At 53.3% G+C, this 57,671-nt stretch carries 50 protein-coding genes, 1 tRNA gene and 1 riboswitch (1 of these 52 only partly in view); of the genes, 38 read left to right on the forward strand and 13 right to left on the reverse strand.

All coding sequences use genetic code 11. The features are described 5' to 3' along the window. Positions 1 to 417, reverse strand: the 5' end (the start) of a protein-coding gene (gene ilvI, locus RTN40_RS11940) for an acetolactate synthase 3 large subunit (protein ID WP_312228650.1). 1,308 nt of this gene lie to the left of the window's left edge; the window shows 417 of its 1,725 coding nt (coding positions 1-417); the start codon lies at positions 415 to 417; the stop codon falls past the left edge of the window. A gap of 311 nt (positions 418 to 728) precedes the next feature. Next, complete coding sequence (gene leuO, locus RTN40_RS11945) at positions 729 to 1,694, reverse strand: transcriptional regulator LeuO (RefSeq protein ID WP_409418527.1); 966 nt, start codon at positions 1,692 to 1,694, stop codon at positions 729 to 731. Positions 1,695 to 2,298: 604 nt separating this feature from the next. On the opposite strand from leuO, the gene leuL reads away from it, so the two are divergent. The 6 genes from leuL to RTN40_RS11970 all read left to right on the forward strand — a co-directional run bounded on the left by leuL (position 2,299) and on the right by RTN40_RS11970 (position 7,577). Then, the gene (leuL, locus tag RTN40_RS21005; protein WP_103820724.1) at positions 2,299 to 2,385 is read left to right on the forward strand and encodes a leu operon leader peptide; all 87 of its coding nucleotides are present in this window, start codon (positions 2,299 to 2,301) and stop codon (positions 2,383 to 2,385) included. Positions 2,386 to 2,480: 95 nt separating this feature from the next. Continuing rightward, positions 2,481 to 4,052, forward strand: coding sequence for a 2-isopropylmalate synthase (gene leuA / locus RTN40_RS11950; RefSeq protein ID WP_312228652.1), 1,572 nt, complete (start codon positions 2,481 to 2,483; stop codon positions 4,050 to 4,052). After that, positions 4,052 to 5,143, forward strand: a complete 1,092-nt coding sequence (gene leuB / locus RTN40_RS11955) for a 3-isopropylmalate dehydrogenase (RefSeq protein WP_312228653.1) — start codon at positions 4,052 to 4,054, stop codon at positions 5,141 to 5,143. Before leuA ends, leuB begins: the two co-directional genes overlap by 1 nt. Before the next feature lie 2 nt (positions 5,144 to 5,145). Next, positions 5,146 to 6,546: a 3-isopropylmalate dehydratase large subunit gene (gene leuC, locus RTN40_RS11960; protein WP_312228654.1), complete on the forward strand. Its 1,401-nt coding sequence runs from the start codon at positions 5,146 to 5,148 to the stop codon at positions 6,544 to 6,546. A 10-nt stretch (positions 6,547 to 6,556) separates the two neighbouring features. Beyond that, positions 6,557 to 7,162: a 3-isopropylmalate dehydratase small subunit gene (gene leuD, locus RTN40_RS11965; protein ID WP_312228655.1), complete on the forward strand. Its 606-nt coding sequence runs from the start codon at positions 6,557 to 6,559 to the stop codon at positions 7,160 to 7,162. Between the two features lie 202 nt (positions 7,163 to 7,364). Beyond that, complete coding sequence (locus RTN40_RS11970; RefSeq protein WP_312212140.1) at positions 7,365 to 7,577, forward strand: YdgH/BhsA/McbA-like domain containing protein; 213 nt, start codon at positions 7,365 to 7,367, stop codon at positions 7,575 to 7,577. Between the two features lie 38 nt (positions 7,578 to 7,615). Here the strand turns inward: RTN40_RS11970 and RTN40_RS11975 are convergent, their stop codons facing one another. After that, complete coding sequence (locus RTN40_RS11975; RefSeq protein ID WP_312228656.1) at positions 7,616 to 8,794, reverse strand: sugar efflux transporter; 1,179 nt, start codon at positions 8,792 to 8,794, stop codon at positions 7,616 to 7,618. A 184-nt stretch (positions 8,795 to 8,978) separates the two neighbouring features. Between RTN40_RS11975 and sgrR the strand changes: the two genes are divergently transcribed. The 4 genes from sgrR to thiQ all read left to right on the forward strand — a co-directional run bounded on the left by sgrR (position 8,979) and on the right by thiQ (position 14,074). Beyond that, positions 8,979 to 10,634 (forward strand): HTH-type transcriptional regulator SgrR, encoded by a 1,656-nt coding sequence (gene sgrR, locus RTN40_RS11980; RefSeq protein ID WP_312228657.1) that lies wholly within the window; start codon positions 8,979 to 8,981, stop codon positions 10,632 to 10,634. Between the two features lie 36 nt (positions 10,635 to 10,670). Beyond that, positions 10,671 to 10,769, forward strand: a riboswitch (TPP riboswitch). 35 nt (positions 10,770 to 10,804) lie between these two features. Next, positions 10,805 to 11,803, forward strand: a complete 999-nt coding sequence (thiB, locus tag RTN40_RS11985) for a thiamine ABC transporter substrate binding subunit (protein ID WP_312228658.1) — start codon at positions 10,805 to 10,807, stop codon at positions 11,801 to 11,803. Next, positions 11,779 to 13,389, forward strand: a complete 1,611-nt coding sequence (gene thiP, locus RTN40_RS11990; RefSeq protein ID WP_312228659.1) for a thiamine/thiamine pyrophosphate ABC transporter permease ThiP — start codon at positions 11,779 to 11,781, stop codon at positions 13,387 to 13,389. The genes thiB and thiP overlap by 25 nt, the downstream gene beginning before the upstream one ends. Continuing rightward, positions 13,373 to 14,074 (forward strand): thiamine ABC transporter ATP-binding protein ThiQ, encoded by a 702-nt coding sequence (gene thiQ, locus RTN40_RS11995; RefSeq protein ID WP_312228660.1) that lies wholly within the window; start codon positions 13,373 to 13,375, stop codon positions 14,072 to 14,074. The genes thiP and thiQ overlap by 17 nt, the downstream gene beginning before the upstream one ends. On the opposite strand, the gene RTN40_RS12000 is transcribed toward thiQ, so the two are convergent. Beyond that, positions 14,068 to 14,838: a DedA family protein gene (locus RTN40_RS12000; protein ID WP_312228661.1), complete on the reverse strand. Its 771-nt coding sequence runs from the start codon at positions 14,836 to 14,838 to the stop codon at positions 14,068 to 14,070. The genes thiQ and RTN40_RS12000 overlap by 7 nt on opposite strands. 125 nt (positions 14,839 to 14,963) lie before the next feature. Further along, positions 14,964 to 15,809, reverse strand: a complete 846-nt coding sequence (gene araC / locus RTN40_RS12005) for an arabinose operon transcriptional regulator AraC (protein ID WP_312228662.1) — start codon at positions 15,807 to 15,809, stop codon at positions 14,964 to 14,966. A 337-nt stretch (positions 15,810 to 16,146) separates the two neighbouring features. On the opposite strand from araC, the gene araB reads away from it, so the two are divergent. From araB to rluA, 6 genes are all read left to right on the forward strand, one after another. Then, positions 16,147 to 17,841: a ribulokinase gene (araB, locus tag RTN40_RS12010; RefSeq protein ID WP_312228663.1), complete on the forward strand. Its 1,695-nt coding sequence runs from the start codon at positions 16,147 to 16,149 to the stop codon at positions 17,839 to 17,841. Positions 17,842 to 17,851: 10 nt separating this feature from the next. Further along, entirely contained in the window at positions 17,852 to 19,354 is a 1,503-nt protein-coding gene (gene araA, locus RTN40_RS12015; RefSeq protein ID WP_312228664.1) for an L-arabinose isomerase, read from the forward strand. Positions 19,355 to 19,402: 48 nt separating this feature from the next. Continuing rightward, the gene (gene araD, locus RTN40_RS12020) at positions 19,403 to 20,098 is read left to right on the forward strand and encodes an L-ribulose-5-phosphate 4-epimerase (protein ID WP_312228665.1); all 696 of its coding nucleotides are present in this window, start codon (positions 19,403 to 19,405) and stop codon (positions 20,096 to 20,098) included. Positions 20,099 to 20,173: 75 nt separating this feature from the next. Continuing rightward, positions 20,174 to 22,531 (forward strand): DNA polymerase II, encoded by a 2,358-nt coding sequence (polB, locus tag RTN40_RS12025; RefSeq protein WP_312228666.1) that lies wholly within the window; start codon positions 20,174 to 20,176, stop codon positions 22,529 to 22,531. 152 nt (positions 22,532 to 22,683) lie between these two features. Continuing rightward, entirely contained in the window at positions 22,684 to 25,590 is a 2,907-nt protein-coding gene (gene rapA / locus RTN40_RS12030) for an RNA polymerase-associated protein RapA (protein ID WP_312228667.1), read from the forward strand. Positions 25,591 to 25,602: 12 nt separating this feature from the next. Next, positions 25,603 to 26,262, forward strand: a complete 660-nt coding sequence (gene rluA / locus RTN40_RS12035) for a bifunctional tRNA pseudouridine(32) synthase/23S rRNA pseudouridine(746) synthase RluA (protein WP_312228668.1) — start codon at positions 25,603 to 25,605, stop codon at positions 26,260 to 26,262. A 24-nt stretch (positions 26,263 to 26,286) separates the two neighbouring features. Here rluA and RTN40_RS12040 read toward each other — a convergent pair whose 3' ends face one another. The 3 genes from RTN40_RS12040 to trmB are packed head-to-tail and all read right to left on the reverse strand — an operon-like array spanning position 26,287 to position 28,110. After that, positions 26,287 to 27,006, reverse strand: a complete 720-nt coding sequence (locus RTN40_RS12040) for a DUF2884 domain-containing protein (RefSeq protein ID WP_312228669.1) — start codon at positions 27,004 to 27,006, stop codon at positions 26,287 to 26,289. A 58-nt stretch (positions 27,007 to 27,064) separates the two neighbouring features. Beyond that, positions 27,065 to 27,391, reverse strand: coding sequence for a YggL family protein (locus RTN40_RS12045; RefSeq protein ID WP_312212125.1), 327 nt, complete (start codon positions 27,389 to 27,391; stop codon positions 27,065 to 27,067). After that, a complete protein-coding gene (trmB, locus tag RTN40_RS12050; protein ID WP_312228670.1) occupies positions 27,391 to 28,110 on the reverse strand; it encodes a tRNA (guanosine(46)-N7)-methyltransferase TrmB in 720 nt (239 codons plus the stop codon). The genes RTN40_RS12045 and trmB overlap by 1 nt, the downstream gene beginning before the upstream one ends. 155 nt (positions 28,111 to 28,265) lie before the next feature. On the opposite strand from trmB, the gene mutY reads away from it, so the two are divergent. The 3 genes from mutY to mltC are packed head-to-tail and all read left to right on the forward strand — an operon-like array spanning position 28,266 to position 30,761. Further along, complete coding sequence (gene mutY / locus RTN40_RS12055) at positions 28,266 to 29,318, forward strand: A/G-specific adenine glycosylase (protein WP_312228884.1); 1,053 nt, start codon at positions 28,266 to 28,268, stop codon at positions 29,316 to 29,318. A 25-nt stretch (positions 29,319 to 29,343) separates the two neighbouring features. Next, positions 29,344 to 29,613, forward strand: a complete 270-nt coding sequence (locus RTN40_RS12060) for an oxidative damage protection protein (RefSeq protein WP_042390388.1) — start codon at positions 29,344 to 29,346, stop codon at positions 29,611 to 29,613. Positions 29,614 to 29,672: 59 nt separating this feature from the next. Continuing rightward, positions 29,673 to 30,761 carry a membrane-bound lytic murein transglycosylase MltC gene (gene mltC / locus RTN40_RS12065; protein WP_312228671.1) on the forward strand — a complete coding sequence of 363 codons (1,089 nt, stop codon included), beginning with the start codon at positions 29,673 to 29,675 and terminating at the stop codon, positions 30,759 to 30,761. 21 nt (positions 30,762 to 30,782) lie between these two features. On the opposite strand, the gene RTN40_RS12070 is transcribed toward mltC, so the two are convergent. Next, entirely contained in the window at positions 30,783 to 32,921 is a 2,139-nt protein-coding gene (locus RTN40_RS12070) for an ornithine decarboxylase (RefSeq protein ID WP_312228672.1), read from the reverse strand. Between the two features lie 285 nt (positions 32,922 to 33,206). Between RTN40_RS12070 and RTN40_RS12075 the strand changes: the two genes are divergently transcribed. Then, the gene (locus RTN40_RS12075) at positions 33,207 to 33,923 is read left to right on the forward strand and encodes a DUF554 domain-containing protein (RefSeq protein ID WP_312228673.1); all 717 of its coding nucleotides are present in this window, start codon (positions 33,207 to 33,209) and stop codon (positions 33,921 to 33,923) included. A 105-nt stretch (positions 33,924 to 34,028) separates the two neighbouring features. Further along, positions 34,029 to 34,104: transfer RNA gene (locus RTN40_RS12080), tRNA-Phe, on the forward strand. Positions 34,105 to 34,695: 591 nt separating this feature from the next. Here RTN40_RS12080 and RTN40_RS12085 read toward each other — a convergent pair. Continuing rightward, positions 34,696 to 35,574: a restriction endonuclease gene (locus RTN40_RS12085; RefSeq protein ID WP_063848607.1), complete on the reverse strand. Its 879-nt coding sequence runs from the start codon at positions 35,572 to 35,574 to the stop codon at positions 34,696 to 34,698. 341 nt (positions 35,575 to 35,915) lie between these two features. Between RTN40_RS12085 and RTN40_RS12090 the strand changes: the two genes are divergently transcribed. From RTN40_RS12090 to RTN40_RS12100, 3 genes are all read left to right on the forward strand, one after another. Beyond that, complete coding sequence (locus RTN40_RS12090) at positions 35,916 to 37,472, forward strand: AAA family ATPase (protein ID WP_312228674.1); 1,557 nt, start codon at positions 35,916 to 35,918, stop codon at positions 37,470 to 37,472. Beyond that, positions 37,465 to 38,322 carry a hypothetical protein gene (locus tag RTN40_RS12095; protein ID WP_312228675.1) on the forward strand — a complete coding sequence of 286 codons (858 nt, stop codon included), beginning with the start codon at positions 37,465 to 37,467 and terminating at the stop codon, positions 38,320 to 38,322. The genes RTN40_RS12090 and RTN40_RS12095 overlap by 8 nt, the downstream gene beginning before the upstream one ends. 565 nt (positions 38,323 to 38,887) lie before the next feature. After that, positions 38,888 to 40,075: a tyrosine-type recombinase/integrase gene (locus RTN40_RS12100; protein ID WP_312228676.1), complete on the forward strand. Its 1,188-nt coding sequence runs from the start codon at positions 38,888 to 38,890 to the stop codon at positions 40,073 to 40,075. Positions 40,076 to 40,125: 50 nt separating this feature from the next. Here RTN40_RS12100 and RTN40_RS12105 read toward each other — a convergent pair whose 3' ends face one another. From RTN40_RS12105 to RTN40_RS12115, 3 genes are all read right to left on the reverse strand, one after another. Then, positions 40,126 to 40,563, reverse strand: a complete 438-nt coding sequence (locus RTN40_RS12105) for an Arm DNA-binding domain-containing protein (protein WP_312228677.1) — start codon at positions 40,561 to 40,563, stop codon at positions 40,126 to 40,128. 47 nt (positions 40,564 to 40,610) lie between these two features. Beyond that, positions 40,611 to 42,524 carry a DUF927 domain-containing protein gene (locus RTN40_RS12110; RefSeq protein ID WP_312228678.1) on the reverse strand — a complete coding sequence of 638 codons (1,914 nt, stop codon included), beginning with the start codon at positions 42,522 to 42,524 and terminating at the stop codon, positions 40,611 to 40,613. Between the two features lie 87 nt (positions 42,525 to 42,611). Then, complete coding sequence (locus RTN40_RS12115) at positions 42,612 to 43,787, reverse strand: tyrosine-type recombinase/integrase (protein WP_312228679.1); 1,176 nt, start codon at positions 43,785 to 43,787, stop codon at positions 42,612 to 42,614. Positions 43,788 to 44,235: 448 nt separating this feature from the next. On the opposite strand from RTN40_RS12115, the gene RTN40_RS12120 reads away from it, so the two are divergent. From RTN40_RS12120 to RTN40_RS12180, 14 genes are all read left to right on the forward strand, one after another. Then, on the forward strand, positions 44,236 to 44,589 hold the full coding sequence (locus tag RTN40_RS12120) for a hypothetical protein (protein WP_312228680.1): 354 nt from the start codon (positions 44,236 to 44,238) through the stop codon (positions 44,587 to 44,589). Next, a complete protein-coding gene (locus RTN40_RS12125; RefSeq protein ID WP_312228681.1) occupies positions 44,582 to 45,013 on the forward strand; it encodes a hypothetical protein in 432 nt (143 codons plus the stop codon). The genes RTN40_RS12120 and RTN40_RS12125 overlap by 8 nt, the downstream gene beginning before the upstream one ends. A gap of 47 nt (positions 45,014 to 45,060) precedes the next feature. Continuing rightward, positions 45,061 to 45,489, forward strand: a complete 429-nt coding sequence (locus tag RTN40_RS12130; RefSeq protein ID WP_312228682.1) for a DUF2787 family protein — start codon at positions 45,061 to 45,063, stop codon at positions 45,487 to 45,489. Positions 45,490 to 45,547: 58 nt separating this feature from the next. Further along, entirely contained in the window at positions 45,548 to 46,012 is a 465-nt protein-coding gene (locus RTN40_RS12135) for a lecithin retinol acyltransferase family protein (RefSeq protein WP_312228683.1), read from the forward strand. Between the two features lie 59 nt (positions 46,013 to 46,071). Further along, a complete protein-coding gene (locus RTN40_RS21010; protein ID WP_409418529.1) occupies positions 46,072 to 46,230 on the forward strand; it encodes a DeoR family transcriptional regulator in 159 nt (52 codons plus the stop codon). 74 nt (positions 46,231 to 46,304) lie between these two features. Beyond that, complete coding sequence (locus tag RTN40_RS12140) at positions 46,305 to 46,691, forward strand: hypothetical protein (protein ID WP_312228684.1); 387 nt, start codon at positions 46,305 to 46,307, stop codon at positions 46,689 to 46,691. A 140-nt stretch (positions 46,692 to 46,831) separates the two neighbouring features. Beyond that, a complete protein-coding gene (locus RTN40_RS12145; RefSeq protein ID WP_312228685.1) occupies positions 46,832 to 47,581 on the forward strand; it encodes a DUF3944 domain-containing protein in 750 nt (249 codons plus the stop codon). 102 nt (positions 47,582 to 47,683) lie between these two features. Beyond that, a complete protein-coding gene (locus tag RTN40_RS12150) occupies positions 47,684 to 48,397 on the forward strand; it encodes a DeoR family transcriptional regulator (protein WP_312228686.1) in 714 nt (237 codons plus the stop codon). Positions 48,398 to 48,455: 58 nt separating this feature from the next. Then, positions 48,456 to 48,767 (forward strand): hypothetical protein, encoded by a 312-nt coding sequence (locus tag RTN40_RS12155; protein WP_312228687.1) that lies wholly within the window; start codon positions 48,456 to 48,458, stop codon positions 48,765 to 48,767. A gap of 69 nt (positions 48,768 to 48,836) precedes the next feature. Continuing rightward, positions 48,837 to 50,705 (forward strand): DUF262 domain-containing protein, encoded by a 1,869-nt coding sequence (locus RTN40_RS12160; RefSeq protein WP_312228688.1) that lies wholly within the window; start codon positions 48,837 to 48,839, stop codon positions 50,703 to 50,705. 203 nt (positions 50,706 to 50,908) lie between these two features. Then, positions 50,909 to 52,465 carry a type I restriction-modification system subunit M gene (locus RTN40_RS12165; protein WP_312228689.1) on the forward strand — a complete coding sequence of 519 codons (1,557 nt, stop codon included), beginning with the start codon at positions 50,909 to 50,911 and terminating at the stop codon, positions 52,463 to 52,465. Next, positions 52,462 to 53,724, forward strand: a complete 1,263-nt coding sequence (locus RTN40_RS12170; RefSeq protein WP_312228690.1) for a restriction endonuclease subunit S — start codon at positions 52,462 to 52,464, stop codon at positions 53,722 to 53,724. The genes RTN40_RS12165 and RTN40_RS12170 overlap by 4 nt, the downstream gene beginning before the upstream one ends. A 116-nt stretch (positions 53,725 to 53,840) precedes the next feature. Further along, a complete protein-coding gene (locus RTN40_RS12175) occupies positions 53,841 to 56,957 on the forward strand; it encodes an HsdR family type I site-specific deoxyribonuclease (protein ID WP_312228691.1) in 3,117 nt (1,038 codons plus the stop codon). 215 nt (positions 56,958 to 57,172) lie between these two features. Then, positions 57,173 to 57,511: a 5-fold beta-flower protein gene (locus RTN40_RS12180; protein WP_312228692.1), complete on the forward strand. Its 339-nt coding sequence runs from the start codon at positions 57,173 to 57,175 to the stop codon at positions 57,509 to 57,511. The last annotated feature ends 160 nt before the right edge of the window (positions 57,512 to 57,671 follow it).

The raw sequence follows: 57,671 nt of genomic DNA on the forward strand, positions 1-57,671 counted from the left end.
AGGAATATCTTCCGCCTGTTTGACCAGGAAGCTATGTTTCACCACCGGGCGGGAGATCCCTACCATGTCGCACTCCTGAAAGGCGTCGTAGCCGATCAGCGAGGTGGCAACCTGCCCGGAGAGCACCACCAGCGGAATAGAGTCCATATAGGCGGTGGCAATACCGGTAATGGCATTGGTTGCGCCAGGCCCGGAGGTGACCAGCACCACGCCCACTTCGCCAGTGGCGCGCGCCAGACCGTCCGCCATATGCACCGCCGCCTGCTCGTGCCGCACCAGCACATGCTCAATGCCGCCCACCGTATGCAGGGCGTCGTAGATATCAAGGACGGCCCCTCCAGGGTAACCAAAGACCTGCTTTACCCCCTGATCGATGAGCGATCGGACGACCATTTCGGCTCCAGACAACATCTCCATGACTTGCCTCCAGGCTTTTATATATTGTCAGCTACCTTAACTGCTGATTACGGGGCAGGCAATTAGCAAACGATTAGCGTTGCAGCGGGTAAAAAGAGGAAGCGGGAGGTGAATAAAAGGTTAGTAGTAGATTCAACTGCGATAAGGAAAGCTAATGATGCTTCATCATTTGAAACGGGCCACGTACAGCAATTCATCCATTTTTCACCTGTCGGCAAAGCTTAGATAAAAATCACATTAGTTTAAAATCTGGCAAATAAACCCTTTTGCAGCATAAACCGGATAGTGGCTATCCGGTTTTACCCCATAGCTTATACGCGGCGGCAAACGTCGATTAAAAGCTCTTCCATCCACTGATGGCCTTTATCGCGACCGGCTGCTTCGTGCCATGATAAAAAGCAGGTGCGGCTATTACGCTTTAACGGCAGCGGCATAATTTGCAGCCCCAGGCTGTCGGCAAATTTTTCGCTTAGCCAACGCGGGGCAATACAGACCAGCTGGGTTTGCGAGACGACGTTCAGCACGCTGACCAACGCCATTCCCTGGTAAGCAATTCGACTCTGTTTGTCTGGCGTGTCATACCACGGCTGGCTAAAAGAGGCGTAGCGCTCAAGAGAAACTACCGCATGCTCTTCATTATAGATATCGGCTTCGGTTAACGGATTATAGATACGCGGATGCTGTTTACTGGCCACCAGCACCATTTCATCGTTAAAAAGCGGCAGGCAGGAGAACTCCGGGCGCTTAAACTCTTCATAGCCAATAACAAACCCAGTTTCCTGATAGCGCAGCTGGTGCTCAATATTTTTATCCAGCGCCGAGCTAAAGACCAAATGAATATTGGGTGCGTCCTTTTCAATACGGTTATAGATAGTTGACGTCAGGTAGGTATCCAGTGGACTGCAGATACAAATATGGAAAATACGCTCGCTTTTAAGCGGGTCAAAACCAGAGCCAGGAAGTTCGTTCTGAATAAGCTGCAGCGCCTGATGAACCGACCCAAATAGCTGATAGGCACGGGCCGTAGGCTTGATGCCACGACCATAGCGGGAGAAGAGATCGTCGTTAAATAGCACCTTCAGACGGGCTACCGCGTTGCTGACCGCCGGCTGCGACATACCGAGATTGCGCGCTGCCCGGGTGATATTCTGCTCCTGCATGACCGCATCGAAAACGGTCAATAAATTAAGATCGACCTGGCGGAGCTTCGACTTCATATCATAAGGCAGCGAAAGATATTCATTTTTGACTTCTGACATTTTTGACTCCACTGTCATACTAAACTCCTTTTGCTGGCAAGCGTAAAACACCTTGAAAAATATGAGTTACCGAGCATATAAATAAGCAAAAGCAGTATCGTATAATTTTAGAAAAAATACAGAGTAATTTTGGATAATATTACGCGAAAAGCGTAATTGACATCGCGTTTCTTTATTGTCCAATGCATACCCTGAACGCTATGGGCGCCATAAAAACATAGACATCATGAATAATCAAAGCGATATATACTTAAAACCAGATTCAGATTTTCTAAAGTCATCTAATTAATTATTGGTAAAATGAATAGGGATTGTACCAGGATTGTAAAAAAACATATAAAAAATATATTATAAAGATATTAAATCCAGCCAAATCAAGCAAATGAACCGCGATATCAACCTGTGACAATATATATGCATTTGTAAATAGAATATGTCTGCCAGAAACCAGTCGAGACAGGCGCCCTCGCAGGAGTGAAAATGTTTCGCCCATTCTGTCCTAAATAGCACAATAATCTACCCCTCCGCTTCCGCTTCCGTCGGTTTTTCTTTCTCCGCTGTTGACATCATCTGCCATATCCAGTACCACTAAAAGCATATCGATTTCATCTGGAGCTGACGCATGATTCGCAACGTTCGTATCGCCGGTCTACTACTACTAAACGCATCCTCTTTGCGCGGTGGACTGGTGGGCGACAAACAGAGTTAAGTCAGCTTCCGGTTAAAACAAAGAACCCGCGCCAATGCGCGGGTTTTTTTATGCTCGTAGCACAAGGCGACTCCCGACAGACAAGGACCTAAACCATGAGCCAGCAGCACGTTACCATTTTCGATACCACCTTACGCGACGGTGAGCAGGCGTTACAGGCAAGCCTGAGTGTAAAAGAGAAACTGCAGATTGCACTGGCGCTTGAGCGTATGGGCGTAGACGTAATGGAGGTAGGCTTCCCGGTCTCTTCCCCGGGCGATTTTGAGTCCGTACAGACCATTGCCCGTCAGGTGAAAAATAGCCGCGTCTGCGCCCTGGCGCGCTGCGTTGAGAAAGATATCGACGTGGCAGCAGAGTCACTGAAGGTCGCTGAGGCTTTCCGTATCCATACCTTTATTGCTACCTCTCCGATGCACATCGCCACCAAGCTGCGCAGCACCCTGGACGAGGTGATCGAGCGCGCGGTTTATATGGTCAAACGTGCGCGTAACTATACTGACGACGTTGAGTTCTCCTGTGAAGATGCAGGCCGTACCCCGATTGCCGATCTGGCCCGAGTGGTAGAGGCAGCGATTAACGCCGGGGCGAAGACCATCAATATTCCTGATACCGTTGGCTACACCATGCCTTTCGAGTTCGCCAATATCATTACCGGCCTGTATGAGCATGTGCCTAACATCGATAAAGCCATCATCTCCGTCCACACCCATGACGATTTAGGCCTCGCCGTCGGCAACGCCATCGCGGCGGTCCATGCCGGGGCGCGCCAGGTTGAGGGTGCGATGAACGGTATTGGCGAGCGCGCCGGTAACTGCTCGCTGGAAGAGGTGATCATGGCGATTAAGGTGCGTAAGGACATCATGAACGTGCAGACCCGCATCAATCACCAGGAGATCTGGCGTACCAGCCAGATGGTCAGCCAGATCTGCAACATGCCGGTGCCCGCGAACAAGGCGATCGTCGGCACCGGCGCGTTTGCCCACTCCTCCGGTATCCATCAGGATGGCGTGCTGAAAAATCGTGAAAACTACGAAATCATGACCCCGGAGTCCATCGGCCTGAACCAGGTACAGCTGAACCTGACCTCCCGCTCCGGTCGTGCAGCCGTGAAGCACCGTATGGATGAGATGGGTTATAAAGAGAGCGACTATAACCTGGATAACCTGTACGACGCCTTCCTGAAGCTGGCGGATAAGAAGGGCCAGGTATTTGATTACGATCTGGAAGCGCTGGCCTTCATCAACAAGCAGCAGGAGGAGCCAGAGCACTTCCGCCTGGACTACTTCAGCGTGCAGTCCGGCTCCAATGCGATGGCCACCGCCTCGGTGAAGCTGGTCTGCGGCGATGAAGTGAAAGCCGAAGCCGCCAACGGCAACGGTCCGGTGGATGCCGTCTATCAGGCGATCAACCGCATCACCGACTACGATATCGAGCTGGTGAAGTACCAGCTGAGTGCGAAGGGCCACGGCAAAGATGCCCTGGGCCAGGTGGATATCGTGGCGAACTATAACGGCCGTCGTTTCCACGGTGTGGGTCTGGCGACCGACATCGTTGAGTCCTCCGCCAAAGCGATGGTGCACGTACTGAACAACATCTGGCGCGCCAATGAAGTCGAAAAAGAGCTGCAGCGTAAAGCAATAAAAGAAAACAACCAGGAAACCGTGTGATGTCTAAAAATTATCATATTGCAGTTTTGCCGGGCGACGGTATTGGCCCGGAAGTGATGGCGCAAGCCCTGAAAGTACTGGAAGCAATTCGTCAGCGTTTCTCCCTGCGCATTTCCACCAGCCACTACGACGTAGGCGGAATTGCCATTGACCGCCACGGCAACCCGCTGCCGCAGGCCACCGTTGCCGGCTGCGAGCAGGCCGATGCGATTCTCTTCGGCTCGGTCGGCGGCCCGAAGTGGGAACATCTGCCCCCGGCGCAGCAGCCGGAGCGCGGCGCGCTGCTGCCGCTGCGTAAGCACTTTAAGCTGTTCAGCAACCTGCGTCCGGCGAAGCTGTATCAGGGGCTGGAAGCCTTCTGCCCGCTGCGGGCGGATATCGCCGCCAACGGTTTTGATATTCTCTGCGTCCGCGAGCTGACCGGTGGGATCTATTTCGGCCAGCCGAAGGGCCGGGAAGGCAGCGGTCAGCATGAAAAAGCGTTTGATACCGAGGTCTATCATCGCTTCGAGATCGAGCGCATCGCCCGCATCGCCTTTGAGTCCGCGCGCAAGCGCCGGAATAAAGTGACCTCTATCGATAAGGCCAACGTGCTGCAAACCTCGCTGCTGTGGCGCGAGATCGTTAACGAGATCGCCAAAGAGTACCCGGACGTTGAGCTGGCGCATATGTACATCGACAACGCCACCATGCAGCTGATTAAGGATCCGTCCCAGTTTGACGTCCTGCTCTGCTCCAACCTGTTTGGCGACATCCTCTCCGACGAATGCGCGATGATCACCGGCTCGATGGGCATGTTGCCCTCCGCCAGCCTTAACGAGCAGGGCTTTGGCCTGTATGAGCCAGCAGGCGGCTCCGCTCCGGACATCGCCGGGAAAAACATTGCTAACCCGATTGCCCAGATCCTCTCCCTGGCGCTGCTGCTGCGCTACAGCCTGAACGCCAACGATGCGGCGGATGCGATTGAAGCCGCGATTAACCGCGCGCTGGAAGAGGGTGTGCGCACCGGTGACCTGGCCCGCGGCGGCGCGGCGGTCAGTACTGATGAGATGGGCGACATTATTGCCCGCTACGTAGCGGAAGGGGTGTAATCATGGCCAAGAGTTTGTATGAGAAGTTGTTTGACGCCCACGTGGTCTATGAAGCGCCGAACGAGACCCCACTGCTCTATATCGATCGTCACCTGGTGCATGAGGTGACCTCTCCGCAGGCGTTTGACGGCCTGCGGGCGCACCATCGCCCGGTGCGCCAGCCGGGTAAGACCTTCGCCACCATGGATCACAACGTCTCGACCCAGACGAAAGATATCAACGCCTCGGGTGAGATGGCACGTATTCAGATGCAGGAGCTGATCAAGAACTGCAACGAGTTTGGCGTGGAGCTGTACGATCTGAACCACCCTTACCAGGGCATCGTCCACGTGATGGGACCGGAGCAAGGCATCACCCTGCCGGGGATGACCATCGTCTGCGGCGACTCCCACACGGCCACCCACGGCGCATTCGGCGCGCTGGCGTTCGGGATTGGTACCTCCGAAGTTGAGCACGTGCTGGCAACCCAGACCCTGAAGCAGGGCCGCGCCAAGACCATGAAAATTGAGGTGCAGGGCCACGCCGCAGCGGGCATCACCGCAAAAGATATCGTACTGGCGATCATCGGCAAGACCGGCAGCGCGGGCGGTACCGGCCACGTCGTCGAGTTCTGCGGCGAAGCCATTCAGGCGTTGAGCATGGAGGGTCGGATGACCCTGTGCAATATGGCCATCGAGATGGGCGCTAAGGCGGGCATCGTCGCCCCTGACGAGACCACTTTTAACTACGTCAAAGGCCGCCTGCACGCGCCGAAAGGCAAAGATTTCGATGACGCAGTGGCCTACTGGAAGACGCTGAAGTCTGACGAGGGCGCGACCTTTGATACCGTCGTCACATTGCAGGCGGCAGAGATCGCCCCGCAGATCACCTGGGGAACTAACCCAGGCCAGGTGATCGCCGTGGGCGAGAACATTCCCGATCCGGCCTCGTTTGCCGATCCGGTTGAGCGCGCCAGCGCGGAGAAGGCGCTGGCCTATATGGGCCTGAAGCCGGGCATCCCGCTGACCGACGTGAGCATCGACAAGGTATTTATCGGCTCCTGCACCAACTCGCGCATTGAAGACCTGCGCGCGGCGGCAGAGATTGCCAAAGGACGTAAGGTTGCACCGGGCGTTCAGGCGCTGGTGGTTCCTGGCTCTGGCCCGGTGAAAGCCCAGGCGGAAGCGGAAGGTCTGGATAAAATCTTTATCGAGGCGGGCTTTGAGTGGCGTCTGCCGGGCTGCTCCATGTGCCTGGCGATGAACAACGATCGCCTGAATCCAGGCGAGCGCTGCGCCTCTACCAGTAACCGTAACTTTGAAGGCCGCCAGGGGCGCGGGGGACGTACCCACCTGGTCAGCCCGGCCATGGCCGCCGCCGCCGCCGTTACCGGCCACTTCGCTGACATTCGCAGCATCAAATAAGGAGACCATCATGGCAGAGAAATTTACCCAGCATACCGGCCTGGTGGTCCCTCTGGATGCCGCTAACGTCGATACCGATGCGATCATTCCCAAGCAGTTTTTACAGAAGGTCACGCGTACCGGCTTCGGCGCGCATCTGTTCAACGACTGGCGTTTCCTCGACGACAAAGGCGAGCAGCCGAACCCGGAGTTCGTGCTGAATTTTCCGCAGTATAAAGGCGCCTCTATCCTGCTGGCGCGGGAAAACTTTGGCTGCGGCTCCTCACGTGAGCACGCGCCGTGGGCGCTGACCGACTACGGCTTTAAGGTGGTGATCGCCCCAAGCTTTGCCGATATCTTCTACGGCAACAGCTTTAACAATCAGCTGCTGCCGGTCACGCTGAGCGATAGCGAGGTGGATGAGCTGTTTAACCTGGTGCAGAGCCATCCGGGCATCACTTTCGTGGTAGACCTGGAGGCACAGAAGGTGATCGCCGGGGAGAAATCCTACAGCTTCAATATCGACGCGTTCCGCCGCCACTGCATGTTAAACGGTCTGGACAGCATCGGCCTGACGTTGCAGCACGAAGAGGCTATCTCCGCCTATGAACAGCGGCAGCCCGCCTTTATGAGCTAACTGATACCGGTTTTAAACACCATTAACGGCGAGGAGCGATCCTCGCCGTTTTTTTATGCGTTGAATTTGTTAGCGTTATTAAATTAGTTAATGGTCATTATAAAATAGTGTTGACGCGCATAGCCAATCGCGCCTATCATTTATCTATCGATCGTTAACTAATTAACGACCCCAGACAAAATCAAGCTTAAGGATTACCATCATGAAATCGATTAAAACTCTTGTTGCTGCCGTTGCTCTCTCCACCCTCTCATTTGGTGCGTTTGCCCAGAGCGTAACCGCCAGCGGTACCACCATTGACGATGCTGAAGCGAAAATTGCCGCTCAGGCCCAGCAGGCCGGTGCCTCTTCCTATAAAATCACCGAAGCCAACGTCAATAACAACGTGCATATGACGGCTGAGCTGTATAAATAATAGTGCTGTATTGCCCGGCGGCGCACTGCTTGCCGGGCCTAAACATCCCTCACCCGCATTGTCAGCCCCAGCGTCAGCAGTGAAATCCCCGCAATAACCCAGTAGACCGCCCCGTGGCCATAGCTTTGCGCCAGCGCCCCCTGAATCACCCCCGCCAGAATCACCCCTGTAGAGATACTGTTGGTAAACAGCGTGGTGGCCGAACCCGCCCGCCCAGGCATCAGATCCTGAAACCAGAGCATGCCGATCCCGGCAACTATCCCGATAAACACCGCGTTGAAGAGCTGAAGCAGCAGCAGCGCATGTTCGCTATGGAAGAAGAGCAGGCCAATGTAGAACAGCACCCCCGCCGCGACCGCCAGGGACATCATCCGCCGTTTACCAAAGCGTTTAACGTAGTAACCAGCAAGGATCATCGCCGGGATCTCCAGCCCGGCGGCGGTACCCATCAGGATCCCTGCCAGCCGGTCGGGCAGGCCGAGATCCCCGCTGATCCACAGCGGCATATCGATGATGTACATGGTGTTGCAGGTCCACATCAGCGTGGAGGCGATAAACAGCTTGCGCACGTTACCATCGCGCCAGCCGCTGACCTGCGTTACCGCCACGTCCGCAGGCTGCTCCACCCGCGCCACCGACGGCAAAATCAGCGCAATCAGCGCGAAGCTGATGATAAAGATCCCGGCGGCGATGGAGAACATGGCGGTAAAACCGTAGTTTAGCGCCAGCATAAAGGCCAGCGGCGGGCCGATGACCCACGCCAGCGAGAGCTGGGCGCGCATCACCGAGCTGAACATCACCACCTCGCGGGCCGAGCTGTCGGCATACTCCCGGGCGAGGGCAAAGAGCTGCGGCATAGCGGTGTTGGCCAGCGAAGCCAGCAGCACGCCGCAGGTGATCAAGGTCAGGTAGTGACGGTTAAAGGCGAACAGCAGCGCATTGCCCACCGCCATCACACAGCAAAACATGATCAGCTTGCGGCGATCGCCCTGGCTGTCGGATCGTTTCGCCAGCCACAGGCTGACAAGGATCCCGGCGATGGCGTTGACAGTGTAGAACAGCCCCACCCAGAACGGCTCGGCTCCCACCTCGCGGCTGAGAAAGAGGCTGAGCGTCGGCGCCTGCAGCGCCCCGGCAATCCCCATCATAAACGCGACGATCATAAACGCGGCGTAGACCCCGTTCAGCCGCCTCCCCATTGTCATCAGCCAGAGCATAGGCATCCTTTTAGCGTGTGAGAAAAGAAAAAAGCCAGCAGAATCATAGCTGCTGGCGTGGCGATAAGCACCAATACTCAGTCACACAGATGAAAGCAGTTGGGCACCGCTTTCATCTGCAAGGATTATTGGCTTAATATAGGGAAAAATAAATTGCTGAGTTTTCGCCGGGAGTTCCCCTTTTATGTCCTCTGGTCGTCTGCAACAACAGTTTATCCGCCTGTGGCAGTGCTGTAGCGGCGCATCCCGGGAGACAACGCTTAGCGAGCTGGCGGAGCAGCTAAGCTGTTCCCGCCGCCATATGCGGACCCTGCTCAACGCCATGCAGCAGCGTGGCTGGCTGACGTGGGAAGCGGAAGCTGGTCGCGGTAAACGCTCGCGCCTCACCTTTCTCTATACCGGCCTGGCGCTCCAGCAGCAGCGAGCAGAGGATCTGCTGGATCAGGATCGCATCGATCAGCTGGTGCAGCTGGTAGGCGATAAAAGCGCCGTCCGGCAGATGCTGGTTTCACACCTTGGCAGAAGCTTTCGTCAGGGTCGGCATATTCTGCGCGTGCTCTACTATCGGCCGCTGCGTAACCTGCTGCCCGGCACGGCGCTGCGCCGTTCGGAAACCCACATTGCCCGCCAGATCTTTAGCGCACTGACGCGAATAAATGAGGAAAATGGGGAACTGGAGCCGGATATCGCCCATCACTGGAAGTGTCTCTCTCCCCTGCACTGGCGTTTTTATCTGCGTCCCGGCATTCATTTTCACCACGGTCGCGAGCTGGAGATGAGCGACGTCATCACTTCCCTGCAGCGGGTTAACGCCCTGCCGCTCTACTCGCATATCACAGAGATCGTCTCCCCTACCCCCTGGACACTGGATATTCACCTCTCCCAGCCCGACAGCTGGCTGCCGTGGCTGCTGGGTCACGTGCAGTCGATGATCCTGCCTCGGGAGTGGCCGACCATGGAGAACTTTGCCAGCCTGCCGGTGGGCACCGGCCCATACGCGGTAACGCTCAATAACAGCAACCAGCTGAAGATCCACGCCTTTGATGACTACTTTGGCTTCCGGGCGCTGATCGATGAGGTGAACGTCTGGGTGCTGCCCGACGTTAATGACGATCTGAGCGCGGGCCTGACGCTGGAGGGACCCGGTGGGGAGGAGAAAGCAGTTGAGAGCCGCCTCGAGGAGGGGTGCTACTACCTGCTGTTTGACGCCCGCACTCGTCGCGGCGCCAGCCAGCAGGTGCGGGAGTGGGTGAGCCAGATCCTCTCCCCGGCGAGCCTGCTTTTTCACGCCGAGGAGCACCACCAGCGCTACTGGTTTCCGGCCTACGGCCTGCTGCCGCGCTGGCATCATACCCGGCCGGGTGGCAGCGAAAAGCCAGCCGGGCTGGAGTCGCTGACCCTGACTTACTACCGGGAACACATTGAACATCGGGTGCTGGCCCAGACCATGAGCGCCCTGCTGGCGGCGCATCAGGTGACGCTGCATATTCAGGAGGTGGACTACGAGGAGTGGCACAGCGGCGATGCGGTGAGCGATATCTGGCTCAACAGCGCTAACTTTACCCTGCCGCTGGATTTCTCCCTCTTTACCCACCTCTATGAGGTGCCGCTGTTGCAGAAGTGTATTCCCCGTGACTGGCAGGCGGATGCCACCCAGTGGCGAGCGGGTGAGATGAACCTGGCCGCCTGGTGTCAGCAGCTGCTGGCGGGCAAGGCGATTGTGCCGCTGATCCACCACTGGCTGATGATCCAGGGACAGCGCAGCATGCGCGGCCTGCGGATGAACACCCTGGGCTGGTTTGATTTTAAATCGGCGTGGTTTGCCCCGCCGGACCCATAAGGCTTTCGGATTTCTTACATAATCATTACAATAAGGCCGTGCTCAACGGGGTGCTGCGCGATGCGTGTGCTGAGAAAATACCCGTCGAACCTGATCCGGATAACGCCGGCGAAGGGATTTGAGGCTACCGCTCAAAATCCTTTGCCACTCTCTTTCTATTGAGGTGCAAAGTGTTAAAAAAATGTCTGCCGCTGCTGCTGCTTGTGGCCGCCCCCGTTTTTGCCGCCCCGGCTGCTAATAAACCCGTTCTCACCGTCTACACCTACGACTCCTTCGCCGCCGACTGGGGGCCAGGTCCTGCGGTGAAAAAAGCCTTTGAGGCCGACTGCAACTGCGAGCTGAAGATGGTGGCGCTGGAGGATGGCGTCTCGCTGCTCAACCGTCTGCGCATGGAAGGCAAAAACAGCAAGGCCGACGTGGTACTGGGTCTCGACAATAACCTGCTGGAGGCGGCCAGCCAGACCAAACTGTTTGCAAAAAGCGGCGTGGCAGCCGATGCCGTTAACGTCCCCGGCGGCTGGAAAAACGATACATTTGTCCCCTTCGACTACGGCTACTTTGCCTTTGTCTATGACAAGAACAAGCTAAAAAACCCGCCGAAGAGCCTGAAGGAGCTGGTGGAGAGCGACCAGAAGTGGCGAGTGATCTATCAGGATCCGCGCACCAGCACCCCAGGGCTGGGCCTGCTGCTGTGGATGCAAAAAGTCTACGGAGATAAAACGCCTGAAGCGTGGCAGAAGCTGGCGGCGAAAACCGTCACCGTCACCAAAGGCTGGAGCGAAGCCTACGGCCTGTTCCTGAAGGGCGAGAGCGATCTGGTCCTGAGCTATACCACCTCCCCGGCCTATCACCTGATCGAAGAGAAAAAGGATAACTACGCGGCGGCGGACTTCAGCGAAGGCCACTATCTACAGGTAGAGGTCGCCGCCCGCACCGCAGCCAGCAAACAGCCTGAGCTGGCGGAGAAGTTCCTCCAGTTTATGGTCAGCCCGGCGTTCCAGAACGCCATCCCGACCGGCAACTGGATGTACCCGGTGAGCAACGTAACGCTGCCCGCTGGCTTTGACCAGCTGACGAAGCCGAAAACCACCCTGGAGTTTACCCCGCAGCAGGTCTTCTCCCAACGCGCTGAGTGGATTAATACGTGGCTTCGCGCGACCAGCCGCTAGTTCCCGGCTGGCTGCTGCCCGGCGCGACCGCTGCCACCCTGCTGGTGGCGGTGGCGCTGGCGGCGTTTGTTGCCCTCTGGCTCAACGCGCCGACCACCGACGTCTCGGCGCTGTGGCACGATAGCTACCTGCGTCACGTCATTGCTTTCTCTTTTATACAGGCATTTCTCTCTGCTCTGCTCTCGGTGGTGCCTGCCATCTTTCTGGCCCGCGCCCTCTATCGCCGTCGCTTTCCCGGACGGCTGATGCTGCTCCGCCTCTGCGCCATGACCCTGATCCTACCGGTGCTGGTGGCGGTTTTTGGCATCCTGACCGTCTACGGGCGTCAGGGCTGGCTGGCGTCGCTGTGTGATGCCCTCGGCCTGCCGTGGCTCTTCTCACCCTACGGGCTGAGCGGCATCCTGCTGGCGCACATCTTTTTTAACCTGCCGATGGCGACCCGCCTGCTGCTCCAGGCCCTGGAGCAGATCCCCGGCGAGCAGCGCCAGCTCGCCGCCCAGCTGGGAATGCGCGGTTTTGCCTTCTTCCGCTTTGTAGAGTGGCCGTGGCTGCGGCGGCAGATCCCACCGGTGGCGGCGCTGATCTTTATGCTCTGCTTCGCCAGCTTCGCCACTGTCCTGTCGCTGGGCGGCGGTCCCAAAGCTACCACTATCGAGCTGGCGATCTATCAGGCCCTGAGCTTCGACTACGATCCTGGCCGCGCCGCGCTGCTGGGGCTATTACAGATGATCTGCTGCCTGGGGCTGGTGCTGCTTAGCCAGCGCCTGAGCAAGGCCATTCCGGTGGGTAGCAATCAGATCCAGGGCTGGCGCGATCCCGAAGACAGCTGGCGCGCCCGGCTGGGCGACGGCCTGCTGATCGGCCTGGCGCTGCTGCTGCTGCTCCCGCCTCTGCTGGCGGTGATCGTCGAGGGCGTTAACCGTAACCTGCCTGCGGTGCTGGCCCAGCCGGTGCTGTGGCAGGCGGTGTGGACCTCCCTGCGCATTGCCGTGCTGGCCGGGCTGCTCTGCGTGATCCTGACCATGATGCTGCTCTGGAGCAGCCGCGAGCTGCGGGCGCGCGGACAGCCGCGCCGGGGTCAGGCGCTGGAACTCAGTGGGATGCTGATCCTCGCCATGCCCGGCATCGTGCTGGCAACCGGCTTCTTTCTGCTGCTCAACAACTCTGTCGGCCTGCCCACCTCGGCGGATGGGATAGTGATCTTTACCAATGCCCTGATGGCCATTCCCTATGCCCAGAAGGTGCTCGATAACCCGATGCGGGACATCACCGCCCGCTACAGCCTGCTGTGCGAGTCGTTGGGCATGCGCGGCTTTTCACGCCTGCGGGTGGTGGAGCTGCGCGCGCTGCGGCGACCGCTGGCCCAGGCGCTGGCCTTCGCCTGCGTGCTCTCAATCGGCGACTTCGGGGTAGTGGCGCTGTTTGGTAACGAAGAGTTCCGTACGCTGCCCTTCTATCTCTATCAGCAGATTGGCTCCTACCGCAGCCAGGACGGCGCGGTGACGGCGCTGATCCTGCTGGCGCTCTGTTTTGTTCTCTTTACCGTTATTGAAAAACTTCCGGGCCGCCATGCTAAAACTCACTGATGTCACCTGGCTCTACCAGCATCTGCCGATGCGCTTTACTCTCGCCGTCGAGGCGGGCGAACAGATTGCCGTGCTGGGACCCAGCGGCGCGGGGAAGAGCACCCTGCTCAACCTAATCGCCGGTTTTATCCAGCCGGTGAGCGGCACGATCGTGATTGGCGAGCGGGAGCATACCGCTACGCCGCCGTCGCGCCGTCCGGTATCAATGCTGTTTCAGGAGAATAACCTCTTTACCCACCTGACGGTGCGGCAGAACATCGGCCTCGGCCTGCATCCCGGCCTGAAGCTCAATGCTGAACAGCAGCAGAAGCTGGAGGAGATTGCCGCCCAGATGGGGCTGGAAACGCTGCTCGACAGGCTGCCGGACCAGCTCTCCGGTGGGCAGCGGCAGCGGGTGGCGCTGGCGCGCTGTCTGGTGCGGGAGCAGCCCATCCTGCTGCTGGACGAGCCGTTTTCGGCGCTCGATCCGGCCCTGCGTCAGGAGATGCTGGCCCTGGTGCAGAGCGTTTGCCAGCGGCAAAACATCACTCTGCTGATGGTCTCCCACAGCATTGAGGATGCCGCGCGCATCGCCAGCCGGGCGCTGGTGGTGGCCGAGGGGCGCATCGCGTGGGACGGCGCAACCGCCGATCTGGTCAGCGGTCGCGCCCCGGTTTCTACACTGCTGGGAATTGAACCTCAGTGACCGCTGATGACCTTACCGAGGATCGTTAAATAGGTAGGCATCAGCGGATGACGGGCCACTGCCACGCAGGCAACTACCGCCACGCCGAGCAGCAGCGGAGCAACCCACAGCAGCCGTCCGCGCGGCAGGTATTTTGTCAGCCGATCGCTGCCGGACTTGCCGCTGCGCCACAGTCGCCAGCAGAGCCACACCGCTATCCAGAGCAGCAGCGCTGCACCCAGCAGAAGCCACTTAAACGCCCCGCTCTGCTCATCGGCAGGAATATCAATCGCCGCCCCGGCGAGAATGCCCGGTAGAAAGTAGAACGGCGGCCAGAGCAGGCAGCCAATAATGTTGGGCAGGATAAATTTGCTGACGGGAAGATCGAGCATTCCGGCAACCATTGGCACCAGCGGGCGGGTTGGCCCAACAAAGCGGCCGACCAGGATAGTAAACATGCTGTGCTGGTGCAGAGCATGCTCGGTTTTATCCAGCAGCGCCTTGTTCTTTTTCATAAATGACCAGCGGTGCAGCGGCTTCTTAAAGCGCCAGCCGAGCCAGAAGGAGATCCAGTCCCCCAGCAGGCAGCCGACAATCCCCGCCAGCCATGCATACCAGAAGTTCACCTCGCCGCTGCCGATCAGCGCGCCCAGTCCGGCCATCATCACCGTACCCGGCAGGATCAGGCCCACCAGCGCTAGAGACTCCAGAAAAGCAACCAGCGCAATAGCGATAAGCGTGTAGGTAGCTGATTGGGTAATAAAATGTTCCAGAAATGCCTGCATACGCTGTCCGTTTTAGTGACGAAGCAGGGATTCTCCTGAGCCGGTAGCGCCTCGTCAAGCCTGCAATTGTCCGATTAGTTTACTGTCTGTATCAGACCTCGGCGGCGGCATTTCGTTTCTTTACGTTATTCACACCCGGCGCGGAACTCGCTCGGGCTGGCTCCGGTACATTTTTTGAACACCCGGGAGAAGTAGAGCTGATCCTCAAAGCCGACGTTGCGCCCGACGCTGGCGATGGGCATCCGCGTGGTGCTGAGCAGCAGCTTGGCCTGGCTGATGCGCTGATCCTCCCGCCAGCTGAGCACGCTGACCCCCAGCTGCTGGCGGAAAAGGTGCGACAGCCGCGACGGCGACAGGCAGACGTGCTGCGCCACACCGGCAATATCGAAGTGGTTATCCGCCAGGTGATCGCTGATGTATTGGCAGGCGTCGCGCACCCGGTTATCCAGCGGCGGATGCAGTGATTCGTTGATGGCATCCATCCGTCGCAGCAGCACCTGCTCCAGCAGGTTGATCGCCAGCAGCTCGCTGTAGCGACCGCCGCGCTGTCCTGCGCTAATGATCTGGGCAAACAGCTCGCTAAAGCTGGACTGATGGACATCGTCAGGGCGGAAATAGCCGGTCTGACCAAAAAGGGTCGGCCAGGTTAGCCACTCATGCCAGTAGGCACGCGGGCGGAAGTAGACCCACTGGTGATACCACTCCCGCGCCTCCGGATGGCGGCCATAGTGGTGAACCTCACCGGGCGGGAAAAGCAGGATATCACCGGGGCGGCAGACAAACTGCCGACCGTTGTTATTGACCACCCCCTCGCCGCGTACCGTCAGGTTAAGGATATAGCCCTTCATTCCCAGCGGGCGATCGATAAAAAAGTCGAGGTAGCCGTCGGCCTCAATGGGCGTCAGTCCGGCGACCAGGTGGGCATTAAACGAGTAGCCCGGCAGCAGAGGATCGTTTTGCAATTCAGCCATAAACAGCGCGCTCCAGGTGGTGGTCAAGGAAACCATTTGTCCATATTGGGTTTTATTTCATCACTCTGCTGCTCTACTCAATCCGCGATAAAAACCGCAGCGTGACAACCCCGCCAGATAAAAGCACTTTCCCCGTTTTGTCTAATCTACACCGATAAAAAGGGGTAACAAAAGTGTCTATAAACCCGGCAGAAATGTCCACATTGAATATTTGCAGTGAGTCACACTTTCCGCTGGAACAGCATTTTTATCCATAAGATTAGCGGATCCTGCCTGACGCTTTTTAGCCCCTGTCTCTAATGTTTCTCCATACGGTTATTTTGGATGGAGTAAGACGATGGCAATTGCAATTGGCCTCGATTTTGGCAGCGATTCGGTACGTGCCCTGGCAGTAGACTGCGAGCACGGCACAGAGATCGCCGCCAGCGTGGAGTGGTATCCCCGTTGGCAGGAGGGGCGTTATTGCGACGCTCCGCGCAACCAGTTTCGCCATCACCCCCGCGACTATATCGAGTCGATGGAGGCGGCAATCAAAAGCGTGCTGGCCCAGCTAAGCCCTGACCAGCGCGAACAGGTGAGCGGCATCGGCGTGGATAGCACCGGCTCGACGCCAGCCCCCATTGATGCCGAAGGGCGCGTGCTGGCGCTGCGCCCGGAGTTTGCCGACAACCCCAACGCCATGTTCGTGCTCTGGAAAGATCACACGGCGGTAGAGGAAGCCGAGGCCATCACCCGCCTCTGCCACCAGCCGGGCAAAACCGACTACTCACGCTATATCGGCGGGATCTACTCCAGCGAGTGGTTCTGGGCCAAGATCCTGCACGTTACCCGCCAGGATGCTGCCGTCGCTCAGGCTGCCACCTCGTGGATTGAGCTGTGCGACTGGGTTCCTGCCCTGCTCTCCAACACCGTCCGCCCACAGGATATTCGTCGTGGGCGTTGCAGCGCCGGACACAAATCCCTCTGGCACGAAAGCTGGGGCGGCCTGCCACCAGCCAGCTTCTTTGACGAGCTGGATCCCATCATCAATCGGCATCTGGCCTGGCCGATGTTTACCGAGACGTATACCGCCGATCTGCCGGTGGGCAATTTAAGTCCAGAGTGGGCGCAGCGTCTGGGCCTGTCGGAAAACGTGGTGATTGCCGGGGGCGCATTCGACTGCCATATGGGCGCAGTGGGCGCAGGGGCGCAGCCGAACACGCTGGTGAAGGTGATCGGCACCTCAACCTGCGACATTCTGATTGCCGATAAGCCCAGCGTCGGCGAGCGTGCGGTGAAAGGCATCTGCGGCCAGGTTGACGGCAGCGTGGTTCCGGACTTTATCGGCCTTGAGGCCGGGCAGTCGGCCTTCGGCGATATCTACGCCTGGTTTGGCCGCATCCTCGGCTGGCCGCTTGAGCAGCTTGCCCTCCAGCATCCGGAGCTGAAAACCCAGATTCAGGCGAGCCAGAAGCAGCTGCTGCCCGCCCTGACCCAGGCCTGGGCGGATAATCCTTCTCTTGATCACCTCCCGGTGATCCTTGACTGGTTCAACGGTCGCCGCACCCCCAACGCTAACCAGCGTCTGAAAGGGGTGATTACCGACCTCAACCTTGCCACCGACGCGCCGCTGCTATTTGGCGGGCTGATTGCTGCCACCGCCTTCGGCGCACGCGCCATCATGGAGTGCTTTACCGACCAGGGGATCGCGGTCAACAACGTGATGGCCCTCGGCGGTATCGCCCGTAAAAATCGGGTGATCATGCAGGCCTGCTGCGATGTGCTCAACCGTCCGCTGCAGATTGTTGCCTCCGATCAGTGCTGCGCCCTGGGTGCGGCGATCTTCGCCGCCATCGCCGCAGGGGATCATCCGGATATCCCGACCGCCCAGCGCCACATGGCCAGCGCCGTCGAAAACACGCTCCAGCCTGCTCCCGCTCAGGCGCAACGCTTTGAACAGCTCTATCGCCGCTACCAGCACTGGGCGGCCAGCGCCGAACAACACTATCTCCCTTCAGCCGCGCCAGCGTCGCAGGCCGCTCTGACCCATTAAGGACACGATAATGACTATTTTTGATAACTACGAAGTATGGTTTGTGATTGGCAGCCAGCATCTCTATGGCCCGGAAACCCTGCGCCAGGTCACGCAGCACGCTGAGCAGGTGGTCAACGCCCTGAACGGCGAAGCTAAACTGCCCTGCAAGCTGGTACTGAAGCCGCTCGGCACCTCCCCGGATGAGATCACCGCTATCTGCCGCGACGCCAACTACGACGACAGGTGTGCGGGCCTGGTGGTGTGGCTGCACACCTTCTCCCCGGCCAAAATGTGGATCAACGGCCTGACCATCCTCAACAAACCGCTGTTGCAGTTCCATACCCAGTTCAACGCTTCCCTGCCGTGGGACAGCATCGACATGGACTTTATGAACCTGAACCAGACCGCGCACGGCGGCCGCGAGTTCGGCTTTATCGGCGCGCGGATGCGCCAGCAGCACAGCGTGGTGACCGGCCACTGGCAGGATCAAAAGGCCCAGCAGCGTATCGGGGCGTGGATGCGCCACGCGGTCTCGAAACAGGATACCCGCCATCTGAAAGTGTGCCGCTTCGGCGACAACATGCGTGAAGTCGCAGTAACCGACGGCGATAAAGTGGCAGCGCAGATCAAGTTCGGCTTCTCGGTCAACACTTGGGCGGTGGGCGATCTGGTGCAGGTGGTTAACGACATCAGCGAAGGCGACGTCAGCGCGCTGGTGGACGAGTATGAGAGCAGCTACCGCCTGACCGCTGCCGCGCAGGTTAACGGTGACAAACGCCAGAACGTGATTGACGCGGCGCGCATTGAGCTGGGGATGAAACGCTTCCTCGAGCAGGGTGGATTCCACGCCTTCACCACCACCTTTGAAGATCTGCACGGCCTGAAACAGCTCCCGGGCCTCGCCGTGCAGCGCCTGATGCAGCAGGGCTACGGCTTTGCGGGCGAAGGCGACTGGAAAACCGCCGCCCTGCTTCGCATCATGAAGGTGATGGCAACCGGTCTGCAGGGCGGCACCTCCTTTATGGAGGACTACACCTACCACTTTGAGGACGGTAACGATCTGGTGCTCGGCTCCCATATGCTGGAAGTGTGTCCGACCATCGCCCTGGATGAAAAACCGATCCTCGACGTGCAGTACCTCGGCATCGGCGGCAAAGCCGATCCGGCCCGCCTGATCTTCTCTACCAAAACCGGCCCGGCGATCAACGCCAGCCTGATCGATCTTGGGGATCGTTTCCGCCTGCTGGTGAACTGCGTGGATTCCGTCGAGACTCCGCACCAGCTGCCGAAGCTGCCGGTGGCTAACGCCCTGTGGAAAGCCCAGCCGGATCTGGCCACCGCCTCCGAGGCGTGGATCGTTGCCGGGGGCGCGCACCACACCGTCTTCAGCCACGCGCTGGATCTCAGCGATATGCGCCAGTTCGCCGAGCTGCACGACATCGAGCTGGCGGTGATCGATAACGACACCCGTCTGCCGGCATTCAAAGATGCGCTGCGCTGGAACGAAGTCTATTACGGCTCTAAACGTTAAGTCCGTAACGCCCGGCAGAGTGCCTGCCGGGCCTACGTGGAGATAGCTATGCTTGAAGATCTCAAACGCCAGGTGCTGGAAGCCAACCTGGCCCTGCCGAAACATAATCTTGTCACCCTCACCTGGGGCAACGTCAGCGCCGTCGATCGCGAGCGCGGTGTGTTCGTCATTAAGCCCTCTGGCGTCGACTACAGCGTCATGACGGCAGAGGATATGGTGGTGGTGAGCATTGAAACCGGCGAGGTGGTTGAGGGCACGAAAAAACCCTCCTCCGACACCCCGACCCATCGCCTGCTCTACCAGGCTTTCCCCACCATCGGCGGCATTGTGCATACCCACTCGCGCCACGCTACCATCTGGGCGCAGGCGGGACAGTCTATTCCGGCTACCGGTACTACCCATGCCGACTACTTCTACGGCCCTATCCCCTGCACCCGCAAAATGACCGATGCCGAAATTAACGGCGAGTATGAGTGGGAGACCGGTGAGGTGATCGTCGAAACCTTTAAAAATCAAGGCATCGACGCTGCTCAGATGCCCGGCGTGCTGGTGCACTCCCACGGTCCCTTTGCCTGGGGTAAAAATGCTGAAGACGCGGTGCATAACGCCATCGTGCTGGAGGAGGTCGCCTACATGGGCATCTTCTGCCGCCAGCTCACCCCGGATCTGCCCGCGATGCAGCAGACGCTGCTGGATAAACACTACCTGCGCAAGCACGGGGCGAAGGCCTATTACGGCCAGTAAGACTGTATAAAAACCCAGCTAAAACAGTGAAACCAGGCTATAATAACGCCTGGTTTTATTTTATGAGAAGACGGCGTGGCGCAGGCGCAAGAAGGCTTTTTACTGACCCGGCACTGGCGGGATACCCCTCAGGGCACCGAGATCGAATTCTGGCTGGCAACCGACAGCGGCCCGCTGCGCGTGGTGCTACCCGTGCAGGAGTCGGTAGCGTTTATCCCCTCGGTGCAGGTACCCCTGGCGCAGCGCATCCTGGCGGGCGAAAGCCACTACCGCCTGACGCCGCTGGAGCTAAAAGATTTCAGCCGCCAGCCGGTGCACGGTCTCTACTGCCGTGCCCATCGTCAGCTGATGCGCTATGAGAAGCTGCTCCGAGAGGGCGGCGTAACCCTTTACGAAGCGGACGTCCGCCCGCCGGAGCGTTTTCTGATGGAGCGCTTCATCACCGCCCCGGTGTGGGTCAGCGGTGAATCACGCGACGGCGCGCTGGTGAATGCCCGCCTGAAGCCCAGCCCGCACTACCGCCCGCCGCTGAAGTGGGTCTCGCTGGATATCGAAACCACCCGCCACGGCGAGCTGTACTGCATCGGCCTCGAGGGGTGCGGCCAGCGCACGGTCTATATGCTCGGTCCGGAAAACGGCGACGCCTCGGGTCTTGATTTCCATCTGGAGTACGTTGCCAGCCGTCGGCAGCTGCTGGAGAAACTCAACGCCTGGTTTGCCGCCCACGATCCGGACGTGCTGATCGGCTGGAACGTGGTGCAGTTCGATCTCCGCGTGTTACAGAAGCATGCCGAGCGCTACGGTATTCCGCTGCGGCTGGGGCGCGGTAACAGCGAGCTTGAGTGGCGCGAGCACGGCTTCAAGAACGGTGTCTTCTTTGCTCAGATGGCGGGTCGGCTGATTATTGACGGCATTGATGCCCTGAAGTCCGCCTTCTGGAACTTCCAGTCATTCTCTCTCGAAGCGGTAGCCCGGGAGCTGCTCGGGGAAGGCAAGTCGATCGATAACCCGTGGGACCGAATGGACGAGATCGAGCGGCGCTTTAACGAAGATAAACCCGCCCTCGCCACCTACAACCTGAAAGACTGCGAGCTGGTGACGCGCATCTTCCATAAGACGGCGATCATGCCTTTCCTGCTTGAGCGCGCCTCGGTCAACGGTCTGCCTGCCGATCGCCACGGCGGGTCGGTGGCTGCCTTCAGCCATCTCTATTTTCCGCGCATGCACCGCGCGGGCTACGTGGCCCCCAATCTCGGCGACGTGCCGCCGCAGGCCAGCCCCGGCGGCTACGTGATGGACTCCACCCCCGGCCTGTATGATTCGGTGCTGGTGCTGGACTATAAGAGCCTCTACCCGTCGATCATCCGCACCTTTCTGATCGATCCGGTGGGGCTGATTGAGGGCATGGCGCAGCCGGACGAAGCCCACAGCAGCGAAGGTTTTCTGGGCGCGTGGTTCTCCCGCGAGAAGCACTGCCTGCCGGAGATCGTCGGCCAGATCTGGCACGGCCGCGACGAGGCCAAACGCCAGGGCAACAAGCCGCTCTCCCAGGCACTGAAGATCATCATGAACGCCTTTTACGGCGTGCTGGGCACCAGCGCCTGCCGCTTCTTCGATCCCCGGCTGGCGTCGTCGATCACCATGCGTGGGCATGAGATCATGCGTCAGACCAAAACGCTAATTGAGTCTCAGGGCTACGAGGTGATCTACGGTGACACGGACTCCACCTTCGTCTGGCTGAAGCACGCCCATAGCGAAGAGGAGGCCGCGCGCATCGGCCAGGCGCTGGTGGAGCTGGTCAACGACTGGTGGCGGGATCATCTCGCCAGCAAAGGCTTAACCAGCGCCCTGGAGCTGGAGTTTGAAACGCACTTCTGCCGTTTTCTGATGCCGACCATTCGCGGAGCGGATACCGGCAGCAAGAAGCGCTACGCCGGACTAATTCAGGAGGGCGACAGCCAGCGTATGGTCTTCAAAGGGCTGGAGACGGTGCGCACCGACTGGACGCCGCTGGCGCAGACGTTCCAGCAGGCGCTCTACCTGCGCATTTTCCGCCGCGAGCCGTATCAGGACTACATCCGCGAAACCATTGCCCAGCTGATGGCGGGCGAGCTGGATAGCCAGCTGGTCTATCGCAAGCGCCTGCGTCGCCCCCTGGCGGAGTACCAGCGCAACGTGCCGCCGCACGTGCGGGCGGCGAGGCTGGCGGATGAGCAGAACCAGAAGCGCGGCCGGGCATTGCAGTACCAGAAGCGCGGCACCATCAAGTACGTCTGGACCACCCACGGCCCCGAGCCGGTGGACTACCAGCAGTCGCCGCTGGACTACGATCACTACCTGACTCGCCAGCTACAGCCGGTGGCGGAGGGCATCCTGCCGTTTATGGGCGATGACTTTGCTACACTGGTCACGGGGCAGATGGGACTCTTTTAGCGCGGTTTGAATGATGACGAAGACGTGACGAACGCGTTGCCATCCAGTACCATAGCGCCCTTTCCAATCCTGGCCCCAATTTTTGACGCGCTGTCACTCCATGACGGTGGTCTAACTATTGCCTGCAATTTGAGATATAGAGCCGAATAACTATGCCTTTTACACTTGGTCAACGCTGGATCAGCGATACAGAAAGCGAACTCGGACTGGGAACCGTTGTGGCGATGGATGCGCGTACCGTTACGCTGCTCTTCTCCTCAACCGGAGAGAACCGTCTTTACTCCCGCAGTGATTCCCCCGTTACCCGCGTAATGTTTAATCCAGGCGATACGGTGACCAGCCACGAAGGCTGGCAGCTCACCATTGATGACGTAAAAGAGCAAAACGGTCTGCTGACCTATACCGGCACGCGTCTGGATACCGGCGAAACCGACGTGGCGCTGCGTGAAGTGCTGCTCGATAGCAAGCTGGTGTTCAGCAAGCCGCAGGACCGCCTGTTCGCCGGGCAGATCGACCGCATGGATCGCTTCTCCCTGCGCTACCGCGCGCGTAAATACCAGAGCGAGCAGTACCGGATGCCGTGGAGCGGCCTGCGCGGCCAGCGCACCAGCCTGATCCCGCATCAGCTGCACATTGCCCATGACGTGGGCCGTCGCCACGCGCCACGCGTGCTGCTGGCGGATGAGGTTGGCTTAGGTAAAACCATCGAAGCGGGGATGATCCTGCACCAGCAGCTGCTGGCCGGCGCGGCAGAGCGCGTGCTGATCGTGGTGCCGGAAACGCTGCAACACCAGTGGCTGGTGGAGATGCTGCGCCGCTTCAACCTGCGCTTCGCGCTGTTTGACGATGAGCGCTACGCGGAAGCCCAGCACGAGGCTGATAACCCATTTGAGACCGAACAGCTGGTGATCTGCTCCCTGGACTTCGTGCGCCGCAGCAAGCAGCGCCTGGAGCACCTGTGCGACGCCGAGTGGGATATGCTGGTGGTCGATGAAGCGCACCACCTGGTGTGGAGCGAAGAGGCACCGAGCCGCGAATATCTGGCGATTGAACAGCTGGCCGAGCGCGTGCCGGGCGTGCTGCTGCTGACCGCTACGCCGGAGCAGCTGGGTCTGGAGAGCCACTTCGCCCGTCTGCGCCTGCTGGATCCGAACCGTTTTCATGATTTCGAGCAGTTTGTTGAAGAGCAGCAGAACTACCGTCCGGTGGCCGATGCCGTTGCCATGCTGCTGGCGGGCAAGCATCTGAGCGACAGCGAGCTGAACACCCTGAGCGAGCTGATTGGCGAGCAGGATATTGAACCGCTGCTGCAAACCGCTAACAGCGATCGCGACGGCGCAGAGGCGGCGCGCCAGGAGCTGGTCTCTATGTTGATGGATCGCCACGGCACCAGCCGCGTCCTGTTCCGTAACACCCGTAACGGCGTGAAGGGCTTCCCGAAACGCGAGCTGCACACCATCAAGCTGCCGCTGCCGACCCAGTACCAGACCGCTATCAAGGTCTCCGGCATCATGGGCGCACGTAAAAGCGCAGAAGAGCGCGCTCGCGATATGCTCTACCCGGAACAGATCTACCAGGAGTTCGAGGGCGACACCGGCACCTGGTGGAACTTCGACCCGCGCGTGGAGTGGCTGATGGGCTACCTGACCAGCCACCGCTCGCAGAAGGTATTGGTGATCTGCGCTAAGGCCACCACCGCGCTCCAGCTGGAGCAGGTGCTGCGCGAGCGCGAAGGCATCCGTGCTGCCGTGTTCCACGAAGGCATGTCCATTGTTGAACGCGACCGTGCCGCCGCCTGGTTTGGCGAAGAGGACAGCGGTGCGCAGGTGCTGCTCTGCTCAGAGATTGGCTCCGAAGGGCGTAACTTCCAGTTCGCCAGCAACCTGGTGATGTTCGATCTGCCGTTTAACCCGGATCTACTGGAGCAGCGTATTGGCCGTCTGGATCGTATCGGCCAGGCGCATGACATCCAGATCCACGTCCCCTATCTGGAAAAAACCGCCCAGTCGGTGCTGGTGCGCTGGTTCCACGAAGGCCTCGACGCCTTTGAGCACACCTGCCCTACCGGCCGCACTATCTACGACCAGGTGCACAGCGATCTGATTGGCTACCTCGCCGCGCCGGAAGAGACCGAAGGCTTCGATGAGCTGATCAAAACCTGCCGCGAGCAACACGAGGCGCTGAAAGCCCAGCTGGAGCAGGGCCGCGATCGCCTGCTGGAGATCCACTCCAACGGCGGTGAAAAAGCCCAGGCGCTGGCAGAGAGCATCGAAGAGCAGGATGACGATACCGGACTGATCGCCTTTGCCATGAACCTGTTTGATATCGTGGGCGTTAACCAGGACGATCGCGGTGAGAACATGATTGTGCTGACCCCATCCGATCATATGCTGGTCCCCGACTTCCCAGGCCTGCCGGAAGATGGTTGCACCATCACCTTTGAGCGCGATCTGGCCCTGTCGCGGGAAGATGCCCAGTTCGTCACCTGGGAGCACCCGCTGATCCGCAACGGTCTGGATCTGATCCTCTCCGGCGATACCGGCAGCAGCACCATCTCCCTGCTGAAAAACAAGGCGCTGCCGGTGGGCACCCTGCTCCTTGAGCTGATCTACGTCGTCGAGGCGCAGGCACCGAAGCAGCTTCAGCTCAACCGCTTCCTGCCTGCCACGCCGGTGCGTATGCTGCTGGATAAAAACGGCAACAACCTTGCCGCCCAGGTGGAGTTTGAGACCTTCAACCGCCAGCTGAGCGCGGTTAACCGCCATACCGGAAGCAAGCTGGTGAACGCGGTGCAGCAGGACGTGCATGCGATCCTGCAGCTGGGTGAAGCACAGATCGAGAGCGCGGCGAAAGCGCTGATCGAGGCCGCGCGTCAGGAGGCAGACGAACGCCTCTCTGCGGAGCTGTCGCGTCTTGAAGCGCTGAAGGCGGTGAACCCTAACATCCGTGATGATGAGCTGGCCGCCATTGAGAGCAACCGTCAGCAGGTGCTCGATAGCCTCGCTCAGGCGGGCTGGCGTCTCGATGCTCTGCGTCTTATTGTGGTCACGCACCAGTAACAGGAACCCGTTATGTTGATGGAGCCATACAATCCGCCGCAGTCGCCCTGGCTGGTCATTCTGTACCAGGACGAGCATATTATGGTGGTTAACAAGCCGAGCGGCCTGCTCTCCGTGCCGGGACGGCTGGATGAGCATAAAGACAGCGTGATGACGCGCATCCAGCGCGACTATCCGCTGGCGGAGTCGGTGCATCGTCTGGATATGGCCACCAGCGGCGTGATTGTAGTGGCCCTGACTAAAGCCGCGGAGCGGGAGCTAAAGCGCCAGTTCCGCGAGCGCGAGCCGAAGAAGCAGTACGTGGCCCGCGTGTGGGGACATCCTGAGAAGGCGGAGGGGCTGATCGATCTGCCGCTGATCTGCGACTGGCCTAACCGCCCGAAGCAGATGGTGTGCCATGAGACCGGTAAGGCGGCGCAGACCGAGTATACGGTACTGGAGTACGCGGCGGATAACACCGCCCGCGTGCAGCTGAAGCCGATTACCGGGCGCTCGCACCAGCTACGCGTGCATATGCTGGCGTTAGGCCACCCGATCCTCGGCGACCGCTTCTATGCCACGCCCGAGGCGCTGGCCATGGCGTCACGGCTGCAACTGCACGCCGAAATGTTAACCATTACCCACCCAGAGTATGGCACCAGCATGACCTTTAAAGCGCCCGCTGATTTCTAGCAGGCGCGAGCCGGAAGGCGGGCGTTACTTCAGCCCGCTCACCAGCGTCTTACGGCTCTCTTCCAGGGAGACAACGCGGCTGCATACCGCCTTGCCGAACTGCTCGAAGTCCGCTTCCTGATTTTTCCACTCGCTCTGAATCGCGGTTTGCAGGCCACCAAGGCTGCCCATCACGCTCTGTAACGGATTACCACCGCCCTTCAGCACCGCCTGAGCACCCATCTCGTTGATGCTGTCCTGCAGGATGCCGCCCATCGCCTGGTTCACCAGCTGCTGACCATTGGCGCGGACCTCATCAATCGCCTTATAGTGAAAAGCGAGGCCGTCGCTGCGATGCTCCAGAATGCGGTTCATCTGCTCTTTCAGCTGCGCGTCGAGCTTGGTTAAGCGCCCGCGCATGTTGCTGCTCTGGCCCACTTCCTGAGCGATGATCTTATCCAGCGCCACGCGGCCTTTTTCGACGCGGCTACGGGCACCCTCGTCGATCCACGGCAGCGCGCTGCGCAGATCGTCCTGATAGTCTTTCGCCTGCTCGCGCTGGGCCGCGCTGAGGCTGTACTGCTTGCCGTTAAACATGACGTTACCGTCAGGGGTCATCACCAGATTGCCGTTCTCGCCCACCACCTGCACGGTCTGCGGGGTTAAGATCACGTCGTCACGCGGCGTCACGCTACATTTGTATTCTGCCTGGGCGGTAAAGGCGGTCACCGTCAGTGCCGCAGCCAGCAGCGCTTTGCGCATCATAAAAACTCCTGTCCTGTAGAGACAAAATGGGCCGGCAATCGCCAGCCCCGATAGTGACTTAGTCCCACCAGACGTCAAAAAGTTCGCTAATGCGCACATCTTCAAAGTTGCGGCCTTCCAGCCACTTACGCACGGTAGCCTGATGCTCTTCGGTGCACTTGCCAATCTCCTGCTTGCAGATCAGCCCTTCCCAGACCAGGTAGCCGCTGCCGTCAAACGCCAGCTTGTTTGGCTCAATCACCTCATTGATGAAGGCATCAACCGTCTGGTCGATCTGCTCCTCAGAGGTGCCCTCCGGGAAACGCCAGGCGACGGAGAAACCCAGCTCCTGGAACTCATCGATATGTAACTTCTTACGCAGACGACGGCTACGGTTCGTTGCCATTATTTTACCCTCTCGAACATTAAGTCCCATACGCCGTGGCCAAGACGATGACCACGTTGTTCAAATTTGGTTACCGGGCGCGTCTCCGGGCGCGGTACATAGTCGCCGCTCTCAGAGCGGTTTTTATATCCGTCGATAGCGGACATCACTTCCAGCATGTGCTCGGCATAGGCTTCCCAGTCAGTGGCCATATGGAATACGCCGCCCAGCTTCAGCTTGCCTTTTACCAGTTCGGCAAACGGCGTCTGCACGATACGGCGTTTATTATGGCGCGCTTTATGCCACGGGTCAGGGAAAAAGAGCTGCACCATGTTTAGCGAGTTGTCCGGGATCATCTTATGCAGCACTTCCACCGCGTCGTGACACATCACGCGTAGGTTCTCCACGTCCTCTTCATGGGCCGTGGCGAGGCACGCCCCCACGCCCGGAGAGTGAACCTCAATACCAAGGAAGTTCTGCTCCGGCCTGGCTTTCGCCATCGCCACCAGCGAGGCACCCATACCAAAACCAATCTCCAGGGTCACCGGCGCATCGCGGCCAAACAGTGCGGTGAAATCCAGCGGCTGCTCGCTAAACTCAACGCCCATCACCGGCCAAAAGTTATCCAGCGCGTGCTGCTGCCCCTTGGTCAGACGGCCCTGGCGGCGGACGAAGCTGCGAATACGGCGCAGCGGGCGACCGTTTTCATCAAATTCGGGTGAAATGACGTCGTTGTTCATAGGTGTTTAGTCTGCTTGTGAGAGTGTTCGGGAAACGGGCATTATCCAAAGTTAATAGCCGGATGCAAGCACCGGAAAGTTCCGGTTTACAGCCCGATGCCGCTGTGCTGCAATCTGGCCCCTTAATCATGCAATTCGGAACTCCTGCTTTGACCATGCACGCGTCTCAGTTTTCAGCCCAGGTGCTGGAGTGGTACGACAAATTCGGGCGCAAAACCCTGCCCTGGCAAATTGAAAAAACGCCCTACAAAGTATGGCTCTCTGAGGTGATGTTGCAACAAACGCAGGTGGCGACGGTTATCCCCTACTTTGAGCGCTTTATGGCGCGTTTCCCGACGGTGACCGATCTGGCCCGCGCGCCCATCGACGAGGTGCTGCATCTGTGGACCGGGCTGGGCTACTACGCCCGGGCGCGCAACCTGCACAAGGCCGCGCAGCAGGTCGCTGAACAGCACGGCGGCGTTTTCCCCCAGACCTTTGATGAGGTTGCCGCTCTGCCGGGCGTCGGACGCTCCACGGCGGGGGCGGTGCTCTCCCTTGCGCTCGGCAAACACTTTCCTATTCTTGATGGTAACGTGAAGCGCGTGCTGGCCCGCTGCTACGCCGTTGACGGCTGGCCGGGCCGCAAAGAGGTGGAGAAGCGCCTGTGGGAGATCAGCGAGAACGTGACGCCTGCCAAAGGCGTGGCGCAGTTCAACCAGGCGATGATGGATCTGGGCGCAACGGTCTGCACCCGCTCGAAGCCGAAGTGTACGCTCTGCCCGCTGAACAGTGGCTGTATCGCTTATGCCAACGGAAGCTGGGCGCAGTATCCGGGTAAAAAGCCGAAGCAGACGCTGCCGGAGCGCACCGGTTTTCTGCTGCTGATGCAGCATGGCGAGACGGTCTGGCTTGACCGCCGTCCGCCGAGCGGCCTGTGGGGTGGCCTCTACTGCTTCCCGCAGTTTAGCGATGAAGCGGCCCTGCGTGACTGGCTGGCGCAACGGCAGATTCAGGCCGATACTCTTACCGAGCTGAACGGATTTCGCCATACATTCAGCCATTTCCATCTGGATATTGTGCCGATGTGGCTTCCCGTGTCCTCCTTCACGTCATGCATGGATGAGGGAACAGGTCTCTGGTATAACTTAGCCCAGCCGCCGTCGGTGGGCCTGGCCGCGCCGGTAGAGCGCCTGTTACAACAATTACGCGCGGGCGCACCCGTTTAGCGCCGCGACATCACGAGGAACGACCATGAGCAGAACCATTTTTTGTACCTTCCTGGGCCGCGAAGCGGAAGGCCAGGATTTCCAGCTCTATCCGGGCGATCTGGGCAAGCGGATCTACAACGAGATCTCCAAAGAAGCCTGGTCCCAGTGGCAGCAGAAGCAGACCATGCTCATCAATGAGAAGAAGCTCAATATGATGAACGTGGAGCACCGCAAGCTGCTGGAAGAGGAGATGGTCAACTTCCTGTTTGAAGGGAAGGATGTTCACATCGAAGGCTATAAGCCACAAGATTAAGGGCCTCGGCCCTTTTTTTGGAAAGAATAACGACCTAACACAACATACATCCGGGAATGATGAAAAAATATTTAGCGCTAGCACTTATTGCGCCGTTGCTTATCTCGTGTTCCAGCTCCAATAAAAAGGGCGATAGCTATAACGAAGCCTGGGTAAAGGACACCAACGGTTTTGATATCCTGATGGGTCAGTTTGCCCATAACATCGAAAACATCTGGGGATTTAACGAAGTCCTGATTGCCGGGCCGAAGGACTACGTTAAGTATACCGACCAGTACCAGACCCGTAGCCACATCAACTTTGATGCCGGTACTATCACCATCGAGACCATTGCCGGTACCGAGCCAGCGGCACACCTGCGCCAGGCAATTATCAAAACCCTGCTGATGGGCGACGATCCCGGCTCTATCGATCTCTACTCCGACGTGGATGATATCCAGATCTCTAAGCAACCGTTCCTCTATGGTCAGGTGGTGGATAACAACGGCGAGGCGATCCGCTGGCAGTGGCGCGCCGAGAAATATGCCGACTATCTGCTGCAAAACCAGATGAAGAGCCGCACCAACGGCCTGAAGATCATCTACAGCGTGACCATCAACCTGGTGGCGAACCACCTCGATAAGCGTGCGCATAAGTACGTGGGCATGGTGCGCCAGTCGGCGCGTAAGTATGGCGTGGACGAATCGCTAATCCTGGCGATTATGCAGACCGAATCCTCGTTTAACCCCTACGCGGTCAGCCGCTCTGATGCGCTGGGCCTGATGCAGGTGGTGCAGCACAGTGCCGGTAAGGATGTATTCCGGGCGCAGGGACGTTCCGGGATGCCGGATCGCGGCTTCCTGTTCGATCCCGCCAGCAATATCGATACCGGCACCGCCTATCTGGCGATGCTGAACAATATCTACCTCTCCGGCATCAGTAACCCAACCTCACGCCGCTATGCGGTGATCACCGCCTATAACGGTGGTGCGGGCAGCGTGCTGCGGGTCTTCTCTAACGATAAAGTGCAGGCGGCGAACATCATTAACAGCATGTCACCGGGCGATGTCTATGAGACGCTCACCACCCGCCACCCGTCGGCAGAGTCACGCCGCTACCTCTACAAGGTCAATACGGCGCAGAAGGGGTATCGCGGGGGGAGGATTTAAACGAAACCGGGCCATGCCCGGTTACGCTTTTAACACGTACCCATACAAACGCTTAATCCCATCGGGGTCGGTTTCACTGTAGACCCCCTGCAGCTCCGGAGAGAAGCCCGGCAGCAGGTTGACCCCCTCCTCTAGCGCCAGGAAATAGCGCTGCACTGCCCCACCCCAGATCTCACCCGGTACCACGCAGAGCACGCCCGGCGGATAGGGCAGCGCGCCTTCGGCGGCAATACGTCCCTCCGCCTCGCTGATGCGCACCAGCTCCACGTTGCCGCGAATAAACTCGCTGTTGGCATCCTGCGGATTCATCGCCACCGGCGGCAGGCTCTGCTGGCGGAACATCGCCTTCTGCAGATCCTTCACGCCAAAGCTGACGTAGAGATCGTGCATCTCCTGGCACAGCTCGCGCAGGGTGTAGTCGCGGTAGCGCACCGGATACTTATTAAAAATGGTCGGCAGCACGTCGGCCAGCGGCGTATCGTCCTCAATATGCTGCTCAAACTGCGCCAGCATCGCTACCAGCTGCTTGAGCTTCTCCTCGCTCTCGGCAGGGGTCAGCAGGAAGAGGATCGAGTTGAGATCGCACTTCTCCGGCACGATGCCGTTCTCACGCAGGTAGTGGGCCAGAATAGTGGCCGGGATACCAAACTCGCTGTACGCACCGGTTTCGGCATCGATGCCTGGCGTGGTCAGCAGCAGCTTGCAGGGATCGACAAAGTACTGGTCGCGGGCATAGCCTTCAAAGCCATGCCACGCCGCGCCCGGCTCAAAGCTGAAGAAGCGGCGCTCGCTGGCAATAGCGTGGGTGGGGTGATCCTGCCATGGACGCCCGGCCACCACCGGTGGCACAAAGGGTTTGATCATCTTGCAGTTGGCGATAATCGCCTTGCGCGCCTCAATACCCACCGCCACGCACTCGGCCCACAGACGACGGCCGCTCTCCCCTTCATGAATTTTGGCGTTAACGTCGAGGGCGGCGAACAGCGGATAGAACGGGCTGGTGGAAGCGTGGAGCATAAAGGCGTTGTTCAGCCGCTTGTGCGGGCAGAAGCGCGCCTGGCCGCGCAGGTGGTTATCTTTTTTGTGGATCTGCGAGGTCTGGGAGAAACCGGCCTGCTGCTTGTGCACCGACTGGGTAACAAAGATCCCTGGATCGTTCTCGTTAAGATCGAGCAACAGCGGCGAACAGTCCGCCATCATCGGAATAAACTGCTCGTAGCCCACCCATGCGGAGTCAAATAGGACGTAGTCACATAATGCGCCGATCTTATCGATCACCTGGCGGGCGTTGTAGATCGTGCCGTCATAGGTGCCGAGCTGAATCACCGCCAGGCGGAACGGACGCGGGGCGTCGGCTTTTTCCGGAGCCACGGCGCGGATCTGCTCCCGCAGGTACGTCTCATCAAAACAGTGGGCATCGATTCCACCAATAAAGCCAAACGGGTTGCGGGCCGCCTCCAGGTAGACCGGTGTGGCCCCCGCCTGAATAAGCGCCCCGTGGTGGTTCGACTTGTGGTTGTTGCGATCGAACAGCACCAGATCGCCGCGCGTGAGCAGTGCGTTAGTCACCACCTTGTTGGCCGCCGAGGTGCCGTTGAGCACGAAGTAGGTTTTATCGGCGTTAAACACTTTGGCGGCAAATTTCTGCGCATGCTTGGCGGAGCCTTCGTGGATCAGCAGATCCCCCAGCTTGACGTCGGCGTTGCACATATCGGCACGAAAAACGTTCTCGCCAAAGAAATCGAAGAACTGGCGACCCGCCGGGTGTTTTTTGAAGAACGCACCATGCTGATGGCCCGGACAGGCGAAGGTGCTGTTATCCATCGCCACGTACTGGCTCAGCGTGTCGAAAAACGGCGGCAGCAGGTTCTCTTCATAGCGGCAGGCGGCAGCTTCCAGCTCCAGCATCGCCTGCTCTTTGCCGTTAATCACCGCGTCGACGCCTGCGGGCGTATCTGCCCCTTCATCGGCAAACATAAATACCGGCAGGTTAAAGCCCGTGCGCTTGAGCAGCGCGAGGATGCCGCTCTGGCTCTCCGCCCGCGTAATGACGACTGCCGCCACATCGGTAAAGTCCGTGTTGTCCAGCGTCACCACTTCCCGGTGCGTGGAAAGCGCAGAGACCAGCTCGCGGCCGGCGGCAATTTTCATTGTTTTCATAAGCTATGGGTAACCGTTAGCCTCACCATACGGTGAGAAAAATAGGGATTGGGAACGTAGAGGTTAAGGATCGCATAAGTATGCGATGGCTCCGGCGAGCAAATTGATGTGTCATCTGGCAGCCCCCGTATTAAGCACACCGAATTTAAAGAAGCGTAACAAGGAGAAATTTCGCGCAATCATGTCACTTTTAATCTGCCCATGCAACCTACAATCGGTGCTTAAAATCTGCCGTTTTTCGGCATACTATGCAGCTATATAAATTGAGATTGCAGGAGAAACAGCGTGCTAACCGGACCCTTTATAAATGCCGCCGCCGTGCTGATTGGCGGGACGATTGGCGCAGTGCTAAGCCAGCGGCTGCCGGAGCGTGTGCGCACCTCTATGCCCGCTATCTTTGGCCTCTGCTCGCTGGGCATTGGTATTCTGCTGGTGATGAAGTGCGTTAATCTGCCGGTGATGGTTTTAGCCACGCTCCTCGGCACGCTGATTGGCGAAATATGCTACGTCGAGCGCGGGATTGGCGGCGCGGTTAACGGCCTGCGTCGGCTGGTGCAGCGCGGCGGCAAGCAGGATGCTCCTGCTGCCCATGAGACCTTTATCCAGAGCCTGGTGGCGATCATCATCCTGTTCTGCGCCAGCGGCACCGGGATCTTCGGCGCGATGCGTGAAGGCATGACCGGCGATGCCAGCATCCTGATCGCCAAAGCTTTTCTCGATTTCTTTACCGCCGTGATTTTTGCCACCTCACTGGGGATAGCGGTAGCGGCGATCTCGATACCGATGCTGCTTATTCAGCTCAGTCTGGGGGCGTGCGCCACGCTGGTAATGCCTTTGACTACGCCAGCGATGATGGGGGATTTCAGCGCCGTCGGTGGCGTCCTGCTGCTGGCAACCGGGCTGCGGATCTGCGGCATCAAGATGTTTGCCGTTGCCAATATGCTGCCTGCGCTGATTATCGCTATGCCGCTTTCCGCCGCCTGGACCGCATTTTTTGCCTGAAAACGGGTGCAGAAACGGCAAAGTGGTGATAGATTGTGCAGTCTGCAACGATTTAGATAAATTTCGTTGACGACACGAGGCGAATCGGTTTTAATGCGCCCCGTTGCCCGGATAGCTCAGTCGGTAGAGCAGGGGATTGAAAATCCCCGTGTCCTTGGTTCGATTCCGAGTCCGGGCACCACTATTCATAAGGCCTCGCTGCAAAGCGGGGCTTTTTCCTTTTCTGGCTACGGTAGATTTCTGGTCGTTGCAACACGTTATTTGTTTGCTGGATTTCTCGCCATTTTCGCTGATATTCGTTACTTTTAGACACCTCAACATCCTCTGATGTACCTTTTCCTAACCTCACTGCTACGGTCTTTCTACGGTCCTTTACGGTTCCTTTCTCTCAGATCATTCATAAATACGGGGAAAACGGGGGGATTATCATTTCTCCTTAATCCGCTGGTCTTAACGTGATTTTGTCGCGGGGAATAGGGTGGGGAAATCCCCAATAGCAAGCGGGGAAACCAGGCAGCATACACCCTCCACCATTCACATGGGGATTTTCACCAGTCCGTCCACCTGCAACAAGCTCTTCTTGCCCTTTCACTTCTTACCGTTTTCAGAATCCCCCGTCCTCCACGCCATCATAAAATGGTTTATCCGTAGTACTACTTGAGCTAAACGTATTGGACTGTTAAAGCTGAGTGTCCGCTGTCGAGGGATATGCGGGCATTACTAGCAGCATTCTGAGTGAAACAACGGGGAGCATGTCACGCTTCCCAACCCGTTATTTCAGCGTGCCAAACTGTTTGTTCTTCAGTGCATATAGTCGGTCGAATTCAGCATAGGGCTCTCCCGTTTCAGCTGCGTGCCGGATTTTAGCGTCCAGAAGGTCGGGCAAAGGGATCCCATGACTCAGTGAGTGGTAAAGATCATAACCACTGACACAGATAACACGCTTCCCTTTACCAAAAGCCGTCAGACCTTCAGGCGTAAACCCCATCCAGCTGATAAAAACGCCGCGTGTCCAGGTTGCCTTAGTACTGAGCTTTCCTTCAAATACATGGAGATCGGCAGCCGACGTTCTTTTCTGATGCCACTTTGCCTCCATCAGGTAAAATTCATCATTCAGTCGGAAACTTCCGTCAATTTGTTCGCCTGTATTTCGGAAAGACGAACGGGGAGCGAGCTTAAAGATACTGAACAGTTCAGCAAGCCAGGCTTCAAACCGAAAACCACGTGGATGTGGCGGCAGAGATTTCATCTCGTTCATTTCAGCGATAAGTGAGGGCCAGTCAACGCCATGCCATACCTGGACAGGCTTTACGCCTTTGGCTTCATCGGTGTCAGCGTTTTCTAAGCGGGAAATCAGTGCAAGATAGTCATTACGGCTTTGTTCAGCCTGTTCAGGCATGGATTCCGTTTTATACTGCCAGAGAGCGCCAAGAACCCGCAGAGCGGTCTCACGATCTGCCTGTTTCAGCAAACATCTAACTCGTTTGGCCTTTGACGTCCCCTCTTCCTGATAACGTTCATCATCAATATCAATGTTTAGTTCTTCATCAAAAAAAGCAGACAAGGTGCGGTTAGAGAAATCCAGTATCCAGCCAGGATCGCTCTCAAACACGAGATTAAACAGCCTCAAATCCTGCATTTTTAGTTTCACGCCTACCTCCTTTTTTTCACAGTATAACGGTATGAAAGTGGAGGAGGAAATGAGTCAGCACCTGTACACCAGCACTAGCGTGTTCCGCTATTGGCAGAACGCGGCAAACTAACTGAGCAGAAGGTCCACTATGAGCGAACAGCGGACATTAAAGACATCGCAGTATATTAATCATCGCGTAGCAGGTAAAAGTGATGGTATTTGACTGGTGATTAAGTTAAAAAGATTACTTAGGGAATCCTGATTCTCTAAAGAATATCAACCTTAGCCATAGGTAGATTCTTATGTTAAAGGCTGTATTATTTTGCTTACTCTGAAGGGAGTTGTTAAGGAGCTTTAAATTGCCTAGGTATATTTCTTTAAATAAAAATATTTCAAGTACCATGAAAAGCAGTGATACCGTTTATCTTATCTTCTCAACTTGGAATGACTATTCTTATCGGACTCTGTTCAATTTAGAATATGTTGATGAGCATCGAACTGTTCATCAAATCGGTCAGATTAAAATAGGATTTAAAGGGCAGAATGAGGAAGTTACTACATTCGAGAAAATGCAAACTCAATTTGCACGATTAAAAAACAACTTCTTCAGCCTTGCAGAAAGTCCGGAATTTTATCAGAAACTTTATGCTTGCGGTAAAGAGTTAAGCTATGAAATATTGCAGGATTTGAATTGTGTTGTCGTTAGTGATAAGGCTATGAATTGTGCAAGGGAAGAGGCAGTATTTAAAAAATCTCTTCTAAGAGATGTAAATATTAACACTGTATATGGCCAATTTAAAAGGTTAGTTAATGGTTTAGGTCAATTAACTGAGTTTGACTTTAGGTTTTTAAGAGTTAATCATAGGTTTTCAGATTTATACCTTGATTTTAACGTGGTTCCATATTCACTGCCTCCAACTAACATACACACAATAATTGGGAGGAACGGGTTAGGTAAAACTACTTTGTTAAATGAAATGGTTAATTCAATAATGAAACCTAATGCTGCTCGCAATGCTTATTTTGAGGATATCTATGACGGTAGGATAACAAATAAATATTTTAGCGCGGTCATTTCCATATCGTTTAGCGCATTTGACTCATTCACTCCTATTAGTGATCAAACTGATCCAACTTTAGGTACTTGCTATTACTATATAGGTTTAAAAAAACCTGGCTCTGTAGATTTAGCCCATCCTATCGAAGACATTAATGCACTTCACGAAAAATGCGCGAAGTCTGTTTATAATTGTTGCTCCGAGGATTCAAAAAAAGAATTATGGTTAGATGCTATAAGTGATTTGGAGTCCGACACTAATTTCCGTGACCTCAATCTTAAAGATCTCCCATACTTTGGTGCGCAAGAGATTGTAGATGAATGCAAAAGACGACTAAAGAGTATGAGTTCGGGGCATGCAATTATATTCATGACAATCAGTAATCTAATTGAGAAACTACAAGATAAGACACTCATATTATTTGATGAGCCAGAGAGTCATCTGCACCCACCGCTTCTTTCAGCATTCATACGTGCACTAAGCAATCTTTTATTTAAGCGAAATGGAATTGCTATCATAGCTACTCATTCGCCAGTGGTCCTGCAAGAGGTTCCAAAAAAATGCTGCTGGGTATTAACACGATTCGGCGAAGTAACAAATTTTTCAAGACCTTCAATTGAAACATTTGCAGAAAATGTAGGTATTTTAACAAAAGAGGTCTTTAAATTAGAAATGGAGAACTCTGGTTTTCATAAGTTGTTAAAAACCAAAGTTGATGAGGGTTTAGGCTTCGATGAAATCATGAGGGAATTCAAGAATAAAATAGGTTTCGAAGGTCAGGCTATTTTAATGAGTATGATTATGCTTAGAGATAAAGGTATTAAAATGGATGCTCCCAAAGGTGATAATCATGAATAAAGTTAATTTCCCTGCATTGCATTGTGATGATGTATATGCGACATGTTTGTTATCGGTTGGGCCTCGAAGCTTAGATTACAAGATTAAATTAAATAGAATCTCAGAGATTGTGGCTACTTCTTGGCAAAAGTTTGATGATCGTTGTACACCAAAAAACCTTCATTTATTCCCCCCTTGCCATCCCAGGAATAAAGAGCAGGTTATCACAGAAAATGTCACTAAAGATGATTTAATGAATCTGTATACACGTCATATGCTAAAGTTAGGCAGTGAATCCAGGAAAATATACGATAAATTAAGAGCCGCTTCAAATGGTGTATGTCCACTTTGTGGAATCCACGGCGTTGCAACCTTAGATCACTATTTGCCTAAAGCCCGTTATCCTTTGTTCTCCGTTAATCCCAAAAATCTTATACCTGCCTGCCAGAATTGTAATGAAGGTAAGTCAGATAGTGTATTTGTCAATGCATCAGATCAAACTCTCTACCCTTACAATGATGATAATAAATTTTATAAAACTGATTGGATTTCTGCAACAATAGCGACTAGCAATGGGATATTGGTTTTCGATTTTTTTCCAGATCCTCCCAAAAAATGGTTGAATGTTGAACGACAGCGAGTGATAAATCATTTCAAAAGTTTTAGCTTGCGCAGTAAATATTCAATTAATGCTGCACAATTCGTGACCACCATTAGTTCTGATATTAGAAGGATGTTATTGAATGGTGATCATAATGTCGTGCAAAGTCATTATCAGGAATTGGCAGGTAAGGTGCCATTTAATTCCACCCTGAGGGTTATGTATAATGCAATAGCTAAAAATTTAAATATTTGTCGCGGTGATTATTAAGTATTGATTCCATTATTATACTAGGCATGCCACTAGACAACTACTTGTGGCATTAGTTGCGTTACTCGTTCGATGCGATCACATATTTTTGCAAAGGCCACCAGATTTTATAACTCCATTTTACAGGGTTTACGATTTTTACCCAGTGCAATTCCTCTGTGCGGTCTAACTTGGATGAGGCATCATTTGAGTTCAAACGATGGATGCAACATCCTGCTTGAACTGCTATGTGGGCCTGACCTGCTTAGCATCTCAGGTTGTTGTAACATCCGCTTCTGGCACATAGCCGCCCCACATACAGGCAACGCTACTGGTCCTTATGGCATGTAATTATACCCGACTGAAACACATATTATTTCTGTGGACGCATCCCCCAACGGCATCTTTCCCCCTAAAGACCAGAATCAGACCGTAAAGGCCGTTTTTGCGGTATTTCTCGTCTTCACTCATCTCATGAGGCACCAGCATTCCCTTCTCCACGCCAGAAAATCAACTTAGCCATTAACAACGCCGTGCCGGGGATGGGTCAACCCTGACTTTCTTTACACCAGTCATAGGAGGTAATATGTCCAGCCCGAAACGCTTCCGTTTTACTAATCAGCTCATTAAATCCCTGCCCCCTAACACATCAGATTCACGCAGTACCGATGCCGAATACAGCGACACGGAGATTTCTGGCCTGAAGTGTCTGGTCAGCAAAGGAGAAGGGCGAAAAAAGTTTATGCTCCGCTACCTCTATCATGGAAGAAAACGCGCCATAGCCATTGGCCACTGGCCTGAGGTGGATGTCACCTTAGCCCGTAAGATTTCCATGGAGCATAAACGCTTACTTGCCACCGGAACTGACCCTAAGCAGGAACGTGAAAACAAGAGACAAGAAATGGCATTCGATGAACTCTTTAACCAGCATTATCTGGTATGGGCAAAATCTGCTAAACGTAGCTGGGGAAAGGATTTCCAGCGCTACCGAGATCATATCCGTCCCGCCTTAGGTCAGATGCTACTGAGTGATATCACACCAGCCAGCATTCTCCGCCTCCAGCAGACGTTAAGCATTTCACTGTCAGCAGCAACCTGTAATCGTGTCATCGTCCTGGTTAAAGCGGTATTTACCTGGGCTGGAAGGCAAGGCATTATCTCTATCCATCCGGCAAGAGTGGTACAGCTTTTCAGGGAGAACAACGCCCGACAGCGCTATTTCACCGAGGATGAAATTCGTCGTATTTTTCTCTCCGCCGATGATGATACCAGCCCCGTCGCTGCCCGCTATGTCAAACTGCTGTTACTGACCGGCCTTCGCCGTGATGAGTTGCGTCTGGCAAAGTGGGAGCATGTTGACCCGGTCAAACGCACCCTGTGGCTTCCTGAAACCAAGAATGGTTATGGACGGATTGTTCATCTTAACTCACTGGCGATGGACGTAATCAGAACATTGCCAACGCAGCAGGGAAATCCGTGGTTGTTTATAGGCAAAAACCCTGGAATGCCACTGAATAACCCCGTTAAAGCCTTTCAGCGTATCGTTCGTCGGGCAGGAATTTTCGACAAAGAAGTGTGTATTCATACCTGTCGCCATTCTGTTGCCGCGCTCATCGTGTCCTACGGGGGAACCCTGTATGACGTTCAGGCTCAACTGGGACACCGCAGCAGTCAGTCATCACAACGGTATGCGCATCTTCATCCTCAGCGCTTACAGAACACCAGCCAGCTGCTGGCCGAGCGAATCAATGCTCAGTTACCCTCCCACCAGTAAAAGCAAAGCAGAGGCCCAGGCCTCTGCTTTTTTTACTGATAAATCATCAATCAGAACTGGATGTATTCATAATCAGTCGGGTTGTAATCATAATCTGTCGGGTTGTAATCAAAGTAACCCTCTTCATATTCAACACCATCTTCAGTCTCATTTTCTTCATTCAACACATGGCTATCATCAAAAGCGTTAAAAATTCCACGGGCTCTCTCACGCGCGGCTTTAACAGACACTCGTGGAAACGTACCAATGGCATCATAATGGCTGGCACCATTATGCATATAACGTGCCAGAAATTTGATCTCGCCATTTGCAATGACGGCCCTGAGCGCAGGTTCGCTGCCATCGAAGATTTCACGTGAAATGCCGTGATACAGGCACTCAGCCAGAGTGTTATACAGGCTATAACCACTGAAGGGAGTGCGTTCTTCATTTTCGCTGCTGATTGCATTAGGAAAACCGTTATATTGCTCGTCTAATTCAGGAATCATACATCACCTTTTATTCGTTGTGGTTATATCGGTTTTTATATTCAGGGTTATAATTTTTTCATCACATCGCAATTAAGAAATGCTTTTGTGACCTGATAGTAAGATTGTGCCATTTTCGTTAGCGGCCTTTTTTTATAGTGCCCCATACTTTCGCTAACGAGATAACCGGTGCGTTCAAGACGCCTCGCCACATCAACGGTTTTAAGTCCCTTCTCAGAGCAGAGCTTTTCAAACACCGATTCATAAATCAGGAAGTCACCGGTTTTATGATGTAAGAATCCCCACATATCTCCCGGGCAACGGGCCTGTTCGTCACGCAGCGTGATAAAGTGCCTGTTGCTTTTTGTCACCAGAGTCAGTTGAAGCTCCTCAAGCATGTTCCGCACGGGATTATACTGATTCTGATTATTTTCCAGCCAGCGCCGTGCAGCGGACATAACGGATTCAACCACCGCATCGTTTTCGAAGGGTAACAGGCCGTAGCTGAGCGCCATCTCTCCTGCCAGCCATACCAGTGCAAATCTTCTCAGTCCACGTCGCTGAACACGGCTAATATCATTACCTTCATCTTTCAGGGCATCTTCCAGTACGTTACAGCACTCATCTGTCTGTTGCGTAATCCATGATGAAAACTCAGCGTAGGTGCGGAGATTGCCATCCTCTTTTAGCTCGGATAACAGTGCGCCAATAAATTCAGGCCCTGCATGACCGTAAACCTCTCCCAGGCCTGTCTTCAGCGTATCTGCACGGGCACGTGTTTCTGATACTGTCTCACCCGGCTTTTGAGCATCTTCTGGCAGGAGTTCTATACTGATAGCCCTGTGCTCCTGTCCTCCCTGTAATGAGGTTTTCTGTTCAGCCAGCTTCTCGGAGATTGACATCTCCCCACTGGAGAGAATAAGCATTCGCCATTTAAACGGCTCACCTGTCGTCAGGCTACGGGTCATGCGCTCTTTTGCCGTACCTGACGTAATGTTGTAAAGCAGTGAGGAAAATTCCTTATGATTACTCGCGCCCAGTTCATCGACGCAGGCAACCAGACCGGAATAGTCAGCGAGAAGCCGCTCCATAGCATTAGGCGTGGTATTCCAGCGAATAATATTAACGTCCCCTCCACTGCCCGGCTCGCTGCCATCGCCATGGATCGATGCACCCAGCATCAGAAGGAGGGTTTTGCCCGTCGTGGAAACGCCGTGGAAATGAAACATGCCCACATCCATACCCGCAGGAACCAGAAGCATCGAAGCAAAGGACGCACTCAGCGCAAAGACCTGCGCCCAGCCATAAACATTATCCCGGATGAGGTTCTTCCACTCCTTCAGGGCCCCACGCGTGTGAAGCCCGGGCCTCACACGAAATCCCGGGAGCAGATAATCAAAACCGGTCAGAGAGGTCACGACGGGCTCATGACCATGTAAAAATGCCATATCCTCAGAAACGAATCCCATAGCATCGGCCATCAGATAGACAGGCAGGGGCAAATTTCGGCAGCCCTGAAGAAAACGTTCGAAAAGGGCAAGCTGTTGTGGGGAGGAGCCTACACCAAATCCGTGACCGGCCAGTTTACCTATAACCTGAGTACAGCGCTGAGCGATGTCCTCAAAGCACACCTGAGCCTTAACATGTTTACCCAGCCCGTTACCCGTCATCAGGCTGATACCAAGGTTCGACTCCCTGTCACTCCTGCAAAACAGGGCGACGGGCACAACAGGCTTGTAACAGACCTGTACCGGATTTTTTCCACCGGTGTAGTAAAGGCCATCAGCAGTGTTCACATATTGCCGGGGCAACCTCTCACCTATCCCGGCTGAAGAGATTTCATCCTCCCCGGTTTCAGCGCTCTCAACGCGTCTGATAATTGCTTTCACAATTTTGCTGTTTTTATTATCGCTGGCAGCAAAAGCGCGTATGCGCTCTACTCCGGAAACCAGAGGACCATCGGTTTTAAGTTTTTTATCCATGGGTCTTTCCATCAATTTCCACCACTGTCCAAAAACTAGTGGCATCTGATCCTGTGCCAAAAGGCATAAACTTATGCATAACGGCGGTTACGCCATCGCCCTGTTAATAGCATCGTGATAACGCGCCGGGCTGGCGTGAAGATAAAGCTCTGTCACTTTTATGGTGCTATGGCCCAGTAAATCTTTAACCGTATGAATGTCGGCACCGCTCTCAATGAGTTTTGTCGCAAAGGTATGACGCATCTCATGAATAGTGAATGGTGGAAGACCTGCAGCCTCGCAGATCCGTTTTTGCAGGCGACGCGGCTCAGAAACCGGGTTATTAGTCCCCTTTCCAGGAAAAACCCAGCCTTTATCACCCAGATGCTGATGCTGCTCTGTCAAAAGAATGAAGGCTTTATCACACACCGGTACACGCCGGAGTTTGCCGTTTTTGGTATGGCGAAGGGTGATAACTTTGCGATTCCAGTCCACATCCTCAAGACGGAGATGCCGGGTTTCTCCCAGACGCAGCCCCGTCAGGGCCAGAAACATCATGAGGGCGAGGGCTTCGTTATCGGGTTCACCATTACGCCAGCGTTCGCATACCTCCATCCAGCGCTGAAGCTGGGTATCATCCATAGCCCGGCGATCCGACGTCACTTCCGGCAGCGCCTTAATATAAAAAGCCGGAGAGCGACTGACGTACCCCATGCGTATAGCCCAGGTAAAAACCGCTTTTATCAACGCCAGATGGCGGTTACGGGTGGCAGCCTTGAGATCAAGATCATGCAGATAGACCACAATGTCCGCCTCCGTCATATTGGTGATTTTTTTGTCGCCAAGACAGGGGAGCAGATACTTATGAATTTTAGACAGGTCGGTCCTGGCCGAACGCTTAACACCTTTGTTAAGAACGTTCTCAACATATTTTTTCAGCAGGTTTTTAAAGTCCATTTTTTTTATATTTGGGTAGTCCTTACCGTGTTTTTTACCTTTATCCTTCAGGTCAGTGATAATTTCAGACGCAATCTCGCGGGCCTCTGCTACAGACAGCTCAGGGTATTTCCCAACAGGCACATAGATATTTTCGCCACAGATGCTTTTGCGAACAATAAATTTTCCACTCCCGGAAGGAGAGACAATTACTTTCAGACCTGTAAGTTTCGCATCACTTACTTCGACCGCACGGCCCTCATGAATTGCACGGTCGTAACTTTCTGCAATCACAGATTTAGTTAAAGGCTGATTAACCTTTTTTGTGTGGGGGGAATATAATTTCATATCGCACTCATCTTCTTTAATGTCGTCAGTAAAAATTTAAAGAGACGCTGGCCAGCGATGAATGCAATACTACTTACGGTTAATAACTATTTCAAATTAGCTAAGCAACACATTATTCTGTTAAATGCCATGGATAGCTAACCTACGTAGAATAAAAAACCAAATGATAAGCCATGTCATTAGCGAAAATTTTATTATAATTCAATTGGTTAAACTCATTTTATCATAAATTTACTGAAGTACGGGGGCAAAACCATTATGAGATCGTTTTCGCCCTGAAGAACCTTGCCAAAACGAATTGTGTTTATTTCCCAAAAATGTGGCCTGCAGAATATTCATCTAATCTGTCACTATTTCAAAAAAGCTAATCTTTCTTTTGCACCGCCGTAATGGAAGAAACATGAAAGACATATTATGTTATTGAATATCAATAACATATAGGAAAACCATGTTTAAACTTACCACCCCGATCAGTCTTTCTCTCCTTAACCTGCCCGCCTCCGCGCTGGAAGCCCTCAGTAATGAGATCCTTGGTCCCGTCGATGACATCGACCTGTTTACTGCTTTCTGGAGCGAAACGGGAACTCTGCTCTGGCACCTCAACCACGATGACACGCTACCCGAAGATCCGCTGCTCGCAGTGGCATTAGCAGATCCAGAATACGTCACCGCACTTGATGATGGCTGGTATCTCCTGCTCGGTATCGTCTGCGATAACGGTCAGGGTATCTACTTGGTTTTCCCGGAAACAACCGTTATTACTCAACTCCATAATCTGATTGAGGTGCTGAACCATGAGTAAGAAAAAAGCCGCTACCGAAGCCGCTGTCATCGAAAGCTATGCCGTGTTCTACAGTGGTGGAGCCGAGAAAATCAGTCCCCACAGTAAGGGACTGCTGACGTATGAGCTGGGTAGAGAGGATGAAACCGGAAGTCTTGCCCTGCGCTTAACCGCCAATGGCGAAGGGGGTCTGTTTTCACGAGAATGGATAACGCTTGATGCGATTCACGCCATTCTGGAACAGCAGCAGGACAGCTTTACGTCCCGTGTATTTCGTCCGCTGTTTGGTCAGGGCAGCACCAACAACGCCGGGTTTCTTGCCGCTGTGCTCAGAAGCCCGGATATCTGTCTTATCGAGGCGGACAGCAGCAGACTCTTTATGCACCGCTGTTATGCTGACTGGCAGCGTCGTCTGACGCAGCTTACTGCGCTCAGCCAGAATTAATCCTCATCTCTTCTGTGTTCCGTTAGCCCCAAATCAGGATATTCACTATGTCATCACCCACAATATTGCAGGGCGGCTATGTGCTGCCTCTCACCCGGTCGTTCACCCAAATGCTTCTGGATATCGTCGCGCAAAAACCGCTTCATTGTCACCCTATCACCGGATTAACCATTAACTTTCGTGACCCCGAATATTCACCGGAAACCGGAGGCTGGCACCCGGTAGAAATACGCCTCATTCCTGCCGGAGAAGACTGGCAGCTAGATTACGTCACCGATTTTCACTATGCAGGGCATGTCTGGCCTGAGCTTGAAAAAGATGTTGATGTGAGCTGGACGCACCGGTACACGTGGCTTTCCCGCTGCGGCGATATTTCTCATGCCGACGCCCGTGAGTTCTGGTCGCTATGGGAAAGTAACTTTATGGCTTACCACGGTATGGGGGTTTTCACGGTCAGTATTTTGTGGGAAAGCTGAGTATTCGCTCTGTTTCCCCCGCATTTCCCCTCTCCCCCGTAGTAAGGAACTGAATGTTATGTACCAGCTTCTGCTGCTGAACTTCGTGGATTCATTTATCGATAACTGCATTCTGCCCTGCGTCGATGAACCGGCTTACGGCGGTATTGTGCAGTGCGAACTGCTTTTTGGCCTTGCCGCACACAGCGGTATTTATGTGGGTGATGGCGACATTGTTCACCTTGATGGCGACGGAACCGTTATCAAAAGTAAAGCCAAAGCGTTCCTTAACCGGCTTGATGGCTGGAATTCCGCTATCTCGGTGTATACCGACTGTATGGATTTAACTCCGCAGGGTTGTGTGCAGGCCGCTGAGCGGGCAAAGGCGGCAGTGGGCCAGCACTATTCCTATGATCTGCTGGACTTTAACTGCCACCGGTTTACTGCCCGCTGCTTCACTGGCAATTCATGCCCTGATATCTGGCTTGCCAGGCATCTCAATACATTTCAGAAAGGAGATCGGTGGCGTGTATGGCAACGCTGATGGCTAACTGTGATAAGCAACATGTAACCAGGCAGGGAGAACGACTTATCCGGCTGACCATGGTGCTGTTTTACGGTAAGACGATATCTGTCAGCTATATCACCCGGCGATTTGATGTCTCTTCCCGAACGGCAAGGCGCGATCTTACACAACTGGCCTTTGTGCTTGAGCCCGCTGGTCCTTACCGCTGGCGACTCTCTTCTTTACTGAAATCCTGACTTTTTTCTATGCCGGACACATCCTGGCAATCACGTATGGCAGGCTGTCCCCGCTTATAATTCAATAAGGTATCATGATGAATAAACTTAAACTGTTAACAGCAATACTGTTGCTGTCAGCTTTCAGCCAGAGCGCACGAGCTGACGCTCAGGCTGATGGCGAAATGATAGCTAATGCCACCTTTTGCAGCATGTACTCCACACGACTGACTATGACCAGTGACAGTGGCCTTCAAATAAGGGGAGTTAATCTCAATGCCCGCCTAAACGGTCCGGCATTCAACCGGGTGCTTCAGGTAATGAACGACACCTATGGCAAAACATGGCTGGAATCCAATGCCCGTAATGGAAGTATGACCGCTATGCAGCTCTCACAGGCGGATTTACTTTATAAACAGGGCTATGCCAGCGAGTGCGAGAAGTTTGTAAGTAACGTTGAAAAGCAATGGCGCTCAAAATAAGCTTCATACTTAATCCTTGCCCGTAATAACATAAACCTGCTTTCGGGCAGGTTTTTTTTACCTTTTTCTTCTCAGGCGGACACAACCTGTCCGGGGGACGCCCTAAACTATCGGGCCAATTACCCATAATGAGGTGAAATATGGCTACCTATCGATATGACCCAGATCTTGAGTTTCTGCGCCACTGTCATCGTGACGATTTAGATTTACTGGTTTCTGTACTTATCTGCGATCCTAAAGACGGACTGGCTCGTATCACGGAAACGCTGACTTACGATCCTCAGTATAAAAAACACAAGCCCAACCATCCGCGCTACTGGGATGCCATTGCAGCCGAGGTTCAGACATTTGGGGCGAACAGCTTCGCCACGCTGCTTCGCTGGGGTAAGGGGGTACTGTACCGGGAAATTCTCACCGATGCCTGCGATAAAATGAAGATGAACTACAACAGCAAATCCAGCGTCGAGACAATTGAAATGAATCTGATGATGAAGATCCTGGAGAAAAGCCTTAAGAAGATGACGCCTGACCAATTGAAGGTCGTGGCAGAAGAATTGCAGACAGGCTACAGCAATCCCACGCCGGAGCTGCTGACCATGGCAATCCAGGCGGGGATAAAAACATCCGGGTTTGCGGCCTATCAGATGGCGCTTGTTGTCACAAATGGCGTGGCGAAAGCCCTGTTAGGCAGAGGGCTGACCGTTGCAGGAAATGCCATGCTGACGCGTACCATGGGCGCTTTTGCCGGTCCCGTGGGCTGGGTTCTTAGTTCTCTCTGGCTGCTGATAGATTTAGCCGGGCCCGCATACCGGGTGACGTTACCATCCTGCATTTTTATTGCCTATATGCGCCAGAAGCACCTTTATTCGCCTGAGAATGCTGACGTTTAGCACTTACATATAAGGGTATTAGGCTTTAAAAAACTTCAGAGGGCGGACAAATCCTGTCCGCTACTGCTGGCATCATTTCCTGGCAAAATTCGGGAACGATGTATGAAGCTGATAACACAAGAAAACGAACATGACAGACTGGCAACCCGCCTCTCCATCATCCTGAGCCGTTTGTTTCAGGGAGAAAAGCTGCATATCAGGGCACTGGTAGAGGAGTTTGGGGTTACAGCGCGAACGCTACGAAGGGATTTCAACGACCGTCTCACATATCTTGATATTGAGCAGAGTAATGGCGCATATCAGCTTGCCTCGCATTACTTTCACCGCCGAACAGAACGGGACATGAAAATACTGGCGAGACTGCTAAATCTTGACCGACTTCTACCGGCGATGGATGCCAAACTGCTGAGCCTGATTCTTGACGGGGAACGCCCCTCGCCCTACAGGATTATGCTTCCGGAGCCGCGCCAGAAACACACACTGTTCGGTGATTTCAGCAGGCTAACGCTCGCTATACTTAACCAGACGCAGGTGCGTATCAGAACCGACGAAAACGTCAGCCATACCGTTCATCCCTATCGTCTGCTTTGCAGCTATGCGGAGTGGTTTCTTGCCGGATGTTCTTTATCAGGCGTATTCGTTATCTCCCTGTACCGAATCAGGCTGGTTGAGGTTATACCGGATACGACGTTTGAAATCGATAACGCACTCATTACGTTGATTGAACAGTCTGACTTTATGGAAGCATTACCTCACATAAATATTATTCATCAGATAATGGATTACGAGATAAAACAACCGAATAATCGCAATTAGAATCACAACATATTATTAGTGATGATTAAATCACATTAACATGATAAGTGAGAAAGTTATGATTATCGATAGAGAATACGCACTTGTAGATACAACAGCAAGACTTAACACTGACCTGCGTGACTTTGAAAGAGAAATAAACAGAGCCGCCAGCGTAACATTTGGCAATGACCTGACTGACGTATTCGTTTATCAGTTTAGTTTTATCATTAGAGTCAGGACGGATAGCGAAAAAATCAAGCATGGCCTTCTTGTTAACCTCGGTAAAAATATAGCAAGACAGGTTTCATCACTTTGCGCATCCGCAATGCGAGTCTACCCGAATGAAAAACACAAACCGAGCCGTCAGCTTTTCCATTGCATAAATTAGTTTGTGCAAAGACTGTACTACCGACACGCCTTAAATTAAAATAGGCCAGCTAATATAACTATGAGGTTTATGATGGCTGGCCAGTATGAAAAAGCAATAACGATAAAACAAGCGATAGATTCGATTAATTTACGCCACTATCTTCTGCCTGCAATTCAGAGGAAGTTCGTCTGGAGCAGCAGGCAGATATGTCTGCTGTTTGATTCCATCATGCGAGACTACCCGATAAACTCTTTCATGATGTGGAATATCCGTAGTGCCAATATTAAAAACGATTACAAATTTTATGAATTTCTGAAAGAATACTGTCAGCGATTTAATGAAGAAAACCCCTGCGTACCAACAAATGCGGGATTTCATGATTTTAAGGCGGTGATTGACGGTCAGCAGCGTCTCACATCTTTATATATTGGATTGTGTGGAACGTATGCGTATAAACAGCCCCGGGTGTGGTGGCCTTCGGCACAGGATGATCGCATCCTGCCGCCCAGAAAGCTTTACGTCGATTTAACAGCGCCACTTAACTCAGACGATGAGCTCATGATGAAGTACAACTTCAGGTTCCTCACCGACAAGCAATACACTGATTCACTTACCGATAACAAACATCACTGGTTCTGCCTGCACGAAATATTCAAATACGAGCAAAATAATTCTCCGGATGATATTTTATTTAAAGTTGTCGTACCAGAACTCGAAAAAAGAGGACTCATTTCCAGTGAATTTTCCAGAAAAACCCTGCTTAAACTTTATACTAAGATAAGAACTGAGAATCTTATCCACTACTTCAATGAGAGCAGTCAGGACATTGATCATGTGCTGGATGTTTTCATCCGCACGAATAGCGGGGGGACAAAACTTGAGTTCTCCGACTTACTGATGTCAATAGCGGTAGCACACTGGCAGGGTGATTTCAGAAGAGAACTGGATGAACTGATAAAAAACATTTATCAGAATAATGAAATGGGGTTTTATATTGAAAGAGACTGGTTCTTAAAAACCAGCCTGATGCTTATTGACTCTGACGTCCGGTTCAAAGTAAAAAACTTCACTTCAGAGGAGGTCGGTAAGATACAACAACAATGGTCTGAAATAAAATCCTGTATCAAGGAGACCTTTGTTCTTATCAGGCGATTCGGCATCAATCCACAGTCTTTGATATCTAAAAATGCAGTCATTCCTGTGGTCTACTGGCTTTACAAAAAGCAAACCAGTGGACATCCATTATATAAAACGATTAATCTCCTGAATAAAAACTACAATGAGCGCTCAGTAATTAGCCAGTGGTTTTACATGGTACTTCTGAAAGGGATCTTTGGAAGCCAGGCAGATGCGCTACTCACGAGCATCAGAGACGTGATGAAGAATAGTCTTTCAGATGTTCATTTTCCTCTTGAGAAGATTATTGACAGATACAAAGGCTCGAATAAGGACCTCAGATTTGACGACGAATACATCGAAAGCCTTCTCAATATCAGATATGGTGAAGGTCGTTGCCGCGCACTATTGCATCTTCTGTTCCCTGAAATGAATCCGACCGAGGTGTTTCATATTGATCACCTTCACCCAAGAAATCATTTTTCAAAGAAATATCTTGAAAAATTAGATTATATTGCGAATTCACCGGAGAACCTCAGCTTTTATGAAAATCCGGAACACTGGGACACCATACCGAATCTTCATTTACTGAATCACTCTCAGAATATAAGTAAACAGGATACTTCCCTGAAAAAATGGCTATCTCATTCATCAAACAACTATACGTCATCAATGCTGTTAGTTTCAGATGACAATATTAAGTTCAGTCGCTTCCCGGAATTCTACAATGAGCGAAGAAACGCCCTGAAGCAAAGACTACTGAATCGGGTATTTCTTACAACAAAAATAGATTCATCACCATCCACAATGGATACGGATGAAGAAATTCTCACCGACTGAACTTTCAGCCCCGATAGTATTGGGGCTTCAGTATTTATCGTCAGCACAACGTTTCTACTGGCCTGACTGAAAGAGCATTGGCTACACAACCGGGCAAACGAACTCTCAGTGCAGCGCATGACATACAAAGCCTGTCATCAATATGAAATTGCGGTAAAATCGGGCCAATAACAGTACTTAAGAATCATACAACAGGATACAAGATGACAAGCCTTCAGCAGCGTGCAGAGCTACACCGTCAAATCTGGGCCATTGCCAATGATGTCAGGGGCTCAGTAGATGGATGGGATTTCAAACAGTATGTACTCGGTGCACTTTTCTATCGCTTCATCAGTGAGAATTTTTCCAGCTACATGGAAGCAGGGGATGAGAGCATACATTATGCAGCACTTGATGACAGCATCATTACCGATGACATCAAAGACGATGCCATCAGGACTAAAGGCTATTTCATCTACCCGAGCCAGCTGTTCTGCAACGTTGCCGCTAAAGCGAACACCAACGACAGGCTGAATGCTGATTTAAACAGTATCTTCGTCGCTATTGAAAGCTCTGCCTACGGCTATCCGTCCGAGGCCGACATCAAAGGCCTCTTTGCCGATTTCGATACAACCAGCAATCGACTTGGGAACACAGTTAAAGAAAAAAACAGCCGTCTTGCCGCCGTCCTAAAAGGCGTTGAGGGGTTGAAGCTGGGGAATTTTAACGAGCACCAGATTGACCTGTTTGGTGATGCCTATGAGTTCCTGATTTCTAACTATGCGGCGAATGCCGGCAAGTCTGGCGGGGAGTTCTTCACACCTCAGCATGTCTCTAAGCTGATTGCTCAGCTTGCGATGCACGGTCAGACTCACGTCAACAAAATCTATGACCCTGCCGCAGGCTCTGGCTCACTGCTGCTTCAGTCGAAGAAGCACTTTGATAAGCATATCATTGAAGAAGGTTTTTATGGTCAGGAGATAAATCATACAACCTTTAACCTGGCGCGTATGAACATGTTCCTACATAACATCAACTACGACAAATTTGATATCAGACTAGGGAATACCCTGACTGAGCCTCACTTTGGCGATGAAAAACCGTTTGATGCGATTGTCTCTAACCCGCCGTACTCGGTTAAGTGGATTGGTAGTGACGACCCGACTCTCATTAACGATGAGCGTTTTGCTCCTGCTGGCGTACTGGCCCCGAAATCAAAAGCTGACTTTGCTTTTGTACTTCATGCGCTGAATTACCTGTCTGCCAAGGGGCGTGCAGCAATAGTTTGCTTCCCCGGAATTTTCTACCGTGGCGGTGCGGAGCAGAAAATCCGCCAGTACCTGGTCGACAACAACTATGTGGAAACGGTGGTTTCTCTGGCACCGAATCTGTTCTTCGGCACTACCATTGCCGTTAATATCTTGGTGCTGTCCAAGCACAAAACAGATACCCGCGTTCAGTTTATTGACGCCAGCGGATTGTTTAAGAAAGAAACCAATAACAACATCCTGACTGATGGTCATATCGAAAAGATTATACAGGTCTTTGCCAGCAAAGCGGATATTGACCACCTCGCGAAAACTATTCCTTATGAAACAGTTGCCGCCAACAACTATAACCTGTCAGTCAGCAGTTATGTCGAAGCCATGGATATTCGCGAAGTAGTTGATATCTTAGAAGTGAATACTGAACTGAAAATCACCGTCGGCAAAATCGATCAGTTACGTAAGGACATCGACTCAATTGTGGCAGAGATTGAGGGTGACGAGGTGCTGGGATGAGTGAGCTGAGCTATCTGGAAAAGTTACTTAATGGAGTTGATGTTCAATGGAAGACGATTGGAGAAGTTACTCTACGAACGAGTAATATAAAATGGCGTGAGGCTACTCGCTCTTATCGATATGTGGATTTAACCTCTGTTGATATTGAAACAAAAAAAATCACTGAGACAATTGAAGTTACAGTGAACAATGCTCCGAGTAGAGCTCAAAAACTCATTGAGGAAAATGATGTTATTTTCGCAACAACTCGACCAACTCAACAACGGTTTTGCCTAATAGACGGTAAGTTCTCAGATGAAGTAGCAAGCACTGGATTCTGTGTCTTAAGAGCGAAACAAGATGAGGTTCTGCCAAAATGGATTTTGCATTGGATTTCGACAAGCTACTTCAAAAGTCATGTGGAAGAAAATCAAAGCGGATCAGCATACCCAGCGATTTCTGATGCGAAGGTAAAAGAATGCTCTATTCCAGTTCCCTGCCCGGAAAATCCTGAAAAGTCTCTTGCCATCCAGTCTGAGATCATCCGGATTCTGGATAATTTTAGTGAGTTTACAACTGAGCTTATAGCTGAGCTTACAACTGAGCTTACAATGCGTAAAAAACAGTATAGCTACTATCGTGACCAGTTGTTGAGTTTTAAAGAAGGTGAGGTTGAGTGGAAGACACTGGGTGAGATAGCGAAGATACAGCGAGGAGCATCCCCCAGACCAATAGCACAATATATGACTGAGGCGGATGATGGCATCCCATGGATAAAAATCGGTGATACATCTCCGGGCTCAAAATATATCAATGGCACAGCACAAAAAGTAAATCCGGATGGGGCGAAAAAATCCCGAATTCTAAGCCCTGGCGATTTTGTTATATCAAACTCAATGAGTTATGGCAGGCCATATATCCTAAGTATAACAGGAGCCATCCATGATGGATGGGCATCAATCAGCGATTTTAGTGAAAGGCTGGACTCTGATTATCTGTACCATTATCTTTCATCGCAAAGAGTTAAAAACTATTGGGGAAGTAAAATCAATAGTGGCTCTGTCAGCAATTTGAATGCAGATATTATAAAAACGTTACCTGTACCTTTACCTGATATACAAAAGCAAAAGTGGATTGCTACGTTGCTCGATAAATTCGACACACTGACAAGCTCCATCAGCGAGGGCATACCCCGTGAAATCGAGCTGCGGCAGAAACAGTACGAATACTATCGTGACTTGCTGTTCAGCTTCCCGAAACCAAAAACCGCCAGCAATTGACAGGCCATTGATACCGGTAGGGTATGTTTTCACCCGCCCGGTATCAGGCTTTACAAATGCCGGAAGATGCTTCTGATATCCTTCCGGGCTTTGCCAGATGACGCACAGGATGCACTATGACACAACAGACACACACCATTGTTGAATCCAATAACTTTATCGTCCTTGATAAATACACCAAAGTTCAGGATGCTGGCGACAGCTACCAAAGCGAATCGGACCTTGAGCGGGAACTGATTCAAGACCTTCTTAATCAGGGCTATGAGTTTATCTCCGTTAAGTCACCGATTGCGATGCTGGCGAATGTGCGGGACCAGCTTCAGCGTCTTAATGGTGTGGTGTTTAACGAAAGTGAATGGCAGCGTTTCGCAGAGCAGTATCTCGACAGCCCCAGTGACAGCAGTCTGGACAAAACCCGTAAAATTCATATCGACTATATCTGTGATTTCACGTTTGATGATGGTCGTCTGGAAAACATCTATCTTATAGATAAAAAGAACCTGCTACGCAATAAGGTGCAAGTCATTAAGCAGTTCGAGCAGACCGGTTCACACGCTAACCGTTATGACGTAACCATTCTGGTCAACGGCCTGCCGCTGGTGCAAATCGAACTCAAAAAGCGCGGCGTGGCTATTCGAGAAGCCTTTAACCAGATACACCGTTACAGCAAGGAAAGCTTTAACAGTGACAACTCCCTTTTTAAATACCTGCAACTGTTTGTAATATCCAACGGAACCGATACCCGGTACTTTGCCAGTACCACTAAGCGGGATAAAAACAGTTTTGATTTCACCATGAACTGGGCGAAGTCGGATAACACCCTGATTAAGGACCTGAAGGACTTTACCGCAACCTTCTTCCAGAAGCATACCCTGCTGAATGTTCTGTTTAATTACAGCGTGTTTGACAGCAGCCAGACACTGTTAGTCATGCGTCCCTATCAGATTGCCGCCACTGAGCGTATTCTCTGGAAAATCAACAGCTCTTTTAAAGCTAAGAACTGGGCAAAACCCGAAAGCGGCGGATTTATCTGGCACACCACCGGTTCAGGTAAAACCCTGACCAGCTTTAAGGCCGCACGGCTTGCAACGGAGATGGACTTTATAGATAAAGTCTTCTTTGTGGTCGACAGGAAAGACCTCGACTACCAGACCATGAAGGAGTATCAGCGCTTCTCTCCGGACAGCGTCAACGGTTCGGATAATACAGCTGGCCTCAGAAGAAACCTAGATAAGGACGATAACAAAATCATCGTCACAACCATTCAGAAACTCAATAACCTGATGAAAGCCGAAGCTGACCTGCCCGTCTATCAGCAGCAGGTGGTGTTTATCTTTGATGAGTGTCACCGCAGCCAGTTTGGTGAAGCCCAGAAAAACCTCAAAAAGAAATTCAGACGCTTTTATCAGTTTGGTTTTACCGGCACGCCTATTTTCCCGGAAAACGCGCTAGGAGCTGAAACCACTGTCAGCGTATTCGGGCATGAATTACATTCTTACGTAATTACTGATGCAATTCGTGATGAAAAAGTGCTGAAGTTTAAGGTGGACTATAACGATGTCCGCCCACACTTTAAGTCCCTTGAAACTGAAACTGACGAGAAAAAACTCAGCGCGGCAGAAGACCAGCAGGCCTTTTTACACCCCCTGCGTATCCAGGAAATAACTCAATACATCCTCAATAACTTCCGTCAGAAAACGCACCGAACCTTCCCGGGAGCTAAAGGCTTTAACGCCATGTTAGCAGTTAGCAGCGTTGACGCGGCAAAAACTTATTACACGACGTTTAAAATGCTACAGGAAGAAGCAGAGAAAAAATCACGCAGCTATAAACTTCTTCGGGTTGCAACTATCTTCTCCTTTGCCGCTAACGAAGAACAAAGCGCTATTGGTGATATTACCGACGAAAGCTTTGATACCAGCGCAATGAACAGCAGTGCGAAGGAATTCCTGGACTCAGCTATTGATGACTATAACAGCCACTTTAAAACCAATTTCAGCACCGACAGTAACGGTTTCCAGAACTACTACCGCGATTTAGCTCAACGAGTAAAAAATCAGGATGTTGACCTTCTCATCGTAGTGGGAATGTTCTTAACTGGCTTTGATGCTCCGACGCTAAACACTCTGTTCGTTGACAAAAACCTGCGTTATCACGGACTGATGCAGGCATTTTCCCGAACCAACCGTATCTATGATGCAACCAAAACCTTCGGCAATATCGTGACTTTCAGGGACTTGGAGCGTCCGACCATTGATGCCATCACACTTTTTGGCGACAAAAATACCAAAAATGTGGTGCTGGAAAAAAGTTACGAAGAGTACATGCAGGGCTTTACCGATGCGGCAACCGGCGAAGCTAAACGAGGTTTTATGGCTATTGTTTCTGAGCTGGAGCAGCGCTTCCCTGACCCGGCCAGTATCGACAGTGAAAAAGAGAAAAAAGCCTTCGTCAAACTATTTGGTGAATATCTGCGGGCAGAAAACATCCTGCAAAACTACGATGAATTTGCCACGCTGAAAGCCCTGCAGAAGGTTGATATCAATGACCCGGAGGCTGTGGAAACCTTTAAAGCAGAGCACTATGTGGATGATGAAAAATTTGCTGAATTACAAACCACTCGCCTCCCGGCAGAACGTAAAGTTCAGGACTATCGCTCAGCATACAATGATATCCGGGACTGGCAGCGACGCGATAAAGCAGCAAACGACAGGGATAAATCAACCACAGACTGGGATGACGTGGTGTTTGAAATTGACCTGCTTAAGTCGCAGGAAATTAACCTGGACTACATCCTTGGTCTGATTTTCGACCACAATCGTCAGAAAAAAGGTAAAGAAGCCCTGACTGAAGAGGTCAGACGCTTAATCCGATCAAGTCTGGGCAACCGCGCCAAAGAAGGCCTAATTGTTGATTTTATTCAGCAAACTAACCTTGATGACATGCCCGACAAAGCCAGTATCATTGATGCATTCTTTACCTATGCTCAGCGTGAACAGCAGCGGGAAGCGGAAGCGTTGATTAAGGAAGAAAACCTCAATGAAGAGGCCGCAAGGCGCTACATCCGCACATCACTCAAACGGGAGTATGCTACCGAAAATGGGACGGAGTTAAATGAGACGCTACCAAAGCTCAGCCCGCTGAATCCTCAGTACAAAACGAAAAAGCAGACCGTATTCCAGAAAATTGGTGCCTTTATCGAAAAATTTAAAGGGGTTGGAGGACACCTCTAGATGCCAGATAAAAGAACAATGCGCTACCGCAATTTATAGGTAAGATTGTATCTTTTAACATGCATCAGACCTGTTATGATCGATTAAGCGCTGGTTAATGCTAACTGGATGAATTTCAAACACACATTCACATAATTAGCGTCCAGAACTTACAGAAACCAGTGCTTGATTTTGGATGGTAAAGTGCTGAATGGATGTATCACAGGAGAATACTTATGAGCGTAACTATAAAAGACGATCGACTCAGGACCATCGCGACGTTTGACGGTAAAACCCTGAAAGACGACCGAGTCAGGACCATCGCGACGTTTGACGGTAAAACCCTGAAAGACGACCGACTCAGAACTATCGCAACGTTTGACGGTAAAACCCTGAAAGACGACCGACTCCGAACTATCGCAACGTTTGACGGTAAAACCCTGAGAGACGACCGACTCCGCACCATCGCAACATTTGATGGCAAGACCTTGAAAGACGACCGACTAAGAACCATCGCGACAGTTAATGGTAATGTCAGTATTGTTGTTTTGGCGTTTGCTGCTCGGCTATTTTGAGGTTTAACATTTATGATATTGTCTTTTTATTTTTATATCAAAAAATTCCGAAGCACCTAGTTTATTTAAACGATAGATTTTATTGCAAGACTATCTTCGGCAGTATAACTGCCATCTGAAAAAAATTCGTGACCATGATGATAGTTCTGCCCCGACTCAT

The sequence above is a fragment of the Pseudescherichia sp. genome, assembly GCF_031987975.1.
Lineage (GTDB): Bacteria > Pseudomonadota > Gammaproteobacteria > Enterobacterales > Enterobacteriaceae > Pseudescherichia.

What these genes read in the sequence shown, in the direction of transcription:
- leuO (WP_409418527.1), bottom strand. Translation starts at nt 1,694, where the DNA reads ATGACAGTGGAGTCAAAAATGTCAGAAGTCAAAAATGAATATCTTTCG.
- leuL (WP_103820724.1), top strand. Translation starts at nt 2,299, where the DNA reads ATGATTCGCAACGTTCGTATCGCCGGTCTACTACTACTAAACGCATCC.
- leuA (WP_312228652.1), top strand. Translation starts at nt 2,481, where the DNA reads ATGAGCCAGCAGCACGTTACCATTTTCGATACCACCTTACGCGACGGT.
- leuB (WP_312228653.1), top strand. Translation starts at nt 4,052, where the DNA reads ATGTCTAAAAATTATCATATTGCAGTTTTGCCGGGCGACGGTATTGGC.
- leuC (WP_312228654.1), top strand. Translation starts at nt 5,146, where the DNA reads ATGGCCAAGAGTTTGTATGAGAAGTTGTTTGACGCCCACGTGGTCTAT.
- leuD (WP_312228655.1), top strand. Translation starts at nt 6,557, where the DNA reads ATGGCAGAGAAATTTACCCAGCATACCGGCCTGGTGGTCCCTCTGGAT.
- RTN40_RS11970 (WP_312212140.1), top strand. Translation starts at nt 7,365, where the DNA reads ATGAAATCGATTAAAACTCTTGTTGCTGCCGTTGCTCTCTCCACCCTC.
- RTN40_RS11975 (WP_312228656.1), bottom strand. Translation starts at nt 8,794, where the DNA reads ATGCTCTGGCTGATGACAATGGGGAGGCGGCTGAACGGGGTCTACGCC.
- sgrR (WP_312228657.1), top strand. Translation starts at nt 8,979, where the DNA reads ATGTCCTCTGGTCGTCTGCAACAACAGTTTATCCGCCTGTGGCAGTGC.
- thiQ (WP_312228660.1), top strand. Translation starts at nt 13,373, where the DNA reads ATGCTAAAACTCACTGATGTCACCTGGCTCTACCAGCATCTGCCGATG.
- RTN40_RS12000 (WP_312228661.1), bottom strand. Translation starts at nt 14,838, where the DNA reads ATGCAGGCATTTCTGGAACATTTTATTACCCAATCAGCTACCTACACG.
- araC (WP_312228662.1), bottom strand. Translation starts at nt 15,809, where the DNA reads ATGGCTGAATTGCAAAACGATCCTCTGCTGCCGGGCTACTCGTTTAAT.
- araB (WP_312228663.1), top strand. Translation starts at nt 16,147, where the DNA reads ATGGCAATTGCAATTGGCCTCGATTTTGGCAGCGATTCGGTACGTGCC.
- araA (WP_312228664.1), top strand. Translation starts at nt 17,852, where the DNA reads ATGACTATTTTTGATAACTACGAAGTATGGTTTGTGATTGGCAGCCAG.
- araD (WP_312228665.1), top strand. Translation starts at nt 19,403, where the DNA reads ATGCTTGAAGATCTCAAACGCCAGGTGCTGGAAGCCAACCTGGCCCTG.
- rapA (WP_312228667.1), top strand. Translation starts at nt 22,684, where the DNA reads ATGCCTTTTACACTTGGTCAACGCTGGATCAGCGATACAGAAAGCGAA.
- rluA (WP_312228668.1), top strand. Translation starts at nt 25,603, where the DNA reads ATGTTGATGGAGCCATACAATCCGCCGCAGTCGCCCTGGCTGGTCATT.
- RTN40_RS12040 (WP_312228669.1), bottom strand. Translation starts at nt 27,006, where the DNA reads ATGATGCGCAAAGCGCTGCTGGCTGCGGCACTGACGGTGACCGCCTTT.
- RTN40_RS12045 (WP_312212125.1), bottom strand. Translation starts at nt 27,391, where the DNA reads ATGGCAACGAACCGTAGCCGTCGTCTGCGTAAGAAGTTACATATCGAT.
- trmB (WP_312228670.1), bottom strand. Translation starts at nt 28,110, where the DNA reads ATGAACAACGACGTCATTTCACCCGAATTTGATGAAAACGGTCGCCCG.
- mutY (WP_312228884.1), top strand. Translation starts at nt 28,266, where the DNA reads ATGCACGCGTCTCAGTTTTCAGCCCAGGTGCTGGAGTGGTACGACAAA.
- RTN40_RS12060 (WP_042390388.1), top strand. Translation starts at nt 29,344, where the DNA reads ATGAGCAGAACCATTTTTTGTACCTTCCTGGGCCGCGAAGCGGAAGGC.
- mltC (WP_312228671.1), top strand. Translation starts at nt 29,673, where the DNA reads ATGAAAAAATATTTAGCGCTAGCACTTATTGCGCCGTTGCTTATCTCG.
- RTN40_RS12070 (WP_312228672.1), bottom strand. Translation starts at nt 32,921, where the DNA reads ATGAAAACAATGAAAATTGCCGCCGGCCGCGAGCTGGTCTCTGCGCTT.
- RTN40_RS12095 (WP_312228675.1), top strand. Translation starts at nt 37,465, where the DNA reads ATGAATAAAGTTAATTTCCCTGCATTGCATTGTGATGATGTATATGCG.
- RTN40_RS12100 (WP_312228676.1), top strand. Translation starts at nt 38,888, where the DNA reads ATGTCCAGCCCGAAACGCTTCCGTTTTACTAATCAGCTCATTAAATCC.
- RTN40_RS12105 (WP_312228677.1), bottom strand. Translation starts at nt 40,563, where the DNA reads ATGATTCCTGAATTAGACGAGCAATATAACGGTTTTCCTAATGCAATC.
- RTN40_RS12110 (WP_312228678.1), bottom strand. Translation starts at nt 42,524, where the DNA reads ATGGATAAAAAACTTAAAACCGATGGTCCTCTGGTTTCCGGAGTAGAG.
- RTN40_RS12115 (WP_312228679.1), bottom strand. Translation starts at nt 43,787, where the DNA reads ATGAAATTATATTCCCCCCACACAAAAAAGGTTAATCAGCCTTTAACT.
- RTN40_RS12120 (WP_312228680.1), top strand. Translation starts at nt 44,236, where the DNA reads ATGTTTAAACTTACCACCCCGATCAGTCTTTCTCTCCTTAACCTGCCC.
- RTN40_RS12125 (WP_312228681.1), top strand. Translation starts at nt 44,582, where the DNA reads ATGAGTAAGAAAAAAGCCGCTACCGAAGCCGCTGTCATCGAAAGCTAT.
- RTN40_RS12130 (WP_312228682.1), top strand. Translation starts at nt 45,061, where the DNA reads ATGTCATCACCCACAATATTGCAGGGCGGCTATGTGCTGCCTCTCACC.
- RTN40_RS12135 (WP_312228683.1), top strand. Translation starts at nt 45,548, where the DNA reads ATGTACCAGCTTCTGCTGCTGAACTTCGTGGATTCATTTATCGATAAC.
- RTN40_RS21010 (WP_409418529.1), top strand. Translation starts at nt 46,072, where the DNA reads ATGGTGCTGTTTTACGGTAAGACGATATCTGTCAGCTATATCACCCGG.
- RTN40_RS12140 (WP_312228684.1), top strand. Translation starts at nt 46,305, where the DNA reads ATGATGAATAAACTTAAACTGTTAACAGCAATACTGTTGCTGTCAGCT.
- RTN40_RS12145 (WP_312228685.1), top strand. Translation starts at nt 46,832, where the DNA reads ATGGCTACCTATCGATATGACCCAGATCTTGAGTTTCTGCGCCACTGT.
- RTN40_RS12150 (WP_312228686.1), top strand. Translation starts at nt 47,684, where the DNA reads ATGAAGCTGATAACACAAGAAAACGAACATGACAGACTGGCAACCCGC.
- RTN40_RS12155 (WP_312228687.1), top strand. Translation starts at nt 48,456, where the DNA reads ATGATTATCGATAGAGAATACGCACTTGTAGATACAACAGCAAGACTT.
- RTN40_RS12160 (WP_312228688.1), top strand. Translation starts at nt 48,837, where the DNA reads ATGATGGCTGGCCAGTATGAAAAAGCAATAACGATAAAACAAGCGATA.
- RTN40_RS12165 (WP_312228689.1), top strand. Translation starts at nt 50,909, where the DNA reads ATGACAAGCCTTCAGCAGCGTGCAGAGCTACACCGTCAAATCTGGGCC.
- RTN40_RS12170 (WP_312228690.1), top strand. Translation starts at nt 52,462, where the DNA reads ATGAGTGAGCTGAGCTATCTGGAAAAGTTACTTAATGGAGTTGATGTT.
- RTN40_RS12175 (WP_312228691.1), top strand. Translation starts at nt 53,841, where the DNA reads ATGACACAACAGACACACACCATTGTTGAATCCAATAACTTTATCGTC.
- RTN40_RS12180 (WP_312228692.1), top strand. Translation starts at nt 57,173, where the DNA reads ATGAGCGTAACTATAAAAGACGATCGACTCAGGACCATCGCGACGTTT.